This is a genomic window from Methylobacterium sp. A52T, from assembly GCF_053346095.1.
In genome coordinates this window covers 1-57,400 of record NZ_JBKFBI010000009.1, presented here as the reverse complement: position 1 = coordinate 57,400, position 57,400 = coordinate 1, and the positions used below count along the sequence as shown (strand labels likewise).

Genomic DNA, 57,400 nt, shown 5'->3' with positions numbered 1-57,400 from the left:
CACTGGAGCCGGGATCGGAAACCGTCCTAAGGCCGGAGCACCGACCTCCGACCCGGACCCGCCATGCTCTCGACCCTGCTGGTCGTGCTGCCGATCTTCGCGCTGATCTTCGCCGGCTGGCTGGCCCGGCGCGTCGGCGTGCTCGGGGCCGCCGCCACCACCGAACTCAACCGGTTCGTGGTCTTCCTGGCCCTGCCGGCGCTGCTGTTCGACGTGACCGCGCACGCCCACTGGAGCGCCATCTGGAAGCCCGGCTTCATCGGCGCCTTCGGACTCAGCAGCCTCGCGATCTTCGCCCTCGCCGTGCTGATCCGGGGCGCTGCGGGGCGGCCGCTGGCCGACGCCGCGGTCGACGGGCTCAACGCCGGCTACGCCAATACCGGCTTCATGGGCTTCCCGCTGGCGCTCGTCGCCTTCGGCCCGGAGGCGCTCGCGCCCACCACGGTGGCGGCGATCCTCACGGTCTGCGGCGTCTTCGCGGTGGCGATCGTGCTCATCGAGACCGGGCTGCGGCGCGAGGCGGTCGCGTCGGGGAGGGGCGGGGGGGCCCGACGGCCCGTCTGGTGGACGGTCGGCCGCTCGCTGGTGCGCAACCCGCTGCTGGTGGCACCGGCGCTGGGCGCGCTGGTGCCGAGCGCCGGCCTCGCCGTGCCGGACGCGGTGGCCACGTTCCTGAAGCTCCTCGGCGGCGCGGCGGCGCCCTGCGCCCTGGTGGCGCTCGGCCTGTTCCTGGCCCAGCCCCGCCAGACCGGGGGCGGGCAGGGGCGCATTGCCGCGCTGCTCGTCGGCCTCAAGCTGGTGCTCCACCCGCTCCTGGCCTACGGCCTCGGCCGCTACCTGTTCGACCTGCCCCCGCTCCTGCTGCACACCGCGGTGCTCATGGCCGCCCTCCCCACCGGCACCGGGCCGTTCATGCTGGCGGAGTTCTACCGGCGCGAGGCCGACCTGACCGCCACCGTGGTGCTGGTCTCGACCGTGCTGGCCGTCGTGACGGTCTCGGCCTACCTCGCGGCGATCGCCTAGGCGGCCCGGTCGATCCCGGGCTCCCCGGACGGCCGCGGCCGCACATTCGGAAACCGGGCGACCACGCTCTTGCCGCAGAGGAATCGTAACGTTTGCCCCGTAGCGTCGTGGCGCGGAACGCCGTGTCCGCGCTAGAACGATCCGACAGGCAGGGGCGGAACGACGGCGGATGGTGGGTTCGGGAGTTTCCATCGCGGGGCGGATCGCCCGCCTCGCCTGCGCGACCGGCCTGGCGCTGAGCCTCTCGGCCTGCTTCCGGCCGCTCTACGGGCCGACCGCCTCGGGGGAATCCGTCCAGGCCCTGCTCGCCTCGGTCCAGGTCGACGACGTCGCGATGGCCCAGGGCCAGGAGCGCCTCGGCCACTACCTGCGCAGCGAGCTGGTCTTCGACCTCGACGGGTCCGGCCACCCGGCGACCAAGCGCTACCGGCTGAAGCTCTCGGGCTCCGAGATCGTGCAGACCCCGATCGTCTCCTCCACCACCGGCCGCGCCGAGGCCGGCACCCTGGTGGCCAACATCAAGTACAGCCTCGAGGACATGAGCGGCACCAAGGTCTACACCGAGGGCGTCGCCACCTCGACCGCGACCTACGACCGCTCGATCCAGCGTTTCGCCAGCCAGCGGGCGGCGCGCGACGCCGAGATCCGGCTGGCGAGCGTGCTGTCCGACCAGATCAAGAGCCGCCTCGCGGCCGTGCTCTCGACGAAGCCGTAATCCGACGTGACGGCGGTCAAGGCCGGCGAGATCGAGGGGCTGATCCGGCGCGGGCCCGATCCGCGCATCCCGGTCATCCTGGTCTTCGGGCCGGATACCGGCCTGGTGACCGAGCGGGCCCGGAAGCTCGCCGAGGATTTCGTCGCCGACCCGGCCGACCCCTTCGCGCTGGTGCGGATCGACGGCGACGCCCTCGCGGCCGATCCGGGCCGGCTGTGCGACGAGGCCGGGACCCTGGGGCTGTTCGGCGGCCGGCGGTCGATCTGGGTCCGGCCCGGCACCCGCAATTACGCGCCGGCCGTCGAGGCCGTGCTGGGCGCGACGGTCGCCGACGCCCGCATCGTGGTGGAGGCCGGCGACCTCGCCAAGAACAACCCGCTCCGCACCCTCTGCGAGCGCTCGCCGAAGGCGCTGGCGATCCCGTGCTACGCCGACGACGAGCGGACCCTCTCGGACCTGATCGAGCGCACCCTCCAGGAGCGCAGCCTGCGGATCGACCGCGCCGCCCGGGAGGTCCTGGCCCGCAGCCTCGGCGGCGACCGCCGGGCGAGCCTGATGGAGATCGAGAAGCTCGCCCTCTACGCCGCGGGGGAGGGGGACCGGACCGTGACCCTCGAGCACGTGGAGGCCGTGACCAGCGACGTCGCCGCGAGCGTGCTCAACACCCTGATCGACGCCGCCTTCGACGGCCGCCGCGACGCGGTGGAGCGCGACTACCGCCGCTTCCGGCACGAGGGCCTCGACCCGGGCGTGGTGCTGGGCTCGGCGCTGCGGCACGCCCTGACGCTGCTCACCACCCGGCTCGACAATCCCGACAAGACGCCCGCCGCGATGGTGGCGACGTGGCGGGGCCTGCATTTCAAGCGCAGGGCCAGCATCGAGGGCCAGCTCGGCGCGTGGCCGCCCGGGACCCTCCGGCAGGCCGTGGCGGCCCTGCAGGAGGCCGTCCTGGCCTGCCGGCGGGCCGAGCCCGACCTGGCCCACGCGCTGGCCTCAGCGGCCCTCCTGCGGGTCGCGGAGGCGGGAGCGCGGCGGCGCCGCTGAGGCCGCGCCGTCCGCGGCGCGGATTCCCGCTACCGCACGGGAGAGGGGGGTACGGCGCGACGGTCCCGACCGGAGAGGTCCGCATGCGAGACGGCCGCGGCACGAACCGACGCGGACACGGACGCGCGATGGCGGCGCTCTATCGCCCGGCCCGGACCGCCTGACCCGAGCGAGACACCACGCCCTCTGCCACCGCGGGACGCGGCCTGCTGCCCGCCCTCGTGCCAGACCCGCTGAGGCGGGGCCGGCCGGGACGTTCCTCAGGCGTCCGAGACCTTGAACCGGTTGAGCAGGGCCTGCAGCTCGTCCTGGGTCTCGTAGCGGATGCGGATCTCGCCCGAATCGGCGTCCTTGGGCTTGTAGGAGACCGGGACACCGAGGGCCCGGTGAATCCGCAGTTCCAGGTCGCGCACCGTCGCGGGGCGCTCGGCCGAGAGGCGCGGGCGCCCGGGGCGGGGCGTCTCGGCCGGGGCGGCCTCCGCGGAGGCGATCGCCTCCACGTCCCGGACCGACAGGCTCTCGGCCACGACGCGCCGCGCCGTCGCCTCCGGATCGCGCACGGCCAGCAGCGCGCGGGCGTGGCCGGCGGTCAGCTCGCCCGCGGTGACCCGCTCCTGCACGGACAGCGGCAGGTTGAGCAGCCGGAGCGTGTTGGCGAGGTGGCTGCGGCTCTTGCCGAGGATCTCGGCCAGCTCCTTCTGGGTGTACGAGAAATCCTTCATCAGGCGCTCGTAGCCGGACGCCTCCTCGATCGCGTTGAGGTCGGTGCGCTGGACGTTCTCCAGGATGGCGAATTCCAGGGAGCCGCGGTCGTCGATCTCGACCACCACCACCGGCACCTCGTCGAGGCCGGCGCGCTGGGCGGCCCGCCAGCGCCGCTCGCCGGCCACGATCTCGAAGGTCCCGGGCACGTCGCCGATCGGGCGGACCACGATCGGCTGGATGATGCCCCGCTGGCCGATCGAGGCCGCCAGCTCGGACAGCTCCGTCTCGGCGAAGCTCCGGCGCGGGTTGCGCGGGTTGGCGCGCAGGAACTCGATCGGGACCCGGCGCTGCTCCTCGGCCTTGGCCGAGGCCTTGCCGGCCTCGTTGAAGTCACCGATCAGCGCCGCGAGCCCGCGCCCCAGTCGAGGCTTCGCCCCCTCCTCCGCCATGATCGCCACCCGTGTCACGCTCCACACTCGCCCCTCGAACCGGGAGGGGGACTCAAACCCGTCAGGCCGCGGCCGGAACCCGGCCCTCGCGCTGGATCACCTCCGAGGCGAGGCGCAGGTAGGCCTGACTGCCGGCGCATTTCAGGTCGTACAGCAGCGCCGGCTTCCCGTGCGAGGGCGCCTCGGAGATCCGGACGTTGCGGGGGATCACGGTCTCGTAGACCTTGTCGCCCATGAAGCCGCGCACGTCCGCCACGACCTGGGCGGAGAGGTTGTTGCGCGGGTCGAACATCGTCAGCACGATGCCCTGGATCGTCAGCTTCGGGTTCAGGGCGCCGCGGACCTGCTCGACGGTGCGCAGCAGCTGGCTGAGGCCCTCCAGGGCAAAGAACTCGCACTGCAGCGGCACCAGCACCGCGTCGGCGGCCGCCAGCGCGTTGATGGTCAGCAGGTTGAGCGAGGGCGGGCAGTCGATCAGCACGTAGCTGATCCGGCTGAGGCTCGGTGCCTGGGTCAGGCTCTTCAGGACGCCGCGCAGCCGGTGCGCCCGGTCGGGGAGGGTGGCCAGCTCCAGCTCCAGGCCGAGGAGGTCCATGGTCGAGGGCGCCAGCGACAGTCGCGGCACGGCGGTGGGGACAACGGCCTGCGCCAGCGAGGCCTCGCCGGCCATGACCTCGTAGGTCGAGACCCGGCGCTTGGCGCGGTCGATCCCGAGACCCGTGGAGGCGTTGCCCTGCGGATCGAGATCGATGACCAGCACGTCCTCGCCGATCGCCGCCAGGGCGGTGCCGAGGTTGATCGCCGTCGTGGTCTTGCCGACGCCGCCCTTCTGGTTGGCGAGCGCCAGAACGCGCAGAGGGCGTCGCATGGATGAATCCATGGACCTGTCGGCGGGGTCGCCGAGGATCGCTTCGCTCATCGGTGGCTCGGGGCGGCGAGGGCAGTGACGCGCACGATCCGGGCTTCGGAATCGGTCCGGCTCGGCACGAGGTCGTTAACGACTCTCCACTGCGCGCCGGCCTGGGTCAATTCGGCTTGTACGTCCCGCCCCTTCGGAAACAGGCCGGTGGTGCCCGTTTTCAACAGAGGCTCCGTCCAGGCGAGGAGCTGGGTCATCGGGGCGAGGGCGCGGGCGCAGACCACGTCGGTCCCGACGTACTCGCCGATCACCGCCTCGATGCGAGCGTTGCGCACCCGGGCCGGCACGCCGGTGAGCCGGGCGGTCTCGGTGAGGAACGCGCATTTGCGCGCGTTGCTCTCGACGAGGTCGACCCGGACGCCGCGCTCCCGTCCGGCGATGGCCAGGATCAGGCCCGGGATGCCCGCGCCGGAGCCGAGATCGAGCCACGTGCGGGCCTCCGGCGCGAGGTCGAGGAGCTGCAGCGCGTCGTCGATGTGACGGCTCCAGACCTCCGCCAGCGTCGCGGGGCCGACGAGGTTCTTGATCGGCTGCCAGCGCCGCAGCTGCGCCACGTAGAGGTCGAGCCGCTCCGCTGTTTCACGTGAAACAGCGGCCGCCGCCAGGATACGGGCGCGATCCGGATCGCTCATGCCGGGAGCCGGTCCGCGGGGGCCGACGCGGCGCGCGCCCCGCGGCGCGCGTGGGCGGCCAGCAGGGTGAGGGCGGCCGGCGTCACGCCCTCGATCCGCGCCGCCTGTCCGAGGGTCCCGGGGCGCACGGTCTCGAGCTTGACCCGCATCTCGTTCGAGAGGCCGCTGATCGCCGCGTAGTCCAGCCCCGCCGGCAGGCGCACGGCCTCGTCCCGGCGGAAGGCCGCGATGTCGGCGTCCTGCCGGTCGAGATAGACCGCGTAGGTCGCGTCGGTCTTCATCCGGTCGGCGATCCGCGGGGCGACTTCGGCGAGGTCCGGCCACACCGCCGCCAGGTCGGACCAGCCGATCTCCGGGTAGGCGAGGAGCTGGAAGCCGGTGCGGCGGATGCCGTCGCGGTTCAGGACGATCCCGTGGGCCGCGGCCTGGCTCGGCGTCAGGCTCACCGCGTCGAGGCGGGCGCGCGCCGCGTGGAGGGCCGCCTGCCCGGCCGCGAAATGGGCCGCCCGGTCTCCCCCGACGCAGCCCAGCGCGATCCCGCGCGGCGTCAGCCGGGCGTCGGCGTTGTCGACCCGCAGGGACAGCCGGTACTCCGAGCGCGAGGTGAACATCCGGTACGGCTCGCTGACTCCCTGGGTCACGAGGTCGTCGATCATCACGCCGAGATACGACTCGGCCCGGTCGAAGCCCGCGATGCCGAGGCCGCCCGCGTGCCGTGCGGCGTTGAGGCCGGCCACCAACCCCTGGCCGGCGGCCTCCTCGTAGCCGGTGGTGCCGTTGATCTGGCCGGCCAGGAACAGGCCCGGCAGGCTCTTCACCTGGAGGCCGACGTCGAGCTCCCGGGGGTCGACGTAATCGTACTCGATGGCGTAGCCCGGCCGCAGGATCGCGGCCCGCTCCAGCCCGGGAATCAGGCGGACGAGGTCGTGCTGCACCTCTTCGGGCAGCGCCGTGGAGATGCCGTTCGGGTAGATCGTCGGGTCGTCGAGACCCTCGGGCTCCAGGAAGATCTGGTGGCCCTCGCGGTCGCCGAAGCGCACGACCTTGTCCTCGATCGACGGGCAGTAGCGCGGGCCCCGGCTGGCGATGCCGCCGGAATACATCGGCGAGCGGTGCAGGTTGGCGCGGATCAGGTCGTGGACGGCCCGGCTCGTCCGGGTGATGCCGCAGCGGATCTGCGGCGTCGTGATCCGCTCGGTCAGCGTCGAGAACGGCACCGGCTCGGCGTCGGCCTCCTGCATCTCCAGGCCGGACCAGTCGATGGTCCGCCCGTCGAGGCGCGGGGGCGTGCCGGTCTTCAGGCGCCCGAGGCGGAGGCCGATCCGGTCGAGCGTCCGCGCCAGACCGACCGCCGGCGCCTCGCCGACGCGGCCCGCCGGGATCTGCCGCTCGCCGATATGGATCAGGCCGCGCAGGAAGGTGCCGGTGGTCAGCACCACCGCGCCGCAGGCGAGGGTCCGGCCGTCGGCCAGGACGAGGCCGCGGAGGCGGCCCTCGGCGTCGAAGGCCAGGTTCTCGCAGGCGCCGGCGACGACCGTCAGCCCCTCGGTCGCGGCCACGGCCGCCTGCATGGCGGCCGCGTAGAGCTTGCGGTCGGCCTGGGTCCGGGGGCCGCGCACCGCCGGTCCCTTGCGGCGGTTGAGCAGGCGGAACTGGATGCCGGCCGCGTCGGCGACCCGGCCCATCAGCCCGTCCAGGGCATCGACCTCGCGGACGAGGTGGCCCTTGCCGAGGCCGCCGATCGCCGGGTTGCAGGACATCGCCCCGATCGTCGCCGGATCGTGGGTGACCAGCGCGGTGCGCGCGCCGCAGCGCGCCGCGGCGGCGGCGGCCTCGACGCCGGCATGGCCGCCACCGACGACCGCGACGTCGAACCGGGCGGAGGAGGGGGTGAGCATCGGGTACCGAGCAGCCTTTCGCGGACATCCCGCCGCGGGTGCGAGGAGCGCCCCGGGCCGTGCACGGCGGGTGGGCGCGGGACCGGCGGATCTGCCGGGAGGTCTAAGCGCGCGCGGGCGCGCCGGTCAACGCGTCCCGCCCGCCGGCACGACGCCCCCTCCGCCGGCGCATCCTCTGAATGCGGTATTCAGAACGCCCGGCGCGCGAAGATCTGTCGTTCCCGCGCGCGTTGCTGTCGCGGAGCCCGCGAGGACTTGGGCGTCGCGCCTTGTCAGTCGCTGCGGACCGTGCAAATCTTGCGCCGTGACGCGATCCTGTGCGGACAACGCCGTCCGGCAGGCCCACGAGAGGGACCATTTTCGCCGCGCCGCCGAGCGACGCGCGAGGAGGAGACTCGAGATGTCGTCGCTGACAATCGGCCTGGGCGCCGCCTGTTGCGCGGCCGGCGCCGCCGCCCATTTCCTCGACCGCACCCGGCGCAAGGAAGGCCTGTTCGGCCTCGCGGGCTTCGCCCTGCTCCTGACCGGGATGTTCCTGAGCCGCTCCTGAGAGGGATTCCCGGGGGCGCGTCGTCTCGGGCCAGGCTGCCCGCAAGGCTTCCCGGCCGAGCGTCGCGCCGGCCGGGATGACCGCACCGCGCGCGCGGACGGCCGCACGGTGCGGCCCGCGAACGCGGGACGCCGAGCCGGCTTAGCCGGTCATGGCCGTCGCGGTGTAGCCGGCCTTGGTCAGGGCCTCGGCGATGGTCAGCGCCTGCGCGTCCGTGCGGATCGCCACGCGCGCGGCGTCCCGGTCGACCTGCACGTCGGCCGCGGGATCGATCCGTTTCACCGTGCGGGTCACCGCGGCGGCGCAGCCGTCGCAGGTCATGCCCTCGACCCGCATCAGCAGGTCGGCGCGCGTCTCGTCCATCGGGGCCTCCATAACCGCCTCCCCGGGATGTCGGGGCCCGGCGGGGCCGGCGCAAGCCGGGTGCCGGCTCAGAACAGCGCCGGCATGCGGAAGGCGTAATCGATGCGCAGGCCGAACTGATACTGGTTGGGGTTGCCGAACGGGCGCCGCACCAGCGGGCTGTTGCCGGAGGCGCCCAGGATCCGGGTGTAGCCGGCATAGGCCGTATAGGCCCAGGTCTCGCTCTGCGTGTAGGTCACGCCGCCGAGCACGCCGGCCGAGTAGAAGCTGCGCGGATCGTAGGGGGTGACGCGCCCGTTCAGCGCCGCCTCGATCGGCGAGACGCCGAAGTATTTCCGGGCGTAGCTGGCATCGCCGACATTGAGGCGCGGCCCGATGGAGAACAGGAACTTCTCCGCCGGGATCAGGTAGTCGGCCGCCACCGAGCCGACCGTCCCGTGGTGCCCGTAGACGCCCTGGCGCAGCTCGACGCGGGTCCGGATGAACGAGACCGGGTAGAACTCCGCGAACACGCCGGGCTCCACGGCGAAGCGGGCGTCGCGGAAACCGTACAGGTGGCGCCGGTCGTCGCCGTAGTAGCGCCCCGGCACGAAGCGCGCGGTCGGGCCGATGCGGAACGACTCGGTGTCGAAGAGCGAGAAGCTGAACCCGTCATCCGGCGTCGAGAAGCGGCGCGGCTCGCCGACCCGGCGGATGTCGATCGACGGGTAGCCGACGGCCGTGTAGTCGCTCGCGCCCGGATAGCGCGGCACGGCCTGGATCGAGCCGCTCAGCGTGACGATCCAAGTGTTGGGATCGACCATCGCGAAGGTCGGCGTGGTGCGCGGAAGATCCGCGCCGAGATCCGCGCCGAGATCCGCGGCCCGCGGCGCCGTCGTGCCGAGGGTCGCGAGGAGCGCGCCGGCGCCGAGAACGGCGCGAAATCGGGGAGTACGCGGGGGGGCGGGCGTCATGGCCACGCTTTATGATCCTTTTTCATCCCGTCCGCATTCGCAAGCCGCGCAACCCTCCCCGGATCGCCCCGCAATCGGGTCCGCCGTGATGAATCCGCAACGTTCCAGCGGGCGCGGGCGTCACACCGCCCGGAATTAACAGGCGGCGGCGCGCCATCGCGGTCCCCGAGCCTTGCCGGGCGGGGTGCAGGCGGCCAATGATCCTGCGATTCGGTTCGCGCCCGGTGGGGATCGCTCGGGATGTCCCCCGGCGACCGGCGCGCGTTCCCGGCAGGTGTTCAGACGATGGTCCCGGTCCTCGGCCGGTACGCGGGGCTGCTGACGGTCGGCCTTCTCGGGCTCGTCGTTCTCGGGCCGCTCGCGGTGTTCCTGCCGCTCTGGAGTGCCCTGACGCTCGGCGCCGCGGCCGCCCTCGCGGGCGGTCTCGCCCTGACCCGTATCGCCACCCTCAAGGCGCGCTGCGAGAAGCTGTCCGGCGAGGTCGATCTGCTGTCCCGGCGCCTGCTCAAGGTCGAGACGGCGGCCGCGACCGCGGCGGCCCAGCCGCGGCCCGAGACCGCCGAGGCCGCCCTGCGCGCCCAGATCGAGGAACTGACCGTCGAGTTCGGGCTCCTCAGCGGGATCGTCCGCGACCTCACCACGGTCGTGAGCGCCCAGGATGCCGAGATCGCGGGCCTCAAGGCCAGGCCGGAGATCGCGCCCGAGATCAGGCCCGCGATCGGGCCCGCGATCGCATCCGCCGAGGCGCCCCGGCCGCTGCCCGCGGTGCCCGGCGCAGCCCTTCCGGATCCCGCGACGGCCCCGTCGTCTCAGCCCGTGCCGGAACCGCCTCCGCAGGTTCAGGCCGCCCCGCTCGAGCAAGTCCCGCCCCGGCCTCAGCTCGCCCCGGCCCCGTCCGTACCGGCGCGGCCGATTCCGCCGCGGCCGATCCCGCCCCGCCCCGCCATTCCCCCCGCGGACGAGGGCGCGATCGTCGCGGCCTTCGAGGGGGACGGTCTGGAGATCCACCTGCAGCCGGTGGTCACCCTGCCGCAGCGCAAAGTGGTGGCCTACGAGGCGCTGGCCCGGCTGCGGATCGGCGCCCCCGGCGCGCCGCCGGCCGAGCCCGACATCTTCCTGCCGGTGCTGGAGCGCTACGGGCGCACCACCGAGCTCGACCGCCGCATGCTGCAGCGGGCCACGATCGTGGCGCGCCACCTCGCCCGGCGCGGCAGCGAGACCCTGCTGACCTACGGGCTGTCGCCGCTGTCGCTGTTCGAGCCCGGCCTCCTGCGCGAGCTGGCCCGCACGGCCGCCGACGACCCGGCCCTGGCCGGCCTGACCATCGCGCTGCCGCAGGAGAGCTGGCGCCGTCTCGATGCCGGCCAGCGGGGCCTGCTCGCGCCCCTGCAGGGCCGGATCGGGTTCAGCCTCGACCGCCCGGACGACCTCCGCTTCGACGCGGCCGAACTCGCGGCGCTCGGCATCGGGCAGGTCAAGGTGCCGGCGGAGATGCTGCTCCGGCCCGGCGCGGGCCGCGGCAGCCTGTCGGACATCGCCCTGGAGGACACCGCGCCGGCCCTGGCCCGGGCCGGGATCCGCGTCGTCGCCACGGGCGTCGCCGACGAGGCCGACGTCCCGGACCTGATCGACCTCGACGTGCCGTTCGCGCAGGGGACGGCCTTCGCGGCCCCGCGCCCGGTGCGCGCGGAGGTCCTGGCGACCCCGCCCGCCGAGGAGCCGACGCCCCCGCCGGAGCCGGAGCGGCGCCCGTTCCGGTCGGTCCTGCGCAGAGCCGTGTAAGGGGCCGTGTGAGGGCCCGTGTGAGGGGCCGCGCCCGGGCACGCTGCCGGCCCGGCCTACCCCGTCACCAGTAGATCTGCAGGCGCGCGATCACCGTGTCGACCGTGAACTGGCGGGTGCCCAGCGTCTCGGCCTGGGCCACCCCCGGCTGCACGCGCCCGTGCACGACGTTCCCGATCAACCGGAGGTTGGGCTCGGGATACCAGCTCAGACCGAGAGTCACGTCCTGCTCCATGCCCCCGCGGAAGCCCCGGGCGTCCAGGTCGACGGCGCTGTAGCGCACCGCCAGCTCGAACACGCCGATCCCGCCCCGGGAGAGCCGCTGCGCCTCCGGAACCGTCACGCCCCGGAAGGTCGCGTAGGTGGTGCCGCTCTGCGGCGTCAGCGCGTAGGCGCGGCCCTCGCCGTTGAGCACCAGGGCCGCCTCGACGTAGCCGCCCTGGAAATCGAGCGCGGTGCCGGGCTGGCCGGGACCGCGGAACGGCTGCAACGCGGCCCGGATGTACTCGGCCTGCAGCAGGAACGGGCCGCGGCGATAGGCCAGCTCGGCGCCGAGGCGCGACACGCTGGCGGCGTCGGGGAGGTCGCCGGTATCCACCAGGGGGCGGTCGAACAGGAAGGCGCCGGCGGGGCTGGAGAAGCTGAAGGCCCCGTCCGACCGGGACCGGCTGCGGAAGACCCCGGCGAGGCCGAGATGCAGGGTCTCGTCGCCTTCCATGATCGGCGCGACGGTGGCGCGGGCCGCCACCGCGACGCCGTCCCCGTCGATGCCGCTGCTGGCGGCGTTGCCGAACACGCCGGCCACCGCGGTCCAGTTCTTCCCGTGATGTCCGGCCGCGAAGCCGAACCGGCGCTCCGGCACGAGGGCGTTGGCCACCGAGCGCTCGGCGAACAGCGTGTCGTTGTTGCTCTGCAGCCATTCCAGGCTGAAGGGCTCCTTCATGTTGCCGAGCGTCAGGATCGTGTCCGGGAGCCCCTTCCAGGCGACCAGCGCGTCGTTGATCGGCAGCATCGGGTCGGCGAAATCGTACTGGAAGGCGATCACCCAGTCGCGGCCGATCGTGAGCGTCGGCTCGATCCAGGCCCGGCGCACGGCGACGTTGTCGGGGAAGGCCTCGGGCAGGTCCGGCCGGCTGAAACCCGCCGCGCCGCCATCGATGTGCAGCCGGCCGCCGATCCGGAGCTTCACGTCGGGCTCGGGGAAGGTGAGCGTCAGCCCCTTCGCGTCGTAGCGCAGGCGCTCGCCGTAGGGGCCGGCCATCCCCTCGAACGCGTCCTCGCCGGCGCCGGCGGGGCCCGCCAGGGCGAGGGACACGGCCAGGACGGCCGGTGCGGTGCGCGTTCCGATCACGGGACCAGCAGAGAACAGGTCGGCCGGTCGACGCCAATCACCTGCCGCAGTGAAAGCCGGAAATCCGCGCGCCGTGGCCCGGCGGCCACGACCGTCGGTGGTCGGACCAGCGCCGGCCTAGACGGCGCGATTGTCGATCAGCCGGGTCCGGCCCAGGAAGGCCGCGGCGATGACGCGGGCCGGGCCGTCGACCCGCTCCACCGGCACCAGGGTCCGGGCGTCGCAGACCGCGAGGTACTGGACGCGGAATCCCGCCGCCTCCAGCGCCGCCCGCCCGGCGGCGATCCGGCCGGCCACCGGGGTGCCGTTGCGGGAGGCGGAGGCGATCTCGGCCAGGACGGCCTGGAGTTTCGGGGCGACGGCGCGCTCCTCGGCCGAGAGGTAGCGGTTGCGCGACGACAGCGCGAGGCCGTCGGGCTCGCGCACGGTCGGCACGCCGCGGATCTCCACCGCGAGGTCGAGATCCGCCGCCACCTGCTGGAGCACGCGGAGCTGCTGGAAATCCTTCTCGCCGAACAGGGCGACGTCCGGCCGGACTTGGTTGAGGAGCTTGGTCACCACCGTGGCGACGCCGGCGAAATGGCCGGGCCGGAACGGCCCGCACAGCCCCTCGGTCAGGCCCGCGACCTCGATCCGGGTGGCGAAGCCCGGCGGGTACATGGTCTCGACGCCGGGCGTCCAGGCGGCGTCGGCGCCGGCCCCCGCCAGCAGGGCCAGGTCCGCGTCGAGGTCGCGGGGATAGCGGGCGAAATCCTCGTTCGGGCCGAACTGGGTCGGATTGACGAAGATGCTGGCCACGGTCCGGCGGCCGATCCGCCGCGCCTCGGCCACGAGGGCGAGGTGCCCGTCGTGCAGGGCGCCCATGGTCGGGATCAGGACGACGCGCTCGCCCGCCGCGCGCCACGCGGCCACGCATCCGCGCAGGGCAGCGAGGTCGCGGAAGGACTGGAAGGTCGACTCGGACACGGCACGGGCTCCGGGGGAGGGCAGGGCCGGTCTAGAGCATGATGCGGGGCGGTGGAATCCGGCAGTCGACGCCGGACCGCGTCGTCCCGGTCGGCGTCAGGGGCAGTAGGGCAGGAGGGAGCGCCCGAACGGATCGTCCACGCCGAGCGGCGGCGTGAAGCCGTAATAGCTCGGATGCCCCAGGCCGTACTCGGAGCCGACGTAGCTCGGATCGTCCGGGGCGTTGGTCGGCACGGGCACCCGCCGCGGCGTGCAGCCCTCCGGCACGCGACGGGACCGGACCGCGTAGACCGGCCGACGGTCGAGGCCGTCGTTGCGCGGGAAGAAGCGGGGGCTGCCGCCCGCGCCCGACTCGGCGCCGTAGCGGAGGTCGAGATCGGCCGCCCGGCCCGGTGCCGCCAGCAGCAGGACGAGTCCGAGCGCCGTCACCGCCCTGCGCGCCGTCTCCCGCATGCCGCCCCTGCGCCGCCTTCGCCTCTGTCGGAAGGCGACACCGTGCGACGGCAGGGTAAACGAGTGATTACCGCGGGATCACGTCAGCGGCACGACGAGGGCGTCCAGGACGGCGGCGAGATCGCCCTCGGTCAGCCGGATCTGCAAGCCGCGGCCGCCGCCGTTGACGTGGATCTCGGCCGCCGGCTCGGTCAGGGACCCGGCGTCGATCGCGGTCGGGAAGGACCGCTTCTGACCGAGCGGGCTGATCCCGCCGACATGGTAGCCGGTCAGCCGCTCGGCATCGGCCGGCTTGAGCATGGACGCGGCCTTGCCCGAGAAGGCGGCGGCGACCCGCTTCATCGACACTTCCCGGTCGGAGGCCACGAGCAGGCAGACGGTCCGTCCGTCCACCGACGCCATCAGGGTCTTCAGCACGCGTCCCGGGTCCACCCCGAGCGCCTCCGCGGCCTGCAGGCCGATGCGCGGCGCGTCAGGATCGTACGTGTAGGCGTGGAGGCTGTGCCGGATGCCGGCCTTGTCGAGGGCGAGCGTCGCGCGGGTCGTCTTGTTGGGTGTCTTGGAGGCTGTCTTCATGGTTCGTCCGGTCAGGTCGAATGGGCGCGCGCGGCGATGAGGCGGCCGATCTCCGCGTAGGCCGCCGCGCAGGTGTCGGGGGAGGCGGTCGATTCCGTGACGTAGACCGCCGCGAGGATCGGCGCGCGCCCCGGCGGCCGGAGGATCGCCACGTCGTTGACGGTGCCGTTGTCGCCGCTCCCGGTCTTGTCGCCCGCGATCCAGTCGGGCGGCAGGCCGGCCCGCAGGCGCTTCCGGCCGGTCTCGCAGGCGACCATCCAGGCCTCCAGCCGGGCGCGCGAGGCCGGCGTCAGGACGGTTCCGAGGAGGATACGGCCCAGGGTCGCCCGCATGGCGTCCGGCGTAGTCGTGTCGCGCGGGTCGCCGGGCAGCGCGGTGTTGAGGGTCGGCTCGGTCCGGTCGAGGCGGGTGACGGGGTCGCCGGTGGTCCGCAGCCACGCGGTCAGCGCCTCGGGGCCGCCGAGATCCGCCAGGAGCAGGTTGGCGGCCGTGTTGTCGCTCCAGATCAGCGTGGCCGCGCACAGGTCCGCGACGCTCATCCGACCGGTCCCGGCGCCGGCCTCCAGCGCCTTCCGGGTCACGGGCGCGTAGCTCAGGAGGTCGCCGGCCCCGTAGCTGACGACCCGGTCGAGGGTCTCGCGGCCGGCATCGACCCGCGCCAGGACCGCCGCCGCCGCCAGCACCTTGAAGGTGCTGCACATCGGGAAGCGCGCGTCGGCGCGGTAGGCGGCGAGGACGCGGTCCGCCGAGGCGGCCGCGATCCCGATGCGGCCGCCGAGCCGGCGCTCGATGGCGGCCCAGTCCGGCTCCGCCTCCGCGGCGCGCGCGGGCAGGACCGGGGACGCGGCGAGGGGCGCGGCGAGCAGGCCGAGGCCGAAGGCGCGGCGGGTCGAGACGATCATGGCGCTTCCCTTCGAGATCGCGACGGCGCAGGCGGGTGCGGCGCGTCGGCGCCGGGATGGTATAGGGCGGCCGCGGTTGTTTCACGTGAAACTCCGCCCCTCGCGCGGCCCTGTGGGACCATGACCGATACCGACACGCTCTTCGCACCGGCCAGCGGCTTCGGCCGGGCCGCCGTCGCGGTGATCCGCATCAGCGGACCGGCCGCGCGCGACGCGCTCGTCGCCCTGGGCGGACGTCTGCCGCCGCCCCGCCGGCTGTCGCTGCGGAGCCTCCGGGATCCGCACGACGGAACCGAACTCGACCGGGCGCTGGTGGCGTGGTTTCCCGGGCCGGACACCTACAGCGGCGAGGATATGGCCGAGCTGCACCTGCACGGCGGCGCGGCCGTGCGGATGGGCGTCCTGGCCACCCTCGCCCGCCTCCCGGGCTGCCGGGCCGCCGAGCCCGGGGCCTTCACGCGGCGGGCCGTCCTCAACGGGCGGATGGACCTCGCCGAGGCGGAGGCCGTCGCCGACCTGATCGAGGCCGAGACCGAGGGCCAGCGCCGGCAGGCCCTGCGCCAGCTCGACGGCGCGCTCAGCCGGCAGGTGGCCGCGTGGCGCGCGGAGGCGATCGACTGCCTCGCCTCCGCGGAGGCCGCGCTGGACTTCGCCGACGAGGGGGATGTGGACGATGCCGGGCTCGACGCGGCGCTGCTCGACCGCGCCGCCCGCCTGCGCGACGCGATCGCCGCGGCGCTGCGCGACGGTCGGCGCGGCGAGCGCCTGCGCGACGGGTTCACGGTGGTGCTGGCGGGGGCTCCCAACAGCGGGAAATCGACCCTGCTGAACGCGCTGAGCCGACGGGACGCGGCCATCGTGTCGGACAGCCCGGGGACGACCCGCGACGCCATCGAGGTGCGGCTCGACCTCGGCGGCCTGCCGGTCCTGCTGGTCGACACGGCCGGGCTCCGCGAGACCGCGGAGCCGATCGAGGCGGCGGGGATCGTGCGGACGCGGGCGCGGATCGACACCGCCGATCTCGTGGTCGCCCTCGTGTCCCCCGGCGGCGCGGTCCCGGATCTCGGGCCGGCACGCGGTCCGGTCATGACCGTCCGTACCAAGGCCGATCTTTTTGCCGGCTCAGAACAGGGAGGTGATCCGGCGGACGTGACGGTCTCGGCCCATACCGGCGCCGGCATGGACGCCCTGCTCGATGCCATCCAGGCCGCGGCCGAGGACGGTCTCGGCACCGGCGACGCGCTGATCACCCGCGCCCGGCACAGGGCCGCGCTGGAGGCCTGCGTCGGCCATCTCGATCGCGTGTCGGGGAGTGCCGGCGGTCTCCCGGAACTGGCCGCGGAGGATCTGCGGCTCGCGGTGCGGGCGCTCGGCGCGGTCGCGGGCCATGTCGGCGTCGAGGACGTCCTCGACCGGCTGTTCAGCGGGTTCTGCATCGGGAAATAGATTTATAGCCGGCAAGCCATCGGGCTGGAATCGGGCCTGACGCGGCTTCGCTACCGGGGGATCCGCAGGATCCGCGGCCGCCAGATCCCGAGCGCCACATTCGCGGTCGCGACCGCCAGCAGGACCCAGAGGGTGCCGCGCTCACCGGTCAGCGAGACCGCCAGCACCGCGGGATCGACGAGGCCCGCCAGCGCGCGGGCGCTCTGCTCCGCCTCCTGCTTCATCGGGCCCTGGACGTAGACCAGCCCGCCCTCGAACATCAGGACGCCGGTGGCGAGCTTCACCCACGCCCACCCGGCGTTGAGGAAGGCGCGGTTCAGCGCCATCGCCAGCAGGCCCGACATCAGCGTCACCGCCAGGGCGGGCAGGAAGATCCAGGTGGCGACGGCGCCCATCGCGCCCCGCATCGCCGCGTAGCCCGTCAGGGCGGACGGCGCGGGCGCCAGGCTCAGCATGACGACCAGGGACGCCATGGCCCCCAGCAGCCCCGCGGACCCCATCGTGTGGAGGAACTTCAGCAGGCGTCGCACGGCGTCTCACCCGGGCCGTTTCGGCGCAGCCTAGCGCGGGGCGTCGGGGGGCGATAGCGGCGCGCCGGTCGCAGGGCCTCCGGCCGGAACGCGCAGCCGTCCTCGCGAGCGCGGCGAAGCGATCCGGCAACGCCACACTGACCGAGGTCCCGCTGCCCCGGGTCGCTTCGCCGCGCCCGCGCGGACGAGCGGACCGTCAGCTCCGGAGGCCCGGCGCCTCCTGGCCGGTGCGGGCCACGTACTCGGTGTAGCCGCCGCCGTACTGGTGGATGCCCTCCGGCGTGACCTCGAGCACCCGGTTCGAGAGGGCGGCCAGGAAGTGCCGGTCGTGGGACACGAACAGCATCGTCCCCTCATAATTGGCCAGCGCCTCGATCAGCATCTCCTTGGTGCCCATGTCGAGGTGGTTGGTCGGCTCGTCGAGCACCAGGAAGTTCGGCGGGTCGTAGAGCATCAGTGCCATGACCAGCCGGGCCTTCTCGCCACCCGAGAGCACCCGGCAGCGCTTCTCGACGTCGTCGCCCGAGAAGCCGAAGCAGCCGGCCAGCGCCCGCAGCGACCCCTGGCCGGCCTGCGGGAAGGAATCCTCGAGGGTCTGGAACACCGTGCGGTCGCCGTCGAGCAGGTCCATGGCGTGCTGGGCGAAGTAGCCGAGCTTGACGCTGCCGCCGACCGTGACCGAGCCGTCATCGGGCGCGGTGGTGCCGGTGACGAGCTTCAGGAGCGTCGACTTGCCGGCGCCGTTGATGCCCATCACGCACCAGCGCTCCTTGCGCCGCACCGAGAAGTCGAGCCCCTCGTAGATCGTGCGGCTGCCGTAGCGCTTGTTCACGCCCTTGAGCATCACGACGTCGTCGCCCGAGCGCGGCGCCGGCTGGAACTCGAAGGCCACCGATTGCCGCCGCCGGGGCGGCTCGACCCGCTCGATCTTGTCGAGCTTCTTCACCCGGCTCTGCACCTGGGCGGCGTGGGAGGCCCGGGCCTTGAACCGCTCGATGAAGGCGATCTCCTTCGCCAGCATCGCCTGCTGGCGCTCGTACTGCGCCTGGGCCTGCGCCTCGTTGAGCTTCCGCTGGCCCTCGTAGAAGGCGTAGTCGCCCGAGTAGGTGGTGAGCGCGCCGGCGTCGATCTCGATGATCTTGGTGACGATCCGGTTCATGAACTCGCGGTCGTGCGAGGTCATCAGCAGGGCGCCGTCGTAGCCCTTCAGGAACGATTCGAGCCAGATCAGGCTCTCGATGTCGAGGTGGTTGGACGGCTCGTCGAGGAGCATGACGTCCGGGCGCATCAGCAGGATGCGGGCGAGCGCCACGCGCATCTTCCAGCCGCCCGAGAGGGCGCCGACGTCGCCGTCCATCATCTCCTGGCTGAAGCTCAGCCCGTTGAGCACCTCGCGGGCCCGGCCCTCCAGGGCGTAGCCGTCGAGCTCTTCGAACCGGGCCTGGACCTCGCCGTAGCGCTCGACCAGGGCATCCATCTCGTCGGCGCGGTCCGGGTCGGCGAGCGCCGCGCCGAGCTCGGCGAGCTCGGCCGCGACCGCGCTCACCGGGCCGGCGCCGTCCATCACCTCGGTGACGACGCTGCGGCCCGACATCTCGCCGACATCCTGGCTGAAATAGCCGATGGTGATGCCCCGGTCGGCGGCGACCTGCCCCTCGTCGGGCTGCTCCTGGCCGATGATCATCCGGAACAGGGTGGTCTTGCCGGCCCCGTTCGGGCCGACGAGCCCGACCTTCTCGCCCCGCTGGAGGGCGGCCGAGGCCTCGATGAAGACGAGCTGCCGCCCGTTCTGCTTGGTGATCTTGTCGAGGCGTATCATGGGGCGGGCGCTGTCCGGGAGGTCGCTGTCCGGAAGGTGTCCGGGAGTATCCGGGCCGCTTACGGCATCGGCCGACGCGGCGCAAAGGCGGGGTGCCGCAGTGCGGGATAACGCTTGCGTCCGGCGCAAGCCTGGGCGCATCCCGGGACCCGGGACGAGGCTCGGCCGTTGCCCTGGGCAACATGAGGATCGCGATGCTGTTCGGTTGGTGGATGACGGGCATGGACATGGCCATGCTGGGGCTGGAGGCGCAGGGCGTCATCGCGCAGCGCATGGCGATGTTCGCCCTCGGCGGCCCGGCGGCCCAGGCCGAGGCGCAGCTCATGGTGACCGAGAAGATGCTGGCCGCCGGCGAGGCGGCGCTCATGCTCGCCGCGGGCGCCTCGAACGGCAAGGTGATCCGCAGCTACCGGCGGAAGGTCCAGGCCAACGCCCGGCGGCTGAGCCGGGGGTGAGGCGCGTGCCCCGCCGGATCTCCGCGCGCCGTCATTGCGAGAGGAGCGAAGCAATCCAGCGGCGCCACATCTCGGGACGTCGCGCGACCCTGGGTCGCTTCGCTTCGCTTCGCTTCGCTGCGCTCGCGATGACGGGGGCGGCTCGTGAAGCCGCGATCCGCCTTCAGTTGTTGGCCGTCCGGAACGTGTCGCAGGACTTGGTCTGGCCGCTCTTGTAGCCGGCCATGAACCAGCGCTGGCGCTGGGCCGAGGAGCCGTGGGTGAAGGAATCCGGCACCACGTAGCCCCGCGAGCGCTGCTGGAGCGCGTCGTCGCCGATCTGCGCGGCGGCGTTCAGCGCCTCGTCGATGTCGCCCTTGTCGAGCTCGGCGTACTTGTCGTTGGAGTTCTTGGCCCAGACGCCGGCGAGGCAGTCGGCCATCAGCTCGATCCGCACCGAGAGGGCGTTCGCCTCGGTCTTGCTGGAGGCCTGCTGCTGGCGCTGCTGGACCTTGCCGAGGATGCCGAGCACGTCCTGGACGTGGTGGCCGACCTCGTGGGCGATCACGTACGCGTAGGCGAAGTCGCCCTTCACGCCGAACTTCGAGGCCATCTCCTTGAAGAAGCCGGTGTCGAGATAGACCTTCTTGTCGAGCGGGCAGTAGAACGGGCCCATCGCGGCCTGGGCCGAGCCGCAGCCGGAGCGCGTGCCGCCGGTGTAGAGCACCAGTGTCGTCGGGGTGTACTGCTTGCCGGTCTGCTGCGGCAGGATCTGGCTCCACACGTCCTCGGTGTTGCCGAGGATCTTGGAGGCGAACCGGCCGCTCTCGTCGGTCGGGGCCTGGCGCCGCTTGGCCTGGGTCTGCGGGTCGACCTGCTCCTGCTGGCTGCGGCCGCCGCCGCCGATCTGCTGGGCCCCGCCGATCAGGATCGCCGGGTTGATGCCCGTGAAGTAGCTGATGATCAGCAGCACCACGATGGTGCCGATGCCGAGGCCGCCGGCGCCGCCGCCGGGAAAGCCCATGCCGCCACCGCCGCCGCCCTCGCCCCGGCGATCCTCGACGTTGTCGGAGCTGCGTAGATCTTCCCAGCGCATGGTGGGTCCCGCCATCGGTGCTGCGCCGGTCCGCCTCGGGCGGGCCGGGATTGGCTGTGCGTCGTCGTGTCCGGCCGATGGCGCGCCAGCAGCGGGAACGAAGCTCTAATGGCGGGAGGGGAGAGCCGGTTCCGTCACTCCGGTCAAGCTCGCGGTCACGCTTTCCCGTCGAGGAGGGCGCGCAGGGACCGGAAGTCCCGCCACGCGAGGCGCTTCTGGACCGGCTGGCGCAGCAGGAAGGCGGGGTGGAGCGTGGCGAGCAGCTTCACCTCGCGGTTCGGCAACTTGTACGGGAAGAGGCGGCCGCGGGTCCGCAGGATGCCGTCCTTGGTGCCGGTCAGCGTCTGGGTCGCGGGCGCGCCGAGGCAGACGATGATGTCCGGGTCGACGAGCTCGATCTGGCGCTCCACGAAGGGCCGGCACACGGCCACCTCCTGGGGGGTCGGGTTGCGGTTGCCCGGCGGCCGCCAGGGCACGATGTTGCCGATATAGGCGCTCGTCCGGTCGAGCCCGACCGCCTTCATCATCTTGTCGAGGAGCTGGCCCGAGCGGCCCATGAACGGCTTGCCGATCCGGTCCTCGTCGGCGCCGGGCGCCTCGCCGAGAAACATCACCCGCGCCTCGGGATTGCCGTCGGCGAAGACGAGGTTCTTCGCCGTGAAGCGCAGCGGGCAGGCGTCGAAATCCGCGAGAATCCGCTCGAGCTCGTCGAGGGACTTGGCCTGCCGCGCCCGGGCGCGGGCGTCGCTCGTGGCCTCGTCGGGCTGGGCGCTGGCGGCGCGGCCGAAGGTGCGCGGCGCCGCAGCCGGTGGGGCCGATCCCGGCGGCGGCGATCCGGGGGGCGGCACGAGCGTGTTGGCGACCGGGCTGGCGGACGGCTCGGCGGCCCGGGATGCCGCGCGGCGCGGGGCGCGCAGGGTCGGGGCCGGCGTGTCGGCCTCGTTGAAGCGGTCGTGCGGCTGCTCGTCGAGCGCCGCGTCGGCGCCGACCTCCACGTGGAAGTCGAGATAGGCGATCAGGTCGGCTTGCGCGTCGGTGGGGCTCGGCATGGGACTCAGCATGTGGGATCGCCGGGGCCTGTGGACAACTCGCCGAATCGCTCCGGGTGGCAAGGACTTGCGTGACCGAACAGCGCGGCGCGGCACAGCGCTGTGACGCCGTTCCCTGCGGCTAAGGGAACTTTGCCTCGAGCTTGAGCGTCGGCAACTTGCCTTTCTAGCTTGGAATCGCTTGAGACGGCATCAGGAAGGCCGCCCCGGCGACGAACCGGGCGCCGGAACAAGAAAAGGAACCCGAGGATGGCGCTGCCCGAACGCGAGAGCATGGATTTCGACGTGGTCGTGGTGGGCGCCGGCCCGGCCGGCCTCGCCACCGCGATCCGCCTGAAGCAGCGCGCCGCCGAGATCGGCGAGGAGATCTCGGTCGTCGTCGTCGAGAAGGGCTCGGAGGTCGGCGCCCACATCCTGTCGGGGGCGGTGATCGACCCGATCGGCCTCGACCGGCTCCTGCCGGAGTGGCGCCAGGACCCGGAGCGGCCGCTCAAGACGGAGGTGCAGCGCGACGAGTTCATGATGCTCACCAAGAACAGCGGCATCACCCTGCCGAACGTGTTCTTCCCCAAGCTCATGTCGAACCACGGCAACTTCGTCGGCTCGCTCTCCAACGTCTGCAAGTATCTCGGCGCCCAGGCTGAGGCGCTCGGCGTCGAGATCTACCCGGGTTTCCCGGCCTCCGAGGTGCTGTTCGACGGCAACGGCGCCGTGGCGGGCGTCGCCACGGGCGATCTCGGCATCGGCCGGTCCGGCGAGCCGCGCGAGGACTACACCCGCGGCATGGAGCTGCGCGCCAAGTACACGGTGTTCGGCGAGGGCGCCCGCGGCAACCTGACCAAGGGCCTGATCCAGCGCTTCGAACTCAACCGGCACAGCGACCACTTCAAGTACGGGCTCGGCGTGAAGGAGCTCTGGCAGCTCGCCCCCGGCAAGTTCGAGCCCGGGCTGGTGCAGCACACGATGGGCTGGCCGCTGCCCAACAAGGCCGGCGGCGGCTCCTGGCTCTACCACTTCGACGACCACCTGCTCTCGGTCGGCTTCGTCACGCACCTGAACTACGAGAACCCGACCCTGTCGCCGTTCGAGGAGTTCCAGCGCTTCAAGACCCACCCGATGATCGCCGAGACCTTCGAGGGCGCCAAGCGCATCGGCTACGGCGCGCGGGCCATCATGGAGGGCGGCTGGCAGTCGGTGCCCAAGCTGGTCTTCCCCGGAGGCTGCCTCGTCGGCTGCTCGGCCGGCTTCGTGAACGTGCCGCGGATCAAGGGCTCGCACAACGCGGTGCTGTCCGGCATGCAGGCGGCCGACGCCATCGCGGACGCCCTGAAGGCGGGCCGCGCCGGCGACGAGCTCACCGCCTACGAGGCCGGCTGGCGCGACAGCCCGATCGGGCAGGACCTGAAGGCGGTGCGCAACGTCAAGCCGCTCTGGTCCAAGTACGGCACGCTGGTCGGCGTCGGGCTCGGCGGGATCGACATGTGGGCGACCAGCATCCTCGGCGCCTCGCCGTTCGGCACGCTGTCCCACGGCAAGCCGGATCACGCCTGCCTCAAGCCGCTCTCGGAGGTGACGCCGATCGTCTACCCGAAGCCGGACGGCAAGCTGACCTTCGACCGGCTCTCCTCGGTCTACCTGTCGAACACCAACCACGAGGAGGACCAGCCGCCCCACCTCAAGGTCCGCGACCCGGAGCTGCAGAAGCGCTCCGAGCACGACGTCTACGGCGGCCCATCCGGCCGCTACTGCCCGGCCGGCGTCTACGAGTGGGTGGAGGATGCCGCCGCCAGCGACGGCGTGCGCTACCAGATCAACGCGCAGAACTGCGTCCACTGCAAGACCTGCGACATCAAGGATCCGAACCAGAACATCGACTGGGTGACGCCGGAGGGGCCGGGCGGGCCGAACTACCCGAACATGTGAGGTCGGCCCTCGGCCGAGGGGCCGAGGTACCCGTCTTTGCGAGCGGAGCGAAGCAATCCAGCGGCGCCACGCTTGCCGCGGTCGCACCTCTCTGGGTCGCTTAGCTGCGCTCGCGATGACGGGAAGGCGGACGACCCGGGCATCCGCCCCCGCGCCATCCTTTCGCCTTGCGGGGCTGGCGGGATGGGTTCAGTGTCCCCAACGTTTTTTCGGGGATGCCCCGCCATTCTCGCGCCCGGCCCCCGACGGGCCGGCGCCCAGGAGCCGCGATCGGTTCATGATGATGACACGCGCCCGCCGGAGCGTTTCGGCGCTCGCCCTGCTGCTCGCCGCCGGGCTCCCGCAGACCGTGCTCGCCGCGCAGCCGAAGGAATCGACACCGGTGCTCGACTACGAGCCCGCGGACTCGCTCGAGGGCAACTTCCTCTCCGCCTACATCGCGGGCGCGTCGCGGGACACGGCGGCGGCGGCGACCTTCTACCGCGAGGCGGTGAAGGCCGACCCGCGCAACGCGGAACTCGTCGAGCGCGCCTTCATCTCGCTGCTGGCCGACGGCGCCCTGCCGGACGCGTTCCGCACCGCCGAGAAGCTGATCGCCCGCGATCCGACCAACGGGCTGGCCAACCTCTCCCTCGGGGTGCGTCAGATCAAGGCCGGCCAGTGGGCCGCCGCCCGCCAGAACTTTTCCCGGAGCGGCCGGGGCGCCGCCACGGACCTGACCGCGACGCTGCTCACCGCCTGGTCCTACGCGGGCGCCGGCGACGGCAAGAAGGCGCTGGAGACGGTCAACAAGCTCCGGGGCGAGCGCTACTACAACACCTTCCGGGACTACCATGCCGGCCTGATCGCCTCGGTGACCGGCGACAACGCCGAGGCCGAGCGCCGCCTCAAGGCCGCCTACGACGCCGACCACAACACCCTGCGCATCGTCGACGCCTACGCCCGCATGGAGGCCAGCCTCGGCCGCACCGACCTGGCGATCCAGGCCTATTCCGACTTCGACCAGCTCTCGCCGCGCCACCCGCTGGTGCGCGACGCCCTCGAGAAGCTGAAGGACGGCAAGCCGCTCACGCGGCTGATCGGCACCGCCCAGGAGGGCGCCGCCGAGGTGCTGTACGGGCTGGGCTCCGCCGGCTCGACTCAGGGCGACGAGCTGCCCGCGGTGATCTACCTGCGGCTCGCCCTCTACCTCGCCCCCGACCACGCGCTGGCCCGGCTGACGCTCGCCGACACGCTCGACCGGATGAAGCAGCCCGAGCGCGCCAACGAGGCCTACGCGCAGATCCCGGCCAATTCCCCGCTCAAGCTCAACGCCGACATCCAGATCGGCCTGAACCTGGAGCAGATGGGCAAGGGCGACGAGGCGCTGGCCCATCTCGACGCGGCGATGAAGGCCCACCCGGACGACATCGACGTCATCACGGCGCTGGGCAACGTGCAGCGCGCCCGCAAGAAGTACGAGGAGGCGGCGGCCACCTACACCCGCGCCATCGACCTGATCGGGAACCGGCCGCAATCCAACTACTGGACGACCTACTATTTCCGCGGCACCGCGTACGAGCGCGCCAAGCAGTGGCCGAAGGCCGAGGCCGACCTGAAGAAGGCCCTGTCCCTGGTGCCGGCCAACCAGCCGGCCGCCAAGGCCCAGGTGATGAACTACCTCGGCTATTCCTGGGTCGACCAGAACATCAACATCGACGAGGCGTTCAAGCTGCTGCAGCAGGCCGCCGACGCGAGCCCGCGGGACGGCATGATCGTCGACAGCCTCGGCTGGGCCTATTACCGCCTCGGCCGCTGGGACGACGCGGTGCGCGAGCTGGAGAAGGCGGTCGAGCTGAAGCCCGGCGATCCGACCATCAACGACCACCTCGGCGATGCCTACTGGCGCTCGGGCCGGCGCCTCGAGGGCAAGTTCCAGTGGCAGCACGCCAAGGACCTGAACCCCGAGCCGGACGACCTCACGCAGATCAACGCGAAGCTGAAGGACGGGCTGCCCGACATCGAGAAGCCCACCGCCACCGCCGAGACGGTGCCGGCCCCGGTCGCCGCCCCGCACAACCCCGACAACCCGGAACTCCCGAAGGGCGCGCCCCAGCCGCACGAGGCGCCGGGCTCCGCCGACAAGGCCAAGAAGTCGGGAGGCTAGGCGGCCTCCCGCCAGGTCCCGCCTCGGGGCGGTGCGGCTGCCGTTCCGGCCGCGCCGTCCCGGAGATATGTCGACTGTCCGGGCTCCGGGCGCCCGCGTCGCTCTCCCGCGATCGCGCGCGATGCCCCGGAGGCCGTAGGTCGAGCGACCTAATTGCCCGCCGATCCGCGCCCGCTATCGTCGCGCCTCCGCAACGTTCCGGAGTGCGTCGTGAGAGCGCTGAAGCCTGTCTGTATCCTGCTGGCCCTCGCCTGCGCGGCGTCCGGGATCGGGGTCGATCCCGCGCGGGCGCAGGACGCGGCGGCGGCGCCGAAGGCCTTCGCGCTCGATGCCGTTCCCTTCTCGGACGCGCCGCTCGGCCGCTTCCCCTACTTCGCGCTGCCCGACGGCTACCAGCCGGTGAACCCGCCCGAGACGCGGGAATTCGGGCATTTCCTGTTCTGGACCGGCGCGGCGCTCCACGAGGTCGAGGGCAAGGTCTTCCAGTCCCTGATCGGTCCCAAGGACGGCAAGACCTACTCCGCCTACGAGCTGAAGAAGAACATCGAGGCCGTGCTGACGCAGGCCGGCGGCCGGAAGATCGCCGACGGCCGGATCCCCAACTCCGTGACGGAGACGCTGCCGGAGGACATCCGGATCGGGATGTATGAGGGCCTCGGCGACGTCTACAACGTGCCGGCCCAGACCTGGGTGATCCGCCGGCCGGATCGGCAGATCTGGGTGCATTTCGTGCCCGACAGCTTCACCGCGGCCTGGACGATCCTCGAGACGAAGCCGTTCGTCCAGACCGCCGCCCTCCTGCCCGCCGAGCGGCTGAAGCAGGATCTCGACAAGACCGGGAAGGCGGTGATCCAGGTCAACTTCGCCACCGACAGGACCGAGATCCTGCCGACCTCCGCCCCGCAGATCGACGCGGTGGCGGCCCTGCTGCGGACGGATCCCGGCCTGCGGCTCGCCATCAACGGCTACACGGACGGGACCGGGGCCGCCGCGCACAACCAAGCCCTGTCCGACGGCCGCGCCAAGGCGGTCATGGCGAGGCTCGTCGGCGCCGGCATCGCGAAGGACCGGCTGAGGGCCAAGGGCTTCGGCGCCGCCAGCCCGGTCGCCGCCGACGACAGCGAGGCGGGGCGGGCGCAGAACCGGCGCGTCGAGCTGGTCAAGTTCTGAGCGGCGCGGGCACGCGGAGACCCCCGGCGGCCGGGCTCGGACGGACCCTCCGGGAGCGCTCCGGCGTCGGAACGGGGGACAGCGCGATCGACAAGAGTATTTTGTCCGCCAGCTCATAAAAATCGACGCGCATTTTCGCGAGCTTTGACGCACAGTGCGTGGCCGTTCGCGGGCGGCCACGCCGCGGCCCGCCCGGCAGGAGATTCGCACGGCAAGAGCCGGCGGGCGGGCAGGTGCCCGCGACCCAGGGAGGAAGGCCCATGCCGTCAGACATCGAGATCGCCCGCGCCGCGACCCTGAAGCCGATCGCGCAGGTCGCCGAGAAGCTCGGCATCCCGGATGACGCGCTCCACAATTACGGCAAGCACATCGCCAAGATCGACCACGGCTACATCGCCGGGCTGGAGAGCCGGAAGCCCGGCAAGCTCGTGCTGGTGACGGCGATCTCCCCGACGCCCGCGGGCGAGGGCAAGACCACCACCACGGTGGGCCTGGGCGACGCCCTGAACCGGATCGGCGAGAAGACCATGATCTGCCTGCGCGAGCCCTCGCTCGGGCCGTGCTTCGGCATGAAGGGCGGCGCGGCCGGCGGCGGCAAGGCACAGGTCGTGCCGATGGAGCAGATCAACCTGCACTTCACCGGCGACTTCCACGCGATCACGTCGGCCCACAGCCTCGCGGCCGCGCTGATCGACAACCACGTCTACTGGGCGAACGAGCTCAACATCGACGTCCGCCGCATCCACTGGCGCCGGGTCGTCGACATGAACGACCGGGCCCTGCGCGCGATCAACCAGTCGCTCGGCGGCGTCGCCAACGGCTTCCCCCGCGAGGACGGGTTCGACATCACGGTGGCCTCCGAGGTGATGGCGGTGTTCTGCCTCGCCAAGGATCTGGCCGACCTGGAGGAGCGCCTCGGCCGGATCGTCATCGCCGAGACCCGCGACCGCAAGCTCGTGACCCTCAAGGACGTGAAGGCCACCGGCGCCATGACGGTGCTGCTCAAGGACGCCCTGCAGCCGAACCTCGTGCAGACCCTCGAGGGCAACCCGGCGCTGATCCACGGCGGCCCCTTCGCCAACATCGCCCACGGCTGCAACTCGGTGATCGCCACCCGGGCCGGCCTGCGGCTCGCCGACTACACGGTGACGGAGGCCGGCTTCGGCGCCGATCTCGGCGCCGAGAAGTTCCTGGACATCAAGTGCCGGCAGGCGGGCCTGACCCCCTCGGCCGTGGTGGTGGTGGCGACGGTCCGCGCCCTCAAGATGCACGGCGGTGTCGACAAGAAGAACCTCGGGTCCGAGAACATCGACGCCCTGGAGAAGGGTTTCGCCAATCTCGCCCGGCACGTCACCAACCTGCGCGGCTTCGGCCTGCCGGTGGTGGTCGGCGTCAACCACTTCCACGCCGACACCGACGCCGAGCACGCCAAGCTCAAGGAGCTGTGCCGCGAGCGGCTCGACGTGGAGGCGATCACCTGCCGCCACTGGGCCGAGGGCGGCGCCGGGGCCGAGGAACTCGCCCGCGCGGTGGTGAAGCTCAGCCAGGCGGAGCCGGCGCCGATCCGCCACGCCTACGAGACCGAGAGCCGCCTCACCGACAAGATCCGGGCGATCGCCACCAAGCTGTACGGCGCCGCCGACATCCAGATCGAGACCAAGGCCGCCGGCAAGCTCGCCACCTTCGAGAAGGACGGCTACGGCCACCTGCCGATCTGCATGGCCAAGACCCAGTACTCGTTCTCCACCGACCCGACCCTGATGGGCGCCCCCGAGGGCCACATCGTCGGCGTGCGCGACGTCCGGCTCTCGGCCGGCGCCGGCTTCGTGGTGGCGATCTGCGGGGAGATCATGACCATGCCGGGCCTGCCCCGGGTGCCGGCCGCCGACACGATCCGGCTCGACGCCAACGGGCAGATCGACGGGCTGTTCTGAGGAGCGCGCGGGGCTCGCCCACGGGCGGGCCCCGCCATTCGTCGTTGCGAGCGGAGCGAAGCAATCCAGGGACATACCGCATCCGGAGATCGCGCGCTGCCCTGGGTCGCTTCGCTGGCGCTCGCGATGACGGAGCAGGTCGGATCAGGGGCCGCCCCTACGCGTCCCCGAACAAGTCGACTGCCAGCCGGGAATGCGCCTCGCGCAGCATCCCGGTATCGATCCCGAGCGGCTGCCCGTCGATCACCCGCCAGCGCCCCGCGACCATCACCCGGTCGGCCCGCGTGGCGCCGCACAGGACGAGGGCCGCCAGCGGGTCGTGGGCTCCGGAGAAGCGCAGCTCGTCCAGGGTGAACAGGGCGAGGTCCGCCTCGCGGCCCGGCGCGATCCGGCCGATATCGGAGCGGCCGAGGCAGGCGGCCGAGCCCTCGGTCGCCCAGCGCAGGGCGTCCAGGTGCGTCACGGCCTCCGCCCCGTAGGTGAGCCGGTTGATCATGAGGGCGTGGCGCACCCCCTCCATCAGGTTCGAGCTGTCGTTCGAGGCCGAGCCGTCGACGCCGAGGCCGACGGGCGCGCCCGCCGCCTCCAGCTCGCAGGTGCGGCAGCGCCCGGAGCCCAGGGTCATGTTCGAGGTCGGGCAGTGGCAGACGCCGACGCCCGCCGCGCCGAGCCGCGCGACCTCGGCGTCGGTGAAGTGGATGCCGTGGGCGAGCCAGACCCGGTCGCTCAGCCAGCCGACCGCCTCGAGGTACTCCACCGGCCGGCAGCCGAACGTCGCCCGGCAATAGGCCTCCTCGTCGCGCGTCTCGCCGAGATGGGTGTGCAGCCGGCACCCGCTGCGGGCGGCGAGCTCCGCGCTCGCGCGCATCAGGCGCTCGGTCACCGAGAAGGGCGAGCAGGGGGCGAGGGCGATCTGCACCATCGCCCCGGGGGCGGGATCGTGGAACAGGTTCAGCACCCGCTCGCAGTCCGAGAGGATCGCGTCGTCGTCCTGGGTCAGGGCCGCGGGCGACAGGCCGCCCGCCCGGTCGGACAGGCTCAGGGAACCGCGGGTGAGCGCGGCCCGGATCCCGAGGTCGCGGGCCTCCGCGACCTGGATGTCCATCGACGCCTCGAGGCCCTTCGGGAACAGGTAGTGGTGGTCGCCCGCCGTGGTGCAGCCCGAGAGCAGCAGCTCGGTGAAGGCGACCCGCGTGGCGAGCCGGCACGCCTCCGGGGTGATCCGCCCCCAGACTCTGTAGAGCGCCTCGAGCCAGGGGAAGAGCGGCTTGTTGAGCGCCAGCGGATGGGCGCGGGTCAGCGTCTGGAAGGCGTGGTGGTGGGTGTTGATCAGCCCCGGGATGACCACGTGGCGCGACGCGTCGAAGGTCGCGTCCACGGGCGCGGCGGGCCGCGCGCCCGCCGGCACGCACTCGACGATCCGGGTGCCCGCCACCACGATCCCGCCGCCGGCGCCCTCGGCCAGGACGGCGCGCGGGTCGCGGATCCAGAGGCGTTCCGGTCCCGGTTCCCCTGCCTCGGCCATGCGCGTCCGCTCCCGTCGCCCGAGGGCCTGCGTAGCGGAGGCGTCGGGCCGGGGGCAATCCCGCGGGTACAGGCTTGAGGATCCGGGGCGGTCGGTGCCCCGGTTGCCCCGGCCAGGGTTGACGGGCCCCGGCCGCCTTGAGAAACGTCATGGGGACTGACCTATCACCCGTTGGGAGCGGCCGCGCCGTGACACGGACAGCCCCGCGCGAGGAGATGTTCGCGCCGAAACCCGTCCCGGGCGCCGCGCCGGCCGCCCTCGGCAGCGACGACCTGATCGAGCTCCTGTTCTTCGCCTACCGGGACTTCGTGGGCGATCCGGACCGGATCCTGGCCGCCTACGGCTTCGGCCGCGCCCACCACCGGGTGCTGCACTTCGTCGACCGGTACCCGGGCCTGACGATCGCCGAGCTCCTCGACATCCTGCGCATCACCAAGCAGAGCCTGAACCGGGTGCTCAAGGACCTGATCGGGCAGGGCTACGTCGCGCAGAAGCCCGGTTCCAGCGACCGGCGCCAGCGCCTCCTGTACTGCACCGAGGCCGGCGCCGGGCTCGCGGCCGACCTGACGCGGGTCCAGGCCCGCCGCCTCGCCCGGGCGCTCGCGGCGCCGGATGCCCGGGGCTCCCCGGAGGACTTCCTGATGGCGATGATTGAGCCGGAGGACCGGCCGGCGGTCCAGCGCCTGATGGCGCGGCGCGGGGGCGGGGCCGAGGGGCAGGTCGACGCGGAGGAGCCCGCGTGAGCCACGCCGCCCGGTCCGACCTGCCCGACGAGGCGCCCCACGTCCTCGTGGTCGACGACGACCGCCGCCTGCGCGAGCTGCTCGCCCGCTACCTCACCGATCAGGGCTTCCGCGTCACCGCCGCGGCGAGCGCCGCGGAGGCGCGGGCCCGGGCCCAGAGCGTCGTGTTCGACGCCATGGTCCTCGACGTGATGATGCCCGGCGAGAACGGCTTCGACTACGCGCGCAGCGTCCGCGAGACCTCGCGCGTGCCGATCCTGATGCTCACGGCCCGCTCCAACCCGAACGACCGGGTGATGGGGCTGGAGATCGGCGCGGACGATTACCTGCCGAAGCCGTTCGAGCCGCGGGAGCTGACGCTGCGGCTCAACAACATCATCAAGCGCAGCGCGCGGCCCCGCGCGGCCTCCGCCGAGGCGGTCACCTTTGGGCCGTTCGCGTTCCGGATCGACCGGGGCGAGCTGCGCCGGGACGACGAGCTGATCCGCATCACCGAGCGCGAGCGCGAGATCCTGACGATCCTGGCGACGGCGGGCGGCGCCAATGTCGAGCGCGAGCAGCTCGCCGGTCCGGGCGGCGCGGCGGCGGAGCGCACCGTCGACGTGCAGATCAACCGCCTGCGTCGCAAGACCGAGGTCGATCCCGCCAACCCGGTCTTCCTGCAGACCGTGCGGGGCGTCGGCTACCGGCTCGCGGTGGATTGAGCCGCCCGCGGGCCGCCGGGCGGCTCAGACAACCCGCGGCGTGTCGGGCTTCAGCTTGAGGGCCTTGGCGATCCGGGTGGACAGGCTCCCCACGATCGCGAGGCTGGCCGACGGGCCGGCGAGGGCGCGGACGGCCTCCAGCGCCTCCTCGGCGCTAGGCTTCATCACCGCGTAGACCGTCGCGCCGGGCGCCGCGCCGGCGCCCTCCGCGGTGACGGAGACGAGGAAGGTCGTGTGGCGTCGCCGCGGGCGTCCAGGCATGGTCCAGCATTTGGCATGTCGGCTAACCATCACCAATGCCTGAGACCCGGAGCCGGCCGGGAAACCGCACGCACCCGGCACGATAACCCGTGCCGGGTCTCTCAGATCAGGGCAAGGTCGATGCCGGGAAGCCGCAGCCCGTCGAGGCGCGTGCGCCAGCGCTGACCGGAGGCGACGGGCAGCGCGTCCGTCAGCGTGCCCGTCGTCACGACGGTCCCGGCCGCGAGCGGTGGGGCCACCGGATCGTTAGCCAGCGCATCGACGAGGTGGGCCAGGGCCGCGAGCGGCCCCGTCCCGAGAACGCAGCCGCCGCCGCCCCGGTCCGCGACGGCCCCGTCCCGCAGCAGCTCGACGGTGAAGCCGGCGAGCTCGCCGAGCCAAGTCGATCGCGCGTCCGCGGCGATCCGCACCCGCTCGCCCACCACCAGCAGCCCGTGCAGGCCGAAGGCCGCGATGGTGTCGGGCGCCGCGAAGCGCCAGCCGGGATAGAGCGACTGCACGATCTCGAAGCCGCTCGCCGCCCAGTCGAGGCAGGCGATCAGCGCCGCGGCATCCATGCCGGGCTCGGGCGCGCGCGCCAGCCCGAACACGATCTCCGGCTCGATCCGCGGCTCGACGAAGGCGGCGAGCGGCACCGGCCCCGACAGGGCGGCCCGGTCGCGCAGAGTCGTGTCGTAGACGTGCCCCCAGATCGGCGCGCGGACCCCGTAGCGCTCCCACAGGGTCGTGTTGGTGAAGCCGATCTTGTAGCCGACCGGCCGCTCGCCGCGCTCCTCGCGCAGGACCCGGACCGCCTCGGCCACCCGGTAGGCCGCCGGCAGGTCGAGGGCCGGATCCCAGTCGGTCAGCGGCGCGATCGGGCGGCGATGCTCGTGCGCGGAGAGGATCGTGCGGGCATGGGCCGCGGCGGAGATCGGCTCGGTCATCGGCGCACGGCGTGAGGGCCGACGGGGCGGCACCCGCGCCGGGCCGCCTCGATCGCGGCCCGCCGATCTTACCCGAGGTGACCGTCGCCGGGAACGCGCGCTCTGTCGCCCCGCCGCCGGCGCTCTCCGGTCCGTCGCCCGCGCGGCGCGCGCTCCCCGGGGGCGGTCGCTCCCGGCCCGGCCGCCCGCCGCATACTTTCATTAGAAGAATGCCAAAATACGTTTCTTAAAGATGTGTCATCAGAGGCACATACTGCTCACGGATCCGTGATAGCTGGGCATCGGCGCGTATCTTCGCCCAGTAATTCCTGTTTAGAGTCGGTATAATGTCGAGATATGTCAATGAACGGGCGGCATCGCGCGCGTTCGATCGCGCGGAGAGGCTGCTCCGGATCGGGTTTGTATCGTCGACATCTATACTCACGCTCGGGGCGGCCGCGCTCGCCCAGCCCGCGCCCGTCCAGCCGGCGCCCGCCACGGAGATCGAGCTGTCCGAACTCAGCGTGAGCGGCGAGGCGCGCGCGCGCAGCCTGAACAGCGATCTGTACGGGCGCGGCGGGGCGACCGGGCCGGTGCCCGGCTACGTCGCCAGCCGCAGCACGGTCGGCACGAAGACCGACACGCCGATCCTGGAGACGGCGCAGTCGGTGTCGGTCATCGGACGCCAGCAGATCGAGGACCAGAACGCCCTGACCATCAACCAGGCGCTGCGCTTCACGCCGAGCGTCACCACCGAGCAGCGGGGCGGCGCCGGCTCGACGCGCCTGGAGCAGTTCTACATCCGCGGCTTCACAGCGCCGATCTTCCTCGACAACATGGCGCTGCCCGGGAATCGCGACGCCTTCCCCAGCGTCGATCCCTATCGCCTGGAGCGGGTGGACATCATCAAGGGACCGGCCTCGGTCCTCTACGGGCAGTCCGGTCCGGGCGGTCTCGTCAACCTCGTCTCGAAGGTCCCGCAATTCGTCCGCCACGGCGAGATCTTCGTCCAGGGCGGCGGCTTCAGCGAGGTCCGCGGCGGCTTCGACATCGGCGGCCCGATCGAGTCCGACATCCCGGGTCTCGCCGACCAGTTCGCCTACCGGGTCATCGGCCTCGGCTGGAACGGCGACGGGCCGGCCGTGACCACCAAGGTCGAGCGCGCCTTCATCAACCCGAGCCTCACGTGGCGGCCCTCCGCCGACACCTCGCTCACGGTCATCGCCAACTACCAGCGCGACCCGTTCTCGGGCTTCTACGGCGGCTTCCCGGCCGTCGGCACGGTGTTCCCGCGCAATTTCGGCAACGGCGTCTTCGGCCGGCTGCCGGTGAACTTCTACGACGGCGACCGCAATATCGAGCGCTCCGACCGCACGCAGGCCTCCGTCGAGTACCTGTTCGACCACCGGATCACCGAGAACCTGCGCTTCCACTCGGCCGGCCGCTACCTGCGCTCGAACGGCGACTACCGCAGCGTGTTCACGACCTTCGGCGACGTCAACGGCCCGTACACGAGCGGCCCGATCATCGGTCGCTCGGTCGGCGGCACCCAGGTCGACATCGAAGCCTACACGATGGACAACAACTTCATCGCCGATTTCGACACCGGCCCGATCGCCCACACGGCGCTGCTCGGCGTCGACCACCGGACCTTCAGCACGCGGTCCGTCACCGGCCCGTTCCCGGCGACGACGAGCCTGAACGCCCTCGCCCCCGACCACGACCTGCCGATCCGGTTCCCCGCCTTCACGTCGACCTCGCGGATCGACGCGCAGCAGACCGGCGTGTACTTCCAGGACCAGGCGAAGTTCGACCGCTTCATCCTGACGCTCGGCGGCCGCTACGACACCGCCCGGCAGACCGGCCCGACCCGCACCTTCGCGCCGAACGGGCTGACCATCCAGGACGTCCCGGCCGAGGCCTTCACCGGCCGCGCCAGCCTGCTCTACCTGTTCGACAGCGGCGTCGCCCCGTACGTCTCCTACAGCGAGGCGTTCGAGCCGATCGTCAACGGGCGGATCTTCGACACGGCGTTCGGCTCGGCCGGGCGCATCCCCGTCCCGATCGCCAGCAACCAGTACGAGGCCGGCATCAAGTACCAGCCGCCCGGCACCGATATCCTGCTGACCACCGCGTTCTTCGACATCCGCCGCTCGAACGCCACCACCACCGACCCGGTCAATCCCGGCTTCGTCGTGCAGACCGGCGAGGTCGGCGTGCAGGGCGTCGAGTTCGAGGCGCGGGCCACCCTCGCCGAGGGCCTCAGCCTGATCGGCGGCTTCTCGCTCCTCGACATCCGCAACGTCCGCGACACCGGCTTCACCACGAACGACCTGACCCGCCGGCAGGTGCCGCTCCAGGGCCTGCGGCCGGTGCAGGTGCCGGACACGACCGCCTCGCTGTTCGTCGACTACCGCTTCACCAGCGGCCCGCTCATCGGCCTCGGCCTCGGCGGCGGCGTGCGCTACCTCGGCCCGTCCTGGGGCGATCCGGCCAACACCTTCCAGGTGCCCGAGAGCGTGCTGGTCGACGCCGTCGCCTCCTACGACATGAAGCACCTCGACCCGCGGCTCGCCGGCCTCAGCGCGCAGATCAACGTGCAGAACCTGCTCGACGAGCGCTACGTGACCGGCTGCTTCACCTACTCGGGCTGCTATTACGGCCTGCCGCGCACGGTCTACGCGACCCTGCGCTACCGCTGGTGAGGCGGCCGCCGTGGGCAGGACCTTCCGGCAGTCGATGGCGTGGCTCCACGCCTGGTCGGGCCTCGTCGTCGGCTGGGTGCTGTTCGCCGTCTTCGTGACGGGCACGGCGAGCTACTACCGGCCCGAGATCTCGCAGTGGATGCGGCCCGAGCTCCGCACCGACCGGGCCTTCGGGCCGGCGGAGCTCGCGGCGGCGGCCGAGCGCGGCGTCGCCCACCTGCAGGCCCATGCGGGCGGCGCGCGGACGTGGTTCCTCTCGCTGCCGCGGCCGGACCGGCCGGTGCTGGAGCTGTTCTGGCGGACCGGCCCGGGCCGCCCGCCCGGCCACGTCCTCCTGGATCCCGACAGCGGCGCGCCGGCGGCGGTGCGGGCGACGCGCGGCGGCGACTTCCTCTACCGCTTCCACTTCGAGCTGAACCTGCCGCCGCTCTGGGGCCGCTGGATCGTCGGCGCCTGCGCGATGATCATGCTGGTGGCGCTGATCTCGGGGATCGTCACCCACCGGCGCATCTTCGCCGACTTCTTCACCTTCCGGCGGGACAAGTCCGCCCAGCGGGGCTGGCTCGACGCGCACAACGTCACGGGCGTGCTCGCCCTGCCGTTCCACCTGATGATCACCTATACCGGACTCGCCACCCTCATGGTGATGTACGTGCCCTGGGGCCTGAACACGGCCTATCGCGGCGACAGCCAGCGCTACTTCGCCGAGTCCGGCCAGATCACCGCGCCGCGCCCGCCCGCCGGCCAGCCCGGCACGCTGGCGCCGGTCGGGCCGCTGGTGGTCCGCGCGCTGGCGATGCGGCCGGAATCCCTGGAGCGGATCACCATCGTCAACCCGACGGACGCGCGCGCCACCGTGGTGGCGGTGTTCGAGGAGCCGCACGGCCTCTCCCACGAGCACCCGCAGATCGCCTTCGACGGCGTGACGGGCGCGGTCCTGGAGGTGCGCGCGGGCGGCCTGCGGCCGGCGACCAAGACGTTCACCGCGATGGTCGGCCTGCACGAGGCGCACTTCGCCGGCCCGGCCCTGCGGATGCTGTTCTTCCTGTGCGGGGTCGCCGGCAGCGCCATGGTGGCGACCGGGCTGCTGCTCTGGGCGGTGGCGCGCCTGCCCAAGGGGGACGCGCCCCGAGGCTTCGGCCTGCGCCTCGTCCAGGGCCTGAACGTCGCGACGATCGCCGGCCTGCCCGCGGCCGTCGCCGCCTATTTCCTGGCCAACCGGCTCCTGCCGGCCGCGCTGCCCGCGCGGGCGGAGTGGGAGGTCGGGGCCTTCTTCGCCGTCTGGCTGCTCGTCGCCGTGGCGGCGCTCCTGCGCCCGGCCGGGCGAGTCTGGCCGGAGACGCTGACGCCGGTGGCCGCGTTGTACGGCGCCGTCGCGGCCGCGGATGTCGGGCGCCTCGTCGCGCGCCGGCTCGGCGGCGACGCGCCGGTCGAGCCGGTCTTCCTCGCCTTCGACGGCGCGATGCTGGCCCTCGCCGCCCTCTTCCTGCTCGCGGTCCGCACGATCGCGCGGCGCGGCGGAGCGTCCCGCGGCCCCGCGAAGGCCGCGGAGCTCGCGATCGCGGGGCACGCGCGGCGGGACCGGGCCCGGCCCGGCATGCCGGTACCGGGAGATCGTGAGCCGATATGATAAAATTGAACTGGTATATTGAACCCAGTGCGGCGAATTAATTCAAAATAACCCCCGAAGCCTGACATATATCGGATGCGCGTCGACTGTATCTGTGCAGAATGGTTCGGCCGGCATGCCAGCCGGTCGCGCCTGTGTCGTCGATTTTCACGCCCTTGATCCTTCGGCCCAGGCGTTCCAGCGCGGTCCATCCCAAGCGCACGCTGGACATGTCCCCGAGACCCAGAACTCGAGCCTCGAGGCGCGGCCCTCGGGGCTCTTTTTCTGCCGCGCCGGGCGATGCGGGCCCGGCGGCTGTTCACGGGCCCCGCGTCCCCGTACCAGAAGGCCACGGGAGCGGCAGGACGGGCATGCAGCGCATCACCATCACCATCGACGACGCCCTGCTGACGGCAGTCGACGACCTCTGCGCGCGGCGCGGCTACGGCAGCCGCTCGGAGGCGGTGCGCGACATCGTCCGCGACGCCCTGGCGCCGGCCCGCGCCGCGGAGACCGGCGGATCGGCGGCCTGCTACGGGGCCCTGAGCTACGTCTACAGCCACGGCACCCGCGACCTGGCCCGCCGGCTGACCGGCGAGGGGCATGAGCACGGCGTCTCGATCGCCAGCCTGCACGTGCACCTGACCCACGACGCGTGCCTCGAGGTGGCGGTCCTGCGCGGGCCGGTGGCCCGGATGCAGAGCTACGCCGACGCCGTCGTCACGCAGCGCGGTGTCCGCTACGGTCACCTGCACCTCATCCCGGAGGGCGACGACGCCCACGCCCATCCGGGCCACGGCGACGACGGCCCCGGGTGAGGGCGCCCCCCGCCCGCGATCCGGCGCCCCGCCGACTGCGCCCCACGCGCAACACGGCCGGCCTAATCCGCCCGTATGATTTTTTCGTATGTTTATCATACGGACGGCGTGCGAGAGTCCGGGGATCGCCACGCCTCGCCCGGTCTGCCGGTGTCCCGCCCGACTTCCCGCCCGACTTCCCGTCCTGTCTGCCGCCACCGGCCGGCCGCCCCCGGCCTCCGCGCCGTGACCCAGTTGCTCGCCGCGGGCGGCCTCGTCGTCGCGACCGCCGGGCGCGGCTGGGCGGCGCCGGGTGAGGGCGCCCCGACACCGTCGGCTGTCACCCTGTCCGAGATCTCGGTGGTCCCCGCCACGCCACCGGTCATCCCCGCGACGGACGGGCCCGGCGCCAGCGCCGGCTATGTCGGCGGCGTCACCGGGATCGGCGGCGCCCTGCTGAGCGTCGACGCGGCCAGCGCCGGCCTCATCGGCGGCGCGGTCCTCAACGCCCGCCCGGTCACGCGGCCCGGCGAGGTGCTGGAGGCGGTGCCGGGCCTGATCGTCACCCAGCACAGCGGAGAGGGGAAGGCCAACCAGTACTTCCTGCGCGGCTTCAACCTCGACCACGGGACCGACATCGCCATCAGCGTCGACGGCATGCCGGTCAACATGCGCACCCACGCCCACGGCCAGGGCTATGCCGACCTCAACTTCCTCATCCCCGAACTCGTCGGCGCGGTGGAGTACCACAAGGGGCCGTACTTCGTGCGCGACGGCGACTTCGCCTCCGCGGGCTCGGTGCGCATCGACTATCTCGACACCGTGCGGGAGAACCTCGCGCTGACCTCGATCGGCAGCTTCGGCTACAAGCGGGCCCTGTCGATCGCCTCGGCCCCGCTGGGCGAGGGCACCCTGCTGGTGGCCGGCGAGGCGCAGGTCTACGACGGGCCGTGGGCCGTCCCGGACGCGCTGCGCAAGCTCAACGGCGTCGCCCGCTACAGCCAGGGCACGGCGCTGGACGGGTTCGCGGTCACCGGCATGGCCTACGCGTCCCGCTGGACGGCCACCAACCAGATCCCGGAGCGGGCCGTCGGCGCGGGGCTGATCGGCCGCTACGGCACCCTCAACCCCACGGATGGCGGCGACACCGCCCGCTTCTCGCTGTCGGGGCGGTTCAGCGCGACGGACGACACCGGCATCACCCGGGCCTCGGCCTACGTGATCCGCTACCAGATGAACCTGTTCAACGACTTCACCTACTTCCTCAACGATCCCGTCGGCGGCGACCAGTTCCACCAGCTCGACCAGCGCGTCCTCGGCGGCGGCGAGGTGCTGCACATCTTCCAGGGCGACCTGTTCGGCCGGCCGCTGGAGGTCGAGGTCGGCGCCCAGACGCGGACGGACTCGATCCGCGTCGGCCTGTTCAACGCCGCCTTCCGCCAGTACCGCTCGACCGTGCTCGACGACCGCGTGTTGGAATCGAGCGGCGCCCTCTACCTCGACACGCGGGTGCGCTGGACCGAGTGGCTTCGCACGAGCGTCGGCGTGCGGGCGGACGGCTACTACGCCGACGTCCGCTCGGACACGCCGGCGAACTCGGGACGGGCCACCGACGGCATCGTCAACCCGAAGCTCGGCCTCGTGCTCGGACCGTGGTCCGACACCGAGATCTACGTGAATTACGGCGGCGGCTTCCACTCGAACGACGCGCGCGGCGTCACCGCCACGGTCGATCCCGCGAGCCCCCTGTTCAACATCACCCGGTCGCCCTTCCTGGTGCCCTCCACGGGCTACGAGCTGGGCCTGCGCAACCGGTCGATCGCCGGGCTGGAGACGAGCCTCGCCCTGTTCCGGCTCGATTTCGCCTCGGAGAACATCTTCCAGGGTGATACCGGCACCACGGAGCCGAGCCGCCCGACCCGCCGGTTCGGCGTCGAGTGGACGAACCGCTACGCGGTGACGCCGTGGCTGTCCCTGGACGGGGATCTGACGATCACCAACACCCGGTTCTCCAGCTACGACCCGGCGGGCAACCGGGTGCCGGAGGCCCCCACGACCATCGCGTCGGCGGGCGTGACCTTCGGCGAGCCCCTCGGCTGGTTCGGGAGCCTGCGGGTCCGCTATTTCGGGCCGCGCCCGCTCATCGAGGACAACGCGATCCGCTCCCGGGCGACCGCCCTGCTCAACGGCCGCATCGGCTACCTGTTCGACACCGGGGTGAGCGTCTCGCTGGATGTGCTCAACCTGACGAACAGCAAGTCCGACCAGATCACCTACGCCTACGTCTCGCGCCTTCCGGGCGAGCCCGCCGAGGGGCTGATCGACCGCGTCTTCCACCCGGTGGAGCCCACGGCCGTGCGCCTGACGATCGCCGGGCGGTTCTGACCGCCGGCGCCACGACGACACGCGGGTCCCGACCCCCTCGCGGCGGACCCACGCCGTGACGGACTTCGTCCCGGTCGCGTCAGCCGCCGCTGCGCGAGACCCGGTAGTCGCGCGGGGTCAGGCCGTAGGTTTCCCGGAACGCGCGACTGAGCTGGGCGCCGCTCCCGAAGCCGTAGGCCTCCCCGATCGCGCCGATCGACCGCGGCTCCAGCGGATTGTCGAGGGCGGCCCGCACCGCCGCGAGGCGCTGCCGCGCGCGGTAGCGCGCCACCCCGCCTTCCGGCTCGAACAGGCGGTAGAGCTGGGAGCGCGATATGCCGAGCGCCCGCGCGATCGCGTCGATCCGGGGCGGCGTGTCGAGCTGGCCGCGGATGAGCCGCTTCGCGGCCCTGAGCCGGGCGGCCTCGAGCGGCGCGGCCGCGCGGGCCGCGCCCTCCAGGCTCGGGCGCGCGCAGGCCGCGACCATGTGGAGCGTGGCCTGCGCGATCGGGGCGGCGTCGGTCGCGGTGATCGCGCCGCTATGCGCGGCCAGGCTCCGGATGTGATCGGCGAGCAGGCGGCCGGCACCGCCGGTCAGGATCAGCCCGTGCATCGCGTCCTCGTCCGGCAGCACGGTGGCGATGGAGGCGCGCGGGACGGCCAGGATCAGCGAGTCCGTCTCCGGCACCCGGCTGCGGCGATAGGGCTGCGACAGGTCGTTGAGGCTGACCGCGCCCGCCGGAACCTCCGCCACGCCCCGTTCGGTCTCGACGCTGTAGGCGTGCCGGCTGAGGTGCAGGACGAACCCGTCCTGCCCGTCGCGCCGGATCCGGGCGCGGGACCGGGCGGGCCCCTGCGGTGCGGCGCTCATGACGCGCAGGGCCATCGGGCCGATCAGCGTCGTCTCGATCCGGCCCGTGAAGCCGTGCGGATCGGCATCGAGGTCGTGGGCTGCGAACAGCGCGCGCCACGCGGCGAAGCGGTCGCGCTCCGGCAGGGAATCCGTCGTGAAGAGGGAGCGGGGTACGACGTTCACGGCGGGACCGATGAGCGAGGGTTGGGTGACTTTACCTCACGTTGTGCGGTCGGCCAGTGCCGGCGGGACACAATCTACGATCTGACGCGATCGCTTCCGCGGAGTGACTGGCTGTACTCCTGCCATCGTCCCATCGCGGCAGTGCCGCGACGCGCCGACCTTCGAGCCATCAGGGCTTGCGCGAAATATAACGCGTTATATAAATCGTGCAGGGAGAACCGACATGCCGGCAGACATCCTCGACGAACTCGGACCGCTGTTCCTGGGCAGCCGCCTCAAGCGCCTCGCCGACCGCTTCCAGGCCGACGCCGCCCGGATCCTGCGGGACGAGGGGCTCGGCATCCAGCCGGCCCAGTTCCCACTCCTCGCTGCCATCGACCGCTACGGGCCGCTCACCATCGGCGACGCCGCCGCCGCCCTCGGCGTCAGCCAGCCGGCGGCCACGCGCACGGCGGCGAGCCTCGTCGCGCTCGGCTTGCTCGAAGAGGCGCGGTCGGACGCGGACCTTCGCCAGAAGGCGCTGTCGCTCAGCGGTGCGGGCGAGGCCCTGATGGCGCGCGCCAAGGACGCGCTCTGGCCCCGCGTCGACAGGGCCGTCGCGAGCCTGTGTGCCGGCCTGTCGGGCCCCCTGCTGGACCAGGTCGCCGCGCTGGAGCGCAGGCTCGACGCCGTCCCGTTCGCGGCCCGCATCCGCCAGGACGGCGCGGCCGGCGACGCCGCGACGGGCCTGACGGTCCGGGACTACACCGACGCGCTGGCGGACCGCTTCCGCGACATCAACGCCGAGTGGATCGAGGCGATGTTCGCGCTGGAGGAGAACGACCGCCGGATCCTGTCCGATCCCCGCGGCGAGATCCTGGGCCGCGGCGGGCTCATCCTGTTCGTTGAGTCGGCGGATCTCGGGATCGTCGGCACCTGCGCGCTGATGCGGACGGAGGCGGGCTGCTACGAGCTGACCAAGATGGCCGTGTCCGCGCGGGCCCGGGGCCGCAAGGCCGGCGAGCACCTGCTGCGGGCGGTGCTGGCCCGCGCCGCGGCCATGGAGATCGAGACGCTCTACCTGCTGACCAACACCAAGTGCGCGGCCGCGGTGCACCTGTACGAGAAGGTCGGGTTCCGGCACGACCCGGAGATCATGGACCGGTTCGGCCGGCGCTATGCCCGCTGCAATGTGGCCATGCGCTATCCCCTGTGACGCCGCGCGCCCGACGCGCCGAGGGCGACCCGTTCCCGGTCGTGCCGCCCGGCGCGGCGACGAAGCGCGGATCCCGACCGTGCGCGGGCCCGCGCGGCGCCGCAGCGAGCCGCTCCCATCCGCGGAGGACAGCTGCACGCTCTGCGTCAGATCTCGTTCAGCAGTGACGATGCGTGGACAGACAAAATGATTGGCGTGAAGAGTTCAACTGAAAATTGATTTGGGCGATCTGTTTGTGAGAGCATCAGCAACAGATCCCGTAACGGAATCTTATCGTCGCGCTTCCATCTTGGCGGTGTCGCTCTGGAGCTGCGCTCGGACAATGAAAGCTTGGTTCGCGAAACTCTCGATCCAGCACCGGCTGGTCGGAACACTCGGGCTGCTCATCGTCTGTCTGCTCCTCGTCGGCGGCGTGGGCCTGCACGCCGTCGGCGATCTCGCCGAGGACCAGGTCCGCCTCGGCAACGGCACCCTGCCCAGCGTGCGGTACGCCGGCGAGCTGCGCGGCAACGTGATCGACGTGCGCGTCAGCGTCGTGAACCACATCCTCTATCCCGAGGCCGCCCAGATGCGGGCCGAGGAGGCGGCCCTGTCGAAGAAGACGGAGGCGGTGGCCGCCGCGATGCGCAACTACGCGCCGCTGATCGACGGTCCGAAGGAGCGCGCGCTCTTCGACGTGTTCGACCGGGAATGGAAGAGCTACCTCGCGGCGATCCCCGCCGTGCTGGAGTACTCGCGGACGGGCCGCAAGGATCTGGCGCTGCGCGAGAGCCTCAGCGGCGTCCGCCCCCACATCAAGGCGGCCTCCCAGGCGCTCGAGGAGATCGTGGCGCTCAACAACGCCAGCGGCGAGACGGCGATCGCCCAGGGGGCGGCCGCCGCCTCCGGCGCGAAGCGGCTCATGCTGGCGATCGGCGCCGTCGCCCTCTTGCTCGCGACCGCGCTCGGCGCGCTGATCGTGCGGAGCATCGCCGCCAGTGTCCGCGCGGTGCTGGAACCGATGCGGCGGCTGGCGGCCGGGGACCTCGCGGTCGCGATCCCGCACCAGGGCGAGCGGAACGAGATCGGCCAGATCGCCGACGCCGTGCAGGTCTTCAAGGAATCGGGGATCGAGGCGCGGCGGCTGGCCGCCCTCCAGGCCGAGGCCGACGCCGCCAAGATGCGCCGCGCCGAGCTGCTCGACCGCATCACCCGCGGTTTCGAGCGGGAGGCCGGGGCGCTCACGGACGAGCTGACCGCCGCCGCCGCCGAGATGGAGGCGACCGCCGCCTCGATGACCGAGATCGCCGCGCAGACCAACACCCTCGCGGCGAGCGTCTCGGTCGCCGCCGAGCAGACCTCCGGTAACGTCCAGCAGGTCGCGAGCGCGACCGAGGAGATGGCGGCCTCCGTGCAGGAGATCAGCGGGCAGGTGACCCATTCGGTGGAGATCGCCGCCTCGGCCATCGCCCGCGCGCAGGAGACCGACACCATCATCCGGGAGCTGTCCGACAGCGCCGACCGGATCGGCGCGGCGGCCGGCCTGATCTCGGGCGTGGCGAGCCAGACCAACCTGCTCGCCCTGAACGCCACCATCGAGGCGGCCCGCGCCGGCGAGGCCGGTCGCGGCTTCGCGGTGGTGGCCGCCGAGGTCAAGACGCTGGCCGAGCAGACGGCCCGGGCGACCCAGGAGATCTCCGCCCGGATCGGCGCGATCCAGTCCGCCACGCGGGGCGCGGTGGAGGCGGTCCAGGGCGTGAGCCGCACGATCGACGACATGTCGGGCATCGCCACCCACATCGCCTCGGCGATCGAGGAGCAGGGCGCGGCCACGCGCGAGATCGCGCGGAACGTCCAGGCGGCCGCGCACGGGACCCGGCAGGTCACGGGCCATATCGGATCGGTGCGCGAGGGGGCCGGCGAGACCGGATCGGCCGCGACGCAGGTTCTCGACGCCGCGCGCACCCTCGCGGTCCGGTCCGACGGGCTCAGCCGGGCCGTCCGCGGCTTCCTGGACGAGGTCCGGGCCGCCTAGAGTTGCGCCCGATCGAGGCGCGACGGGGCGACTGTCGAGCCCGTGCCGTCCGCGGTGCGGGCCCCTCTCCCGCACGGCAGAGGGGGCGTGGCGCGGCTGCCCCGACCGGAGCGTCTGTCTTCCGGGTCTGTCTTCCGGACCGGTGCACAACGACCGGGACCGCCGCCCGCGTGGGACCCCGCGAGTCGGCGCGCCGGTCGGCTCGGGGATCGGGCCGCCCCGCCCGCGCTCAGTTGCAGCCGTCGCAGATGCTGCGCTCGATCTTGTTGAGCCGGGCGCGCTCGTGCTCCTGCACGGCGCGCGGCGGCACTTCGCCCGGGCCGAGGGACGTGCCGGGGGGTTTGGTCACGCCGAGGCTGTTGGTGTTCGGCGCCGTGATCGTCGTGGCCGGGCCGCCGCCCGTGCCGGTCTGGTCGGGCGCCAGGCCCTGGGCCGCGAGGGTGGCCGGGACGGCCAGGCTCAGCAGGGCCAGGCCCGCGGAGCGGAAGAGGGTTCGGGTCATCGTACCTCCCGTCGTCGAGCGCGCGTGAAACAGCTTGGCAGTATCCGTCGCCTCCCGAAACCGCCTTCGTCCAGTCGTGAGCCGGATGGCTCCACTATCCACCGTAATCCGACTGGCCGATAGAGTCCCGACTGCGCTCGGAGCGATCGGTTGGCGGGCCGGGTCGGCTGCCGGCCCGGTCGGTCCGATTCGATCGCGCGATCATCGGGCGAAATCTATCCGGTCAGATCTTAGTCGATCGCTAATAAATATTAGCTAAGCATTTACAAGAACGGGATCGGGTCCCGTCGAGAGCGGATCCGGGAGCAGGGAGCCTCGCATGTGCGTCGCGTGTGACTGGGCGCCGCATTTCCAGGCCTTCGGGGGCGGGCGCGCCGTCAATCGGCGCGCGGTGCTGCGGTCGGGCGCGGCCATCACCGCGACGGCGCTCGCGCTGGACCTCGTCCCGACGGGCGCCCGCGCCGAACCGGGGAGCGGCCGCGCGGCCGTCGCGGGGCCCGCCGACGTCGTGTTCCACAACGGCCCCGTCTACACGGTGGCGGGGCCGGCCCCCTGGGCCGAGGCGGTCGCGGTGCGCGGCAACACCATCGTCCATGTCGGTGACGCGGCCGGCGCGATGGCGCTGGCCGGCCCGGCCACGCAGGTGGTGGATCTCCAGGGCCGGCTGCTGATGCCCGGCTTCGTCGAGGGCCACACCCACCCCTTCCTCGGCGCGTTCCTGACGTCCGGGGTCGACCTGCAGCGCGAGAACCTCGCCCAGGTCCTCGCGGCCATCGAGGCCTACGCGAAGGCGCATCCGACCGGGCCGATCCGCGGCTTCGGGTGGCGCGTCGACATGTTTCCCCCGGAGGGCCCCAACCGGGCCGAACTCGACGCCATCCTGCCGGACCGGCCGGCCTTCTTCTTCGCCATCGACGGGCACAGCCTGTGGGCCAATTCCAAGGCGCTGGCGATGGCCGGCGTCGACCGGGACACGCCCGACCCGATCCCGCGCTTCAGCTACTACGCGCGCGACCAGAAGGGCGACCCCACCGGCTACGTGCTCGAGGTCAACGCGGTCCTCGGGCTGGTCAACGCCGTGGAACCCATCAGCGTCGCCGCCATGGGCAGCCTGCTGGAGGGCTGGCTGCCCAAAGCCGCGGCCGCCGGCATCACCACGGTCTTCGACGCGGGCGTCCCGCCCGTCGGCAGCGATCAGGCCGCCATCATCGCGCTCTACGTGGAGGCCGAGAAGCGCGGCACGCTGCCGTTCCGCGTCTCCGCCTCCTACTCGGTGAAGTCGCTGCCGATCGACGACACGGTCGAGCAGTTCAACGCCGTGCGTCGGCAGGTCTCCGGCGAGCTCGTGCACGTCGACATCGTGAAGATCGTCGGCGACGGCTCGCAGGGCGGCTACACGGCGTGGCTGATCGAGCCCTACGCCGACCTGCCCGACTCGACCGGAGGGTCGCCCTTCACCGAGGCGCAGTGGCACGACCTCGTCGGCGCGGTCGACGCGGCGGGCTTCGACGTCCACGTCCACGCCTGCGGCGAGCGGACCGCCCGCGTCGCCCTCGACGCGATCGAGAAGGCGGTCGCGAACAACCCGGCCCGCGACCGGCGGCACGCCATCGCCCACCTGGTCTATGTCGAGGACAGCGACGCGCCCCGCTTCGCCCAGCTCGGCGTGACCGCGCAGTTCTCGGCCAACTGGTCGTCGGCCGACCCCGACACGCTGCAGAACATGATGGCGCGCTACGGCGCGCACCGCGCCAGCCGGATGTACCGGACCAGGACGATCCTGAAGCAGGGCGGGCGGGTCTCCTTCGGCACGGACTGGCCGGCGGCCGGCTACGTCTCGACCTACGCGCCCCTCACGTCGATCCAGGTCGGCGTGACGCGGCAGCTGGTCGGCCGGCCGGACGCGCCCGTGCTGAGCCCCGCCGACGAACGTCTGACGGTCGCGGAGGCGATCCACGCCAACACGATGGGCGCCGCCTACCAGCTCCGCATGGATGACAGGATCGGGTCGGTGGAGGTGGGCAAGCGCGCCGACCTGATCGTCCTCGACCGCAACATCCTGACGATCGATCCGCACGAGATCCACCGGACCAAGGTCGCCCTGACCATGATGGACGGCGTCGTGCGGCACCGGGCCTGAGGACCTGGCCGGACGATCAGGCCGACCGGTCAGGGGCCCGGCGCGGCGCCGGCGGCCGTCCCGCCCGGATCCGCGAGCCGGTCCGCCACCAACCGGCAGAACGCCTCGGCCGCAGGCGGCATCGTCCGCCCGGCCTTCTTGATCAGGCAGACCGGACGCTCGAACAGCGGGTCGTCGATCGGCCGCGAACGGAGCAGGGGCTCGGCCCGGATCTCCCGCGCCGCGCCCGGGAGGATCGTCAGGCCGAGGCCGGCCCGGACCATGCTGACAGCGGTCATCATGTAGGTGGCCTCGCAGGCCACGCGGGGCAGGCGGCCCGAGCCGACGAAGGCGCGGTCGACCACCGCCCGCACGCTCGTGGCCGGGTCCATCAGGATCAGCGGGTGCTCGGCGAGCGCCGCGATCGTGACCCGGGGCAGCGCGCCGATCGGGTGATCGGCGGGATAGATCACGTGCAGGGCGTCGCGCGTCCGGTGCAGGACGCCGATCTCCGGATCGCGGACGTCGCCGCCGACGATGCCGAGATCCGCCTCCTCCTCGCGCACGAGGTCGAGCACCCGCTGCGCGATGACGTCCTTGATCCGAAACGTCACGGCGGGGTGCTCGGCGCGGAAGCGGACGATCGCGTCGGACAGCACGCTCGCCGCGAAGGACGGCAGCGTCGCGACGCGCACGACCCCTTGGCGCCGCGCCGCGAGGTCGCGGGTGTCGACCACCACGGCGTCGAGGTCGCGCAGCACCCGCTCGAACACGGGCAGCAACTCGCGGCCGAGCCGCGTCGGCGCGACGGTGCGGCTGGTCCGGTCGAGGAGCCGCGCGTCGAGCATCTCCTCCAGGCGCTGGATCTGAACCGTCAGGGCGGGCTGCGACAGGTTCAGCAGGGCGGCCGCGCGGGTGAAGCTGCCGACCTGGACGACGGACACGAAGGCCCGCACCTGCCGCAGATTGAGATCCATAATCTCAGGCTATCGCTGCGATCCGATCTTTTCAATTGTGTCATGAAGCTTCCCGCCGTTTCCTGACCCGATACAGGCGCGGATCCGAACCGCGCCGACGCCAACGGGAGGAACGGATGCTGGCCCTGCTCGGCCTGTGCACGATCGCGCTGCTGCTCGCCGTCATCCTGACCAAGCGGATGTCGCCCCTCGTGGCGCTGATCGTCATCCCGGTCGCGGCCGCCCTGATCGGCGGGTTCGGGTTCGACACCGGCAAGTTCGTCCTCGCGGGCCTGCAGAGCCTCGCGGGCGTCGTCGGCATGTTCGTGTTCGCGATCCTGTTCTTCGGCATCGTCAGCGATGCCGGGATGCTCGACCCGATCATCGACCGGATCCTCGCCCGGGTCGGCACCCGCCCCACCCGGATCGTGCCCGGCACCACCCTGCTGGCGCTGCTGATCCACCTCGACGGGTCGGGCGCGGTGACCTTCCTGATCACCATCCCGGCGATGCTGCCGCTCTACGACCGCGTCGGCATCGACCGGCGCGTCCTGGCCTGCGCCGCCTCGATGGCGGCGGGCGTGAATTTCCTGCCCTGGACCGGGCCGATGATCCGCGCCTCCGCCGCCCTCAAGCTGCCGATCCCCGAGATCTTCTCGCCCCTCGTGCCGGTACAGGCGGTCGGGCTCGTGTTCATCTTCGCCGCCTCGTACTGGCTCGGCCTGCGGGAGGAGCGCCGCCTGGCCCTCGTCCCCGGGGCGGCGGGGTCCGCGGGGGCCGCGCCCGGCCCGGCCACGACCGCCCGGACCCTCAGCGACGCGGAGCGGGCCCTGCGCCGGCCCGACCGCTTCTGGATCAACATCGTCCTCACGGCCGCGGTCCTCGGGACGATGGTGTTCCTGGCCGAGAAGGTGCCGCCGGCGCTGATGTTCATGCTCGGCACGGCGCTCGCGCTGGTCATCAACTACCCGCAGGTCGACGCCCAGCGGCAGCGCGTCGACGCGCACGCCAGGGCCGCGATCCTGATGGCCTCGATCCTCCTCGCCGCCGGCGTGTTCACCGGGATCATGCAGGGCACCGGCATGCTCAGGGCCATGGCCCAGACGGCCGTCACCTTCGTGCCCCCCGAGATGGGGCGCCACATCCCGTTCGGGCTCGGCCTCGTGTCGATGCCCCTGTCGATGCTCTTCGACCCGGACTCGTTCTACTTCGGCGTCCTGCCGGTGGTGGCGGAGGTGGCCCACCAGCTCGGCGTCCCGCCGGTGCAGGTCGCCCAGGGGGCGCTGCTCGGCCAGATGACGACGGGCTTCCCCGTCAGCCCGCTGACGCCCGCGACCTTCCTGGTCTGCGGCCTGACCGGGATCGACCTCGCCGACCACCAGAGATTCACCTTCCCGTTCCTGCTGGCGGCCTCGGTGGTGATGACCCTCGCCTGCGTCGTCCTCGGCGTCTTCCCCCTCTGAACCCCTCTGACAGCGGAGAGCGCGCCATGAGAACCGTCCGCCTCGGCGCCGGCGCCGGCTATGCCGGGGACCGCATCGAGCCCGCCGTCGAACTCGCCGAGCGCGGCGACCTCGACTACCTCGTGTTCGAGTGCCTCGCCGAGCGCACCATCGCGCTGGCGCAGCAGGCGAGGCTGCGCGACCCCGAGGGCGGCTACGATCCGCTGCTGGAGGCGCGCCTGCGAGCCGTGCTCGGGCCGTGCCGGGCCCGCGGCATCCGCATCGTCACCAATATGGGCGCGGCCAACCCGGTCGCCGCCGCCCGGAAGGCCGGGGCGCTCGCGCGGGAGCTGGGCCTCGCCGGCCTGCGGATCGCCGCGGTGACCGGCGACGACCTGCTCGACGCGGTGCGGGCCGGGGACTTCGTCCTGGAGGAGAGCGGCGAGCCGGTCGCCGGCCTCGGTAACCGCGTCGTCTCGGCGAACGCCTATCTCGGCGCGGCGCCGATCGTGGCCGCCCTCGCGGACGGCGCCGACGTGGTCATCACCGGCCGCGTCGGCGATCCGGCCCTGTTCCTGGCCCCCCTGGTGCACGCCTTCGGCTGGGCGATGGACGACTGGGAGCGCCTGGGCCGCGGCACCCTCGCGGGCCACCTCCTCGAATGCGCCGGCCAGATCACCGGCGGCTACTTCGCCGATCCGGGCTGCAAGGACGTTCCCGACCTCGCGCGCCTCGGCTTCCCCATCGGGATCGTGGCCGAGGACGGCACGGTCGAGATCACGAAGGTCGCGGGCTCGGGCGGCCGGATCAGCCTCGCCACCTGCAAGGAGCAGCTGCTCTACGAGGTGCACGACCCGGCGCGCTACATCCAGCCGGACGTGGTCGGCGACTTCTCCGAGGTCGAGATGGAGCAGGTCGGCCCCGACCGCGTCCGGGTGCGCGGCGCGACCGGCGCGCCGGCGACGGGCCTCCTGAAGGTCTCGGTCGGGTACGTGGATTCCTATATCGGCGAGGGGCAGATCTCCTACGCCGGGCCCGGCGCGCTGGCCCGCGGCCGGCTCGCCCTGTCGGTGGTGCGCGAGCGCCTCGCCCTCACCGGCGTGGCGACGACCGAGCTGCGCTGCGACCTGATCGGCGTCGACGCGCTCCACGGCGCGGCGCTGTCGGGCGGGCGGGAGCCCTACGAGGTCCGCCTGCGGGTCGCCGGGCGGACCGAGACCCACGCCGAGGCCGTGCGGATCGGCAACGAGGTCGAGACGCTCTACACCAACGGCCCGGCCGGCGGCGGCGGCGCCTGGAAATCGGCCCGCGAGGTGGTAGCGGTGCAGTCGGTCCTCGTCCCGGCCGCCCTCGCCCGGCCGCGCGTGCACGTCGTCGAAGCCTGAGAGCCGGGAGACCCGAGGATGAAGCTGCGCGCGCTCGCCCATGTCCGCACGGGCGACAAGGGCAACACGTCGAACATCGCGCTGATCGCCTACGACGCGGCCGATTACGAGCACCTCGCGACGCACGTCACGGCCGAGCGGGTGCGGGCGCATTTCCGCGGGATCGTGGCCGGCGACGTGACCCGCTACGCGCTGCCGAAGCTCGGGGCGCTGAACTTCGTGCTCACGGGGGCGCTCGGCGGCGGCGTCACCCGCTCCCTGGCCCTCGACGCGCACGGCAAGGGCCTCGGCGCCGCGCTCCTCGATCTGGACATCCCGGACCTCGTCGCCGGCCGAGCCGCACGGGGAAGCCCGTGACGGTGAGGGTCGAGGCCGCCGGGGCATGATCGCGATCCGGGTTCGAACCAGAGGCCGTCCATGACCGTTGACGGTCGTTCAGCGTGACCGTTCGAAGAGCCCAGATGGACCGCCCCCGCCGCGTCGGACTGCCCTGGTACACCCCGGAGCAGTACCCAGCCCTGCGCACCAGCCTCGCGGACGGCGCCAAGCTGCCTCCCGACTACGAGACCTGGCGCGTCGCCACGGAGCAGATGGAACGGGAGGTGCAGCGCAGCGGCGTCGAGGTCGTGCGCGTGCCGGTCGAGCCGGAGATCTTCGCGGCGTGGTGCGAGCGCGCCGGGCTCCCGCGCGACGCCGCGGCGCGCGCCCGGTACGCGGCCGCCGCGCTGGCTGCGGACTGGGCCGTCTGAGAGCGGGCGCCCGCGCCCGCGTCACCGATCGCGTCGATCCCGCCATCCCTGGCGGCTTGTCCTGCGAGGACTAGCACATCGCAGTAGAGCGGTTGTGCGCAGCTCTCTTCCGCCGATCTCGCGCGACTCGTCCCGACGGGGCGGGCCGGGGAAATCTCGCAAATTAGAATTATTACATGTTGATTTTGTCTCTGATCTGCAACTGAACTGCCGTTATAGGCTCACCGGCGGGCTTGACCTATTGCGTTCCTGTGCAGCGGCCGCGCAGATGGAGGTCTCGCAGCCGAATCCGATCGCGGCGGCTGCAGCGCCTAAGAGTTGCCTGCATGTGCGTCGATTTCGCTCCCGCTCCGTCCGATCGACCACAGAAGCGCCTCCCGTATTGGGGGCCGCTCCTGCTGTCGGCGGCCGTCGGTATCTCGTTGCCCGCCGACGAATTGGCCGCGCAGCCGGTGAGCGGCGGGCAGTCTGCTGTCACCCTCGACGAGATCCAGGTTGTCGGACAGGGAGGATTGTCGCCCAACACGGCGACCGGGCCGGTCAACGGTTACGTCGCCAAGGCGAGCGCGTCCGGCACGAAGACGGACACGCCGATCATCGAGACGCCGCAGACGATCAACGTCGTGGGGGCCCGTCAGATTCGCGACGAGGGGGCCTCGACGCTGGCCGAGGCCCTGGCCTACACGCCCGGCCTGAGCAGCCAGGCCGTGGGCGGCTTCGCCAAGGTCTCCGACGGTTTCACGATCCGCGGCTTCACCGTCGAGGCGGGCAACTCGGGGCTGCTGCGCGACGGCCTGAAGCTGCAATCGGGCGTCTATGACGGGACGCAGGAGCCCTACGGGCTGGAGCGCCTGGAGGTTCTCAAGGGCGCGGCATCGATCCTGTACGGCCAGCTCTCGCCCGGCGGCATCGTCAACGCCGTCAGCAAGCATCCGCTCCAGACGCCGTTCAACGAGATGAACGTCAGCTTCGGCCAGTACAATCGCAAGGAAGTGTCGGGCGATTTCACCGGACCGCTCACCGACGACGGCGCGTGGTCGTACCGGCTGACCGGGCTGATCCGCAACAGCGACAGCTATCTCGCGTACACGCCCGACGACAAGCGCTACATCGCGCCCGCGATCACGTGGCGGCCGTCGACGGCGACCTCCGTCACGCTGCTCGGCTACTATCAGGAGATCCACACGCGCTTCCAGCCGCCGCTCTCGGCGGTCGGCACGCTGCTGCCCAACGGCCGGTTCCCCCGCTTCGCCATCGACCGGTTCTACGGCGAGCCCGCCTTCGACCGGTACGATTCCCGCTCGGGCGCGATCGGCTACCAGATCGACCACGCCTTCTCGGACTCGGTCCGGCTGCGCCACGCCCTGCGCTACTACCAGTCGGGGGTCGACTGGGACTACCTGCTCCCGAACGGGCTGCTGGCGAACCGGCAGGTCGCGACGCGCGGCATCAGCATGCGCAACGAGAACGCGACGGGCGTGGCGTCGGACACCTCGCTCGAGACGAAGTTCGTCATCGGCCCGACCGCGCACACGCTGCTGACCGGCATCGACTACTACCGCAGCTTCCTGAACTCGGAGCGCTACACCAACGGCACCGTCGGCAATCTGAACGTCTACGCCCCGGTCTACGGCCTGACCTACCCGCGGATCAATTACGCGATCAACACCGGCTCGAAGAGCCTGCTCGACCAAGTCGGTATCTACGTCCAGGATCAGGTCAGGTTCGACCGCTTCGTCTTCCTGGCCGGCGGCCGGCAGGACTTCGCGCGCACGCAGGTCCTCACCTACCGCACCGGCACGCAGCTCGATCAGAACGACAGCGCCTTCAGCGGGCGGCTCGGCCTGCTCTATCTCGGCGATTATGGGCTGGCGCCCTACGTCTCCTACAGCCAGTCCTTCCAGACCTTCGCGGTCACCGACCGGAACGGCAATCCCTTCCAGCCGTCGCTCGGCGAGCAGTACGAGGGCGGTCTGCGCTGGGAGGTCCCGGGCGCCGATACCCTGCTCAGCGCCGCGTTCTACCGGATCAACCAGACGAACGCGCTGGTGGCGGACCCGGTCAACCCGGTCTTCAGCACGCAGGCCGGGCAGGTCCGCTCGCAGGGCTTCGAGGCCGAGGCGCGGACGAATTTCGGCCCGCTGGAGGCGGTCGCCTCCTACTCGTACACCGATGCCCGGCAGACGCGGACCACGGTCGCGGCGAACTTCAACCAGCGCCTCGACCTCGTCCCCTACAACCAGGCCGGCGTGTTCGGCACCTACGACATGGGCATGTTCGGGATCCCGGGCCTGCGGCTCGGCGGCGGCGTGCGCTACGTCGGCAGCTCGAACATCTCGGGCGCGACCTTCGACTCGCGCGCGGCGACCCTGTTCGACCTCGTGGCGCTCTACGATTTCGGCGTCGCCGACCCGAGCCTTAAGGGGTGGCGCGCCCAGATCAACGCCCGCAACGTCCTCGACCATTCCTACGTCACCTGCGTCACGGTGAATGGCTGCCGGTACAGCGAGCCGCGCAACGTGTTCGGGACGCTCACATACCGGTGGTGAGCGTCTCGCCGGCGGCCGCCCCCACGCTGGGCGGCGGGTCCGGACGCGGCGGGACCGCGCCCGGGCATCCGCGTCGGACGGCCGCCGTGACCCCGCCACCGTGACCCTGCCACCGTGACCTTGCCACCGTGACCCCGCCAGCGTCGGCCCGGGCCGGACCGGCGCGCGGTCCCTGATCCGACGCGCCCCTGCGCCCGCCGCGGACCGGGAGCGCCGCGCGCTCCGGGTCCCCGCGGCCGCCGCGGCCCCTCGTTCCGCGCGCGGGAGAAGACGCCCGCGCCGAATGCTGCGTCGGAGGCGCCGTCCTGTCGGGATCGACGCGGGCCCTCGCGGAAGGGCCCGCGCCCGGATCAGGTTTCGGCCGCGTCGAGGGCCTCGGCGAACGCGTCCTGGAACGCGGTGCTCCGGAGGATGTCCAGGTGCCGCGCGCCGGGAATGATCCTCAGGTCCGCGACCGGCGCCAGCGCGCTCCAGTCGCGCAGGCGCTCCGGTCGCGTCAGCGAATCCGCGGCCTGGAAGACGTGCACGGGCCGCGCCAGCGGCGCGAAGGCGTGGCGCTTGGCCCGTACGCGCTTGTCCAGGAGGGCCCACAGCTCGAACTCGCGCGCCGTCAGGTCGGGCCCGTCCGCGGGCAGTTCCGGGTTGTCGACGAGGTAGGCGTCGAGCGCCTCCCGCTCGTCCGCGTCCATGCGGGCGATCAGCCCGCGCCACTGCTCGGCCATCCGCGAGCCGTCCAGCCAGTCCGCGCGGCGCCGCGCGGCCAGCGCCCGCGCGTCCGCGTCCAGCGCCCGCGGCGCCGCGAAGGGCACCGACTCGAACACGTCCACGAGGCCCAGGAAGTCGACGCGCACGCGCCCGTCGAGACGGCGCGCGGTCTCGTAGGCGAGGTCGCCGCCGGACGACCAGCCGACCAGCGCGCACCGGCCGCCCGGCGCGTGCGCGGCGATGCACTCCGCGTAGGCGCCGCTCAGCGCGGGCACGTCGTACCCCTGCCAGCGCGCCTCCGTGTAGACGTGGCTGACGAAGCCGTGCACCGGCCGCTCCGGGCCGAGCCGCGCGGCCAGCGCGGCGAACTCGGTCGCGTTGGCGATCAGGCCGGGGACGCAGAAGAGCGGAATCCGTCCGCCCTCGCGGCGGAGATGGACGATCTCCGGCCCGCGCGGAGCCGCCGGCGCGACGCGTTCGGCGAGGTCGGCGAGGCTCTTCGCGCCGAGGATCTGGGCGAGGGTGAGGGTCTTGCCCCCCGCGACGCCCTGCCGGCGGATGCGCGCGAGCATCTTCAGGCTCAGGATCGAGTCGCCGCCGAGGTCGGCGAAGGCGTCGTGGCGGCCGATCGCGGACGGATCCAGGCCGAGGAGGTCGGCCCAGAGGGCGGCGAGCGCCCGCTCCGTCCCGTCCCGGGGCGGATCCTTCCCGTCCGTTCCGCGCGCCGCCTCCAGCGACGCCAGGGCGCGCCGGTCGAGCTTCCCGTTGGGTGTCAGGGGCAGCGCGTCGAGCCGGGTCAGGCTCGTCGGCACGAGGGCCGGCGGCAGGCGCTCGGCGAGTCGGGCACCGAGCGCGGCGAGGTCGAGGTCCGGGTCGGCCACGACGTAGCCGGCGAGGCGCGGGCCCTCCGTCCCGTCAGCCTCCGGTTCGGCGAGCGCGATGACAGCAGCGTCGCGGATTCCCGGAAGGTCGCGCAGGGCCGCGGCCGCCTCGCCGGGCTCGACACGGTGGCCCCGGATCTTCACCTGGTCGTCGGCCCGGCCCACGAAGGCGAGGCTGCCGTCGCGGAGAAGCCGGACACGGTCGCCGGTCCGATAGAGGCGCGCCCCGGGGCCGGCGTGCGGGTCCGGGACGAACCGCTCGGCGGTGAGGCCGGGCCGGTCGAGATAGCCCCGCGCGACCTGCGGCCCGCCGAGGTAGAGCTCCCCCGTCGCGCCCGGCGGCACCGGTGCGAGGAATCCGTCGAGCACGCGCGCGCGGACGCCCGGGAGCGGCGTCCCGATGGGCACGCCGCCGGCCCAGCGTCCGGCGCCGTCCTCCGGGCCGAGATCACCGCCCCGGTGCTCCGCCCCCGCGCGGACCTCCTGGCACAGCGCGCCGACCGTCGCCTCGGTCGGCCCGTAATGGTTGACCACCCGGCAGCCGGGCTTCAGCGCGGCGATCCGGTCGACGAGGGGCCAGCGCAGCGCCTCGCCGCCGAGGATGAGCAGCCGTTCGGGCAGCGCGGCGGCGGGGTCGGCCGCCTGGAGCAGGGCGCCGAGGTGGCTCGGCGCGATCTTCAGGGCGTCGACCCTCCGGCCCCCGGCCGCGCCCCCCCCCCCCCCCCCGGGCGGGGGGGCGGGGGGGGGGGGGGGGGGGGGGGGGGGGAGGTCGAGTTCCGAGCCGCCGGCCAGCGCGCCGAACAGCACGGTGTTGCCCAGGTCGGCCGCCACGGTCGAGGCCATCGCGACGCGGCCGCCGGCGGGCAGGCCGACGCGCGCGAGCATCCCGGCCACGTACTGCGCGAGGCCGCCGCGGGTCACGACGACCCCCTTGGGCCGGCCCGTGGAACCCGAGGTGTAGAGGATGTAGGCCGCCGCGTCGGGATGCGGCGGCGCGGCCGCGAAGGGCGGGGCCGCCGCGTCCGCGGCCGGGTCGAAGCGCGCCGCGAGCACCGGCCGGTCGGGCCGGTCGCCCGGAACCGGTTCGCCCAGGACGAGGCAGGCCCCGCTCTCGGCCACGAGGTCGGCCCGGCGGGCGGCCGGCAGGCCGGGATCGATCGGCACGTAGGCGGCGCCGGTCTTGAGGATCGCCAGGAGGCCGAGCACCCATTCGGGGCCGCGGCCGAGATGGAGGGCGACCCGCGTCTCCGGCCCCGCCCCATCCGCGGCCAGCCGCGCGGCGAGGCGGTCCGAGGCGGCATCCAGCTCGGCCCGGCTGTGGGAACGCCGGCCCTGCCGCAGGGCGGGCGCCTCCGGCGCCTCGGCCGCGCGGGCGCGCCAGGCCGCGACCACGTCGAGCGCGGCCGGATCCGTCGCCGCGGCCGCG

General features: G+C 72.7%; 47 protein-coding genes. 25 read left to right on the top strand and 22 right to left on the bottom strand.

What is annotated here, in order from left to right; all coding sequences use genetic code 11:
- Positions 1-63: 63 nt before the first annotated feature.
- The 3 genes from ACLBYE_RS04250 to holA all read left to right on the top strand — a co-directional run bounded on the left by ACLBYE_RS04250 (position 64) and on the right by holA (position 2,782).
- Positions 64-1,023: an AEC family transporter gene (locus tag ACLBYE_RS04250; RefSeq protein ID WP_447693167.1), complete on the top strand. Its 960-nt coding sequence runs from the start codon at positions 64-66 to the stop codon at positions 1,021-1,023.
- A 169-nt stretch (positions 1,024-1,192) separates the two neighbouring features.
- The gene (gene lptE / locus ACLBYE_RS04245; protein ID WP_447682445.1) at positions 1,193-1,738 is read left to right on the top strand and encodes an LPS assembly lipoprotein LptE; all 546 of its coding nucleotides are present in this window, start codon (positions 1,193-1,195) and stop codon (positions 1,736-1,738) included.
- Positions 1,739-1,744: 6 nt separating this feature from the next.
- Positions 1,745-2,782, top strand: a complete 1,038-nt coding sequence (gene holA, locus ACLBYE_RS04240; RefSeq protein ID WP_447693166.1) for a DNA polymerase III subunit delta — start codon at positions 1,745-1,747, stop codon at positions 2,780-2,782.
- 260 nt (positions 2,783-3,042) lie between these two features.
- Here the strand turns inward: holA and ACLBYE_RS04235 are convergent, their stop codons facing one another.
- The 4 genes from ACLBYE_RS04235 to mnmG all read right to left on the bottom strand — a co-directional run bounded on the left by ACLBYE_RS04235 (position 3,043) and on the right by mnmG (position 7,385).
- Positions 3,043-3,936 carry a ParB/RepB/Spo0J family partition protein gene (locus ACLBYE_RS04235; RefSeq protein WP_026605106.1) on the bottom strand — a complete coding sequence of 298 codons (894 nt, stop codon included), beginning with the start codon at positions 3,934-3,936 and terminating at the stop codon, positions 3,043-3,045.
- A gap of 61 nt (positions 3,937-3,997) precedes the next feature.
- Positions 3,998-4,855, bottom strand: a complete 858-nt coding sequence (locus tag ACLBYE_RS04230; RefSeq protein ID WP_012321019.1) for a ParA family protein — start codon at positions 4,853-4,855, stop codon at positions 3,998-4,000.
- Complete coding sequence (gene rsmG, locus ACLBYE_RS04225; protein WP_447693165.1) at positions 4,852-5,487, bottom strand: 16S rRNA (guanine(527)-N(7))-methyltransferase RsmG; 636 nt, start codon at positions 5,485-5,487, stop codon at positions 4,852-4,854. The genes ACLBYE_RS04230 and rsmG overlap by 4 nt, the downstream gene beginning before the upstream one ends.
- A complete protein-coding gene (gene mnmG / locus ACLBYE_RS04220) occupies positions 5,484-7,385 on the bottom strand; it encodes a tRNA uridine-5-carboxymethylaminomethyl(34) synthesis enzyme MnmG (protein WP_447693164.1) in 1,902 nt (633 codons plus the stop codon). Before mnmG ends, rsmG begins: the two co-directional genes overlap by 4 nt.
- 400 nt (positions 7,386-7,785) lie before the next feature.
- Here mnmG and ACLBYE_RS04215 point away from each other — a divergent pair, with 400 nt between their 5' ends.
- Positions 7,786-7,935, top strand: a complete 150-nt coding sequence (locus tag ACLBYE_RS04215; protein ID WP_020094296.1) for a hypothetical protein — start codon at positions 7,786-7,788, stop codon at positions 7,933-7,935.
- A gap of 141 nt (positions 7,936-8,076) precedes the next feature.
- On the opposite strand, the gene ACLBYE_RS04210 is transcribed toward ACLBYE_RS04215, so the two are convergent.
- A complete protein-coding gene (locus ACLBYE_RS04210; protein WP_026605107.1) occupies positions 8,077-8,298 on the bottom strand; it encodes a heavy-metal-associated domain-containing protein in 222 nt (73 codons plus the stop codon).
- Positions 8,299-8,366: 68 nt separating this feature from the next.
- A complete protein-coding gene (locus ACLBYE_RS04205) occupies positions 8,367-9,257 on the bottom strand; it encodes a MipA/OmpV family protein (protein ID WP_447693163.1) in 891 nt (296 codons plus the stop codon).
- Positions 9,258-9,536: 279 nt separating this feature from the next.
- On the opposite strand from ACLBYE_RS04205, the gene ACLBYE_RS04200 reads away from it, so the two are divergent.
- Positions 9,537-11,033 (top strand): EAL domain-containing protein, encoded by a 1,497-nt coding sequence (locus tag ACLBYE_RS04200; protein WP_447693162.1) that lies wholly within the window; start codon positions 9,537-9,539, stop codon positions 11,031-11,033.
- Between the two features lie 64 nt (positions 11,034-11,097).
- Here ACLBYE_RS04200 and ACLBYE_RS04195 read toward each other — a convergent pair whose 3' ends face one another.
- From ACLBYE_RS04195 to bla, 5 genes are all read right to left on the bottom strand, one after another.
- The gene (locus ACLBYE_RS04195; RefSeq protein ID WP_447693161.1) at positions 11,098-12,384 is read right to left on the bottom strand and encodes an OprO/OprP family phosphate-selective porin; all 1,287 of its coding nucleotides are present in this window, start codon (positions 12,382-12,384) and stop codon (positions 11,098-11,100) included.
- Positions 12,385-12,501: 117 nt separating this feature from the next.
- The gene (panC, locus tag ACLBYE_RS04190; protein ID WP_020094301.1) at positions 12,502-13,350 is read right to left on the bottom strand and encodes a pantoate--beta-alanine ligase; all 849 of its coding nucleotides are present in this window, start codon (positions 13,348-13,350) and stop codon (positions 12,502-12,504) included.
- Positions 13,351-13,446: 96 nt separating this feature from the next.
- The gene (locus ACLBYE_RS04185) at positions 13,447-13,803 is read right to left on the bottom strand and encodes a hypothetical protein (RefSeq protein WP_447693160.1); all 357 of its coding nucleotides are present in this window, start codon (positions 13,801-13,803) and stop codon (positions 13,447-13,449) included.
- 78 nt (positions 13,804-13,881) lie between these two features.
- On the bottom strand, positions 13,882-14,379 hold the full coding sequence (locus tag ACLBYE_RS04180) for an aminoacyl-tRNA deacylase (RefSeq protein ID WP_447693159.1): 498 nt from the start codon (positions 14,377-14,379) through the stop codon (positions 13,882-13,884).
- Between the two features lie 11 nt (positions 14,380-14,390).
- Positions 14,391-15,281: a class A beta-lactamase gene (gene bla / locus ACLBYE_RS04175; RefSeq protein WP_447693158.1), complete on the bottom strand. Its 891-nt coding sequence runs from the start codon at positions 15,279-15,281 to the stop codon at positions 14,391-14,393.
- Positions 15,282-15,401: 120 nt separating this feature from the next.
- Between bla and mnmE the strand changes: the two genes are divergently transcribed.
- The gene (mnmE, locus tag ACLBYE_RS04170) at positions 15,402-16,727 is read left to right on the top strand and encodes a tRNA uridine-5-carboxymethylaminomethyl(34) synthesis GTPase MnmE (RefSeq protein WP_447693157.1); all 1,326 of its coding nucleotides are present in this window, start codon (positions 15,402-15,404) and stop codon (positions 16,725-16,727) included.
- Between the two features lie 50 nt (positions 16,728-16,777).
- On the opposite strand, the gene ACLBYE_RS04165 is transcribed toward mnmE, so the two are convergent.
- Both ACLBYE_RS04165 and ACLBYE_RS04160 read right to left on the bottom strand, forming a co-directional pair.
- Entirely contained in the window at positions 16,778-17,257 is a 480-nt protein-coding gene (locus ACLBYE_RS04165; protein WP_447693156.1) for a hypothetical protein, read from the bottom strand.
- A 196-nt stretch (positions 17,258-17,453) separates the two neighbouring features.
- On the bottom strand, positions 17,454-19,076 hold the full coding sequence (locus tag ACLBYE_RS04160) for an ABC-F family ATP-binding cassette domain-containing protein (protein WP_447693155.1): 1,623 nt from the start codon (positions 19,074-19,076) through the stop codon (positions 17,454-17,456).
- Positions 19,077-19,270: 194 nt separating this feature from the next.
- On the opposite strand from ACLBYE_RS04160, the gene ACLBYE_RS04155 reads away from it, so the two are divergent.
- Complete coding sequence (locus ACLBYE_RS04155; protein WP_020094308.1) at positions 19,271-19,531, top strand: hypothetical protein; 261 nt, start codon at positions 19,271-19,273, stop codon at positions 19,529-19,531.
- Positions 19,532-19,694: 163 nt separating this feature from the next.
- Here the strand turns inward: ACLBYE_RS04155 and ypfJ are convergent, their stop codons facing one another.
- Both ypfJ and ACLBYE_RS04145 read right to left on the bottom strand, forming a co-directional pair.
- Positions 19,695-20,606 (bottom strand): KPN_02809 family neutral zinc metallopeptidase, encoded by a 912-nt coding sequence (gene ypfJ, locus ACLBYE_RS04150; protein ID WP_447693188.1) that lies wholly within the window; start codon positions 20,604-20,606, stop codon positions 19,695-19,697.
- A 155-nt stretch (positions 20,607-20,761) separates the two neighbouring features.
- Complete coding sequence (locus tag ACLBYE_RS04145) at positions 20,762-21,667, bottom strand: uracil-DNA glycosylase (RefSeq protein ID WP_447693154.1); 906 nt, start codon at positions 21,665-21,667, stop codon at positions 20,762-20,764.
- A gap of 237 nt (positions 21,668-21,904) precedes the next feature.
- Here ACLBYE_RS04145 and ACLBYE_RS04140 point away from each other — a divergent pair, with 237 nt between their 5' ends.
- The 4 genes from ACLBYE_RS04140 to ACLBYE_RS04125 all read left to right on the top strand — a co-directional run bounded on the left by ACLBYE_RS04140 (position 21,905) and on the right by ACLBYE_RS04125 (position 28,828).
- The gene (locus tag ACLBYE_RS04140) at positions 21,905-23,578 is read left to right on the top strand and encodes an electron transfer flavoprotein-ubiquinone oxidoreductase (protein ID WP_447693153.1); all 1,674 of its coding nucleotides are present in this window, start codon (positions 21,905-21,907) and stop codon (positions 23,576-23,578) included.
- A 277-nt stretch (positions 23,579-23,855) separates the two neighbouring features.
- A complete protein-coding gene (locus ACLBYE_RS04135) occupies positions 23,856-25,724 on the top strand; it encodes a tetratricopeptide repeat protein (protein WP_447693152.1) in 1,869 nt (622 codons plus the stop codon).
- 210 nt (positions 25,725-25,934) lie between these two features.
- On the top strand, positions 25,935-26,894 hold the full coding sequence (locus ACLBYE_RS04130) for an OmpA family protein (RefSeq protein ID WP_447693151.1): 960 nt from the start codon (positions 25,935-25,937) through the stop codon (positions 26,892-26,894).
- Positions 26,895-27,154: 260 nt separating this feature from the next.
- Complete coding sequence (locus ACLBYE_RS04125) at positions 27,155-28,828, top strand: formate--tetrahydrofolate ligase (protein ID WP_447693150.1); 1,674 nt, start codon at positions 27,155-27,157, stop codon at positions 28,826-28,828.
- 157 nt (positions 28,829-28,985) lie between these two features.
- Here ACLBYE_RS04125 and ACLBYE_RS04120 read toward each other — a convergent pair whose 3' ends face one another.
- Positions 28,986-30,353: an 8-oxoguanine deaminase gene (locus tag ACLBYE_RS04120; protein WP_447693149.1), complete on the bottom strand. Its 1,368-nt coding sequence runs from the start codon at positions 30,351-30,353 to the stop codon at positions 28,986-28,988.
- A 215-nt stretch (positions 30,354-30,568) separates the two neighbouring features.
- Here ACLBYE_RS04120 and ACLBYE_RS04115 point away from each other — a divergent pair, with 215 nt between their 5' ends.
- On the top strand, positions 30,569-31,096 hold the full coding sequence (locus ACLBYE_RS04115; protein WP_331298321.1) for a MarR family winged helix-turn-helix transcriptional regulator: 528 nt from the start codon (positions 30,569-30,571) through the stop codon (positions 31,094-31,096).
- Positions 31,093-31,800, top strand: a complete 708-nt coding sequence (locus tag ACLBYE_RS04110; protein WP_091682727.1) for a response regulator — start codon at positions 31,093-31,095, stop codon at positions 31,798-31,800. Before ACLBYE_RS04115 ends, ACLBYE_RS04110 begins: the two co-directional genes overlap by 4 nt.
- 24 nt (positions 31,801-31,824) lie before the next feature.
- Here ACLBYE_RS04110 and ACLBYE_RS04105 read toward each other — a convergent pair whose 3' ends face one another.
- Complete coding sequence (locus ACLBYE_RS04105; protein ID WP_056533491.1) at positions 31,825-32,061, bottom strand: hypothetical protein; 237 nt, start codon at positions 32,059-32,061, stop codon at positions 31,825-31,827.
- Between the two features lie 101 nt (positions 32,062-32,162).
- Positions 32,163-32,987, bottom strand: coding sequence for a 2-keto-4-pentenoate hydratase (locus tag ACLBYE_RS04100; protein ID WP_447693148.1), 825 nt, complete (start codon positions 32,985-32,987; stop codon positions 32,163-32,165).
- A 326-nt stretch (positions 32,988-33,313) separates the two neighbouring features.
- Here ACLBYE_RS04100 and ACLBYE_RS04095 point away from each other — a divergent pair, with 326 nt between their 5' ends.
- From ACLBYE_RS04095 to ACLBYE_RS04080, 4 genes are all read left to right on the top strand, one after another.
- Entirely contained in the window at positions 33,314-35,671 is a 2,358-nt protein-coding gene (locus tag ACLBYE_RS04095) for a TonB-dependent siderophore receptor (RefSeq protein ID WP_447693147.1), read from the top strand.
- 10 nt (positions 35,672-35,681) lie between these two features.
- A complete protein-coding gene (locus ACLBYE_RS04090; RefSeq protein ID WP_447693146.1) occupies positions 35,682-37,301 on the top strand; it encodes a PepSY-associated TM helix domain-containing protein in 1,620 nt (539 codons plus the stop codon).
- Between the two features lie 350 nt (positions 37,302-37,651).
- Positions 37,652-38,098, top strand: a complete 447-nt coding sequence (gene nikR / locus ACLBYE_RS04085; protein WP_447693145.1) for a nickel-responsive transcriptional regulator NikR — start codon at positions 37,652-37,654, stop codon at positions 38,096-38,098.
- A 225-nt stretch (positions 38,099-38,323) separates the two neighbouring features.
- Positions 38,324-40,462 carry a TonB-dependent receptor gene (locus ACLBYE_RS04080; RefSeq protein WP_447693144.1) on the top strand — a complete coding sequence of 713 codons (2,139 nt, stop codon included), beginning with the start codon at positions 38,324-38,326 and terminating at the stop codon, positions 40,460-40,462.
- A gap of 79 nt (positions 40,463-40,541) precedes the next feature.
- Here the strand turns inward: ACLBYE_RS04080 and ACLBYE_RS04075 are convergent, their stop codons facing one another.
- Positions 40,542-41,477, bottom strand: coding sequence for a helix-turn-helix domain-containing protein (locus tag ACLBYE_RS04075; RefSeq protein WP_447693143.1), 936 nt, complete (start codon positions 41,475-41,477; stop codon positions 40,542-40,544).
- Positions 41,478-41,700: 223 nt separating this feature from the next.
- Here ACLBYE_RS04075 and ACLBYE_RS04070 point away from each other — a divergent pair, with 223 nt between their 5' ends.
- Both ACLBYE_RS04070 and ACLBYE_RS04065 read left to right on the top strand, forming a co-directional pair.
- A complete protein-coding gene (locus ACLBYE_RS04070) occupies positions 41,701-42,672 on the top strand; it encodes a bifunctional helix-turn-helix transcriptional regulator/GNAT family N-acetyltransferase (protein ID WP_447693142.1) in 972 nt (323 codons plus the stop codon).
- A 322-nt stretch (positions 42,673-42,994) separates the two neighbouring features.
- Positions 42,995-44,686 (top strand): methyl-accepting chemotaxis protein, encoded by a 1,692-nt coding sequence (locus tag ACLBYE_RS04065; RefSeq protein WP_447693141.1) that lies wholly within the window; start codon positions 42,995-42,997, stop codon positions 44,684-44,686.
- Between the two features lie 229 nt (positions 44,687-44,915).
- Here the strand turns inward: ACLBYE_RS04065 and ACLBYE_RS04060 are convergent, their stop codons facing one another.
- Positions 44,916-45,188, bottom strand: coding sequence for a hypothetical protein (locus ACLBYE_RS04060; RefSeq protein ID WP_020094328.1), 273 nt, complete (start codon positions 45,186-45,188; stop codon positions 44,916-44,918).
- Positions 45,189-45,507: 319 nt separating this feature from the next.
- Here ACLBYE_RS04060 and ACLBYE_RS04055 point away from each other — a divergent pair, with 319 nt between their 5' ends.
- The gene (locus ACLBYE_RS04055) at positions 45,508-47,328 is read left to right on the top strand and encodes an amidohydrolase (protein WP_447693140.1); all 1,821 of its coding nucleotides are present in this window, start codon (positions 45,508-45,510) and stop codon (positions 47,326-47,328) included.
- 29 nt (positions 47,329-47,357) lie between these two features.
- Here the strand turns inward: ACLBYE_RS04055 and ACLBYE_RS04050 are convergent, their stop codons facing one another.
- A complete protein-coding gene (locus ACLBYE_RS04050) occupies positions 47,358-48,284 on the bottom strand; it encodes a LysR family transcriptional regulator (RefSeq protein WP_447693139.1) in 927 nt (308 codons plus the stop codon).
- A gap of 116 nt (positions 48,285-48,400) precedes the next feature.
- Between ACLBYE_RS04050 and ACLBYE_RS04045 the strand changes: the two genes are divergently transcribed.
- From ACLBYE_RS04045 to ACLBYE_RS04025, 5 genes are all read left to right on the top strand, one after another.
- Positions 48,401-49,726, top strand: a complete 1,326-nt coding sequence (locus tag ACLBYE_RS04045) for a CitMHS family transporter (RefSeq protein ID WP_447693138.1) — start codon at positions 48,401-48,403, stop codon at positions 49,724-49,726.
- Between the two features lie 26 nt (positions 49,727-49,752).
- Entirely contained in the window at positions 49,753-51,090 is a 1,338-nt protein-coding gene (locus ACLBYE_RS04040; RefSeq protein WP_447693137.1) for an acyclic terpene utilization AtuA family protein, read from the top strand.
- A gap of 18 nt (positions 51,091-51,108) precedes the next feature.
- Positions 51,109-51,447 (top strand): AtuA-related protein, encoded by a 339-nt coding sequence (locus tag ACLBYE_RS04035; RefSeq protein WP_447693136.1) that lies wholly within the window; start codon positions 51,109-51,111, stop codon positions 51,445-51,447.
- Between the two features lie 104 nt (positions 51,448-51,551).
- Positions 51,552-51,839 carry a hypothetical protein gene (locus ACLBYE_RS04030; RefSeq protein WP_020094334.1) on the top strand — a complete coding sequence of 96 codons (288 nt, stop codon included), beginning with the start codon at positions 51,552-51,554 and terminating at the stop codon, positions 51,837-51,839.
- Between the two features lie 512 nt (positions 51,840-52,351).
- Positions 52,352-54,388: a TonB-dependent siderophore receptor gene (locus ACLBYE_RS04025; RefSeq protein WP_447693135.1), complete on the top strand. Its 2,037-nt coding sequence runs from the start codon at positions 52,352-52,354 to the stop codon at positions 54,386-54,388.
- A 350-nt stretch (positions 54,389-54,738) separates the two neighbouring features.
- On the opposite strand, the gene ACLBYE_RS04020 is transcribed toward ACLBYE_RS04025, so the two are convergent.
- Positions 54,739-57,400: amino acid adenylation domain-containing protein (locus tag ACLBYE_RS04020; protein ID WP_447693134.1), on the bottom strand; the 2,662-nt coding region annotated here is incomplete at its 5' end.

Bases quoted from the DNA above. Each gene is read 5' to 3' on its own strand.
- ACLBYE_RS04250 (WP_447693167.1), top strand. From the start codon at position 64: ATGCTCTCGACCCTGCTGGTCGTGCTGCCGATCTTCGCGCTGATCTTC.
- lptE (WP_447682445.1), top strand. From the start codon at position 1,193: ATGGTGGGTTCGGGAGTTTCCATCGCGGGGCGGATCGCCCGCCTCGCC.
- ACLBYE_RS04235 (WP_026605106.1), bottom strand. From the start codon at position 3,936: ATGGCGGAGGAGGGGGCGAAGCCTCGACTGGGGCGCGGGCTCGCGGCG.
- ACLBYE_RS04230 (WP_012321019.1), bottom strand. From the start codon at position 4,855: ATGAGCGAAGCGATCCTCGGCGACCCCGCCGACAGGTCCATGGATTCA.
- rsmG (WP_447693165.1), bottom strand. From the start codon at position 5,487: ATGAGCGATCCGGATCGCGCCCGTATCCTGGCGGCGGCCGCTGTTTCA.
- mnmG (WP_447693164.1), bottom strand. From the start codon at position 7,385: ATGCTCACCCCCTCCTCCGCCCGGTTCGACGTCGCGGTCGTCGGTGGC.
- ACLBYE_RS04215 (WP_020094296.1), top strand. From the start codon at position 7,786: ATGTCGTCGCTGACAATCGGCCTGGGCGCCGCCTGTTGCGCGGCCGGC.
- ACLBYE_RS04210 (WP_026605107.1), bottom strand. From the start codon at position 8,298: ATGGACGAGACGCGCGCCGACCTGCTGATGCGGGTCGAGGGCATGACC.
- ACLBYE_RS04200 (WP_447693162.1), top strand. From the start codon at position 9,537: ATGGTCCCGGTCCTCGGCCGGTACGCGGGGCTGCTGACGGTCGGCCTT.
- ACLBYE_RS04185 (WP_447693160.1), bottom strand. From the start codon at position 13,803: ATGCGGGAGACGGCGCGCAGGGCGGTGACGGCGCTCGGACTCGTCCTG.
- ACLBYE_RS04180 (WP_447693159.1), bottom strand. From the start codon at position 14,379: ATGAAGACAGCCTCCAAGACACCCAACAAGACGACCCGCGCGACGCTC.
- bla (WP_447693158.1), bottom strand. From the start codon at position 15,281: ATGATCGTCTCGACCCGCCGCGCCTTCGGCCTCGGCCTGCTCGCCGCG.
- mnmE (WP_447693157.1), top strand. From the start codon at position 15,402: ATGACCGATACCGACACGCTCTTCGCACCGGCCAGCGGCTTCGGCCGG.
- ACLBYE_RS04160 (WP_447693155.1), bottom strand. From the start codon at position 19,076: ATGATACGCCTCGACAAGATCACCAAGCAGAACGGGCGGCAGCTCGTC.
- ACLBYE_RS04155 (WP_020094308.1), top strand. From the start codon at position 19,271: ATGCTGTTCGGTTGGTGGATGACGGGCATGGACATGGCCATGCTGGGG.
- ypfJ (WP_447693188.1), bottom strand. From the start codon at position 20,606: ATGCGCTGGGAAGATCTACGCAGCTCCGACAACGTCGAGGATCGCCGG.
- ACLBYE_RS04145 (WP_447693154.1), bottom strand. From the start codon at position 21,667: ATGCTGAGTCCCATGCCGAGCCCCACCGACGCGCAAGCCGACCTGATC.
- ACLBYE_RS04140 (WP_447693153.1), top strand. From the start codon at position 21,905: ATGGCGCTGCCCGAACGCGAGAGCATGGATTTCGACGTGGTCGTGGTG.
- ACLBYE_RS04135 (WP_447693152.1), top strand. From the start codon at position 23,856: ATGATGATGACACGCGCCCGCCGGAGCGTTTCGGCGCTCGCCCTGCTG.
- ACLBYE_RS04125 (WP_447693150.1), top strand. From the start codon at position 27,155: ATGCCGTCAGACATCGAGATCGCCCGCGCCGCGACCCTGAAGCCGATC.
- ACLBYE_RS04120 (WP_447693149.1), bottom strand. From the start codon at position 30,353: ATGGCCGAGGCAGGGGAACCGGGACCGGAACGCCTCTGGATCCGCGAC.
- ACLBYE_RS04115 (WP_331298321.1), top strand. From the start codon at position 30,569: ATGTTCGCGCCGAAACCCGTCCCGGGCGCCGCGCCGGCCGCCCTCGGC.
- ACLBYE_RS04105 (WP_056533491.1), bottom strand. From the start codon at position 32,061: ATGCCTGGACGCCCGCGGCGACGCCACACGACCTTCCTCGTCTCCGTC.
- ACLBYE_RS04100 (WP_447693148.1), bottom strand. From the start codon at position 32,987: ATGACCGAGCCGATCTCCGCCGCGGCCCATGCCCGCACGATCCTCTCC.
- ACLBYE_RS04095 (WP_447693147.1), top strand. From the start codon at position 33,314: ATGTCGAGATATGTCAATGAACGGGCGGCATCGCGCGCGTTCGATCGC.
- nikR (WP_447693145.1), top strand. From the start codon at position 37,652: ATGCAGCGCATCACCATCACCATCGACGACGCCCTGCTGACGGCAGTC.
- ACLBYE_RS04070 (WP_447693142.1), top strand. From the start codon at position 41,701: ATGCCGGCAGACATCCTCGACGAACTCGGACCGCTGTTCCTGGGCAGC.
- ACLBYE_RS04065 (WP_447693141.1), top strand. From the start codon at position 42,995: ATGAAAGCTTGGTTCGCGAAACTCTCGATCCAGCACCGGCTGGTCGGA.
- ACLBYE_RS04060 (WP_020094328.1), bottom strand. From the start codon at position 45,188: ATGACCCGAACCCTCTTCCGCTCCGCGGGCCTGGCCCTGCTGAGCCTG.
- ACLBYE_RS04055 (WP_447693140.1), top strand. From the start codon at position 45,508: ATGTGCGTCGCGTGTGACTGGGCGCCGCATTTCCAGGCCTTCGGGGGC.
- ACLBYE_RS04050 (WP_447693139.1), bottom strand. From the start codon at position 48,284: ATGGATCTCAATCTGCGGCAGGTGCGGGCCTTCGTGTCCGTCGTCCAG.
- ACLBYE_RS04045 (WP_447693138.1), top strand. From the start codon at position 48,401: ATGCTGGCCCTGCTCGGCCTGTGCACGATCGCGCTGCTGCTCGCCGTC.
- ACLBYE_RS04040 (WP_447693137.1), top strand. From the start codon at position 49,753: ATGAGAACCGTCCGCCTCGGCGCCGGCGCCGGCTATGCCGGGGACCGC.
- ACLBYE_RS04035 (WP_447693136.1), top strand. From the start codon at position 51,109: ATGAAGCTGCGCGCGCTCGCCCATGTCCGCACGGGCGACAAGGGCAAC.
- ACLBYE_RS04030 (WP_020094334.1), top strand. From the start codon at position 51,552: ATGGACCGCCCCCGCCGCGTCGGACTGCCCTGGTACACCCCGGAGCAG.